Below are 57671 nucleotides of genomic sequence, written 5' to 3'. Positions count from 1 at the left end.
GGAGTGGCCGTCGGCGTGCTGGAGGCCCTCGCCGGTCAGGGTCGTACGGCCGGCGGTCGCGCCCAGGACGAAACCGCGCGCCAGCTGGTCGGCCATCTGCCAGAACTGGTCGCCGGTGCGCTGGAAGCCGAACATCGAGTAGAAGACGTAGACCGGGATGAGCGGCTCGCCGTGCGTGGCGTAGGCGGAGCCCGCGGCGATGAGGGAGGCCGTGCAGCCCGCCTCCGAGATGCCGTCGTGCAGCATCTGGCCGGTCGGGGACTCCTTGTAGGCGAGCAGCAGGTCGCGGTCGACCGCCTCGTACTGCTGGCCAAGCGGGTTGTAGATCTTCGCACTCGGGAAGAAGGAGTCCATGCCGAAGGTGCGGTACTCGTCCGGTGCGATCAGTACGAAGCGGCGGCCGAGCTCCTTGTCCCGCATGAGGTCCTTGAGCAGTCGCACGAACGCCATGGTCGTGGCGATCGACTGCTGGCCGGTGCCCTTCTTCACGGTCGCGTACGCCTTGTCGTCCGGCAGGGCGAGGGGCTTGGAGCGTACGACGCGGGTCGGGACGTAGCCGCCGAGGCCCTTGCGCCGGTCGTGCATGTACTGGATCTCCTCCGAGTTCCGGCCCGGGTGGTAGTACGGCGGCAGGCCGGACTCCAGCTCCTTGTCGGAGATCGGCAGGTGCAGGCGGTCCCGGAAGCCCTTGAGGTCGGCGACCGTCAGCTTCTTCATCTGGTGCGTGGCGTTGCGGCCCTCGAAGTTCGGGCCCAGCGTCCAGCCCTTGATCGTCTTGGCCAGGATGACCGTCGGCTGGCCCTTGTGCTCGGTGGCAGCCTTGAACGCCGCGTAGATCTTGCGGTGGTCGTGGCCGCCGCGGCCCAGGTGCAGGATCTGGTCGTCGGTCATGTTCTCGACCATCGCGCGCAGCCGCTGGTCGTCGCCGAAGAAGTGCTCACGGATGTAGGCGCCGGACTCGGTGGCATAGGTCTGGAACTGCCCGTCGGGGGTGGTGTTCATCTTGTTGACGAGCACGCCGTCGCGGTCCTGGGCGAGCAGCGGGTCCCAGGTGCGGTCCCAGACCAGCTTGATCACGTTCCAGCCGGCGCCGCGGAAGACCGACTCCAGCTCCTGGATGATCTTGCCGTTGCCGCGCACCGGGCCGTCGAGGCGCTGGAGGTTGCAGTTGACGACGAAGGTCAGGTTGTCCAGGCCCTCGCGGGCGGCGATGGACAGCTGGCCGAGCGACTCCGGCTCGTCCATCTCGCCGTCGCCGAGGAACGCCCAGACGTGCGACTTGGAGGTGTCGGCGATCCCGCGCGCCTGCATGTAGCGGTTCATCCGCGCCTGGTAGATCGCGCCGATCGGGCCGAGGCCCATCGACACCGTCGGGAACTCCCAGAAGTCCGGCATCGAGCGCGGGTGCGGGTAGCTGGAGAGGCCGTCCGGGTACTTCGACTTCTCCTGGCGGAAACCGTCCAGCTGGGTCTCGCTGAGCCGGTCGAGCAGGAACGCGCGGGCGTAGATGCCGGGCGAGGCGTGGCCCTGGAAGAAGACCTGGTCGCCGCCGAGGCCGTCGTCCTTGCCGCGGAAGAAGTGGTTGAAACCGACGTCGTAGAGCGAGGCCGAGGAGGCGAAGGTGGCGATGTGGCCGCCGACCCCGATGCCCGGGCGCTGGGCGCGGGAGACCATCACCGCGGCGTTCCAGCGGGTCGCGTTGAGGACCTTGCGCTCGATCTCCTCGTTGCCCGGGAAGAACGGCTCGGCCCGGGTCGGGATCGTGTTGACGTAGTCCGTGCTGCGCATCTCGGGCACCGCCACGCGCCGCTCGCGGGCGCGCTCGATCAGGCGGAGCATCAGATAGCGGGCCCGCTCGCGGCCGCGCTCGTCCACGGCGGCGTCGAGCGAGTCGAGCCACTCCTGGGTTTCCTCGGGGTCGAAGTCAGGAACCTGACTCGGAAGGCCGCCAATGATGATCGGGTTGCGATCGGATCCGGAAGCCACGCTGTTCCTTACCTGTCAGAGGGCCACTGATTCCCTGTTTTTTGCTGGTCTTGCTGGTCTTGCTGGTTTTGCTGGTTTCGCCGTTGCCCCGCGCCTTGCCTGCACCGCTGTCCATCGTCCACCCCGGGGCCGCGCGCGTCATCTCTACCGCGAGGTAACTGGGGACCGGCCAAAACGCAACGATACGCCCGGGGTGTGACGCCCCTGGCAAACTCGTTCGACCGCCGTATGTGAGGATGATTCCGAAAGGGACTTAGCGGGCAAATAGGAGTGGTGTGTGCCACCGCTGCCCGCGATACGGTGCCGGGAGTTGCGACGACACGGCCGGGATCGTCACCGTTTCGGCGGTCTGCACGGCCGGGTACTTGCGCGATCCGTCCCGCCCGTGTGGACTACGGCCAATGCTTCGCGCACGCGCGTGGCTGAGTTCATCACCAAGACATGATCAGGAGGCAACCCGTGAGCGCGACCGCGGACCACGCGGAGGAGCGGACCACCCCTGCCGTCAGGCTGGGGTTCCAGCCAGACCAGGTGGTCCAGGAGATCGGCTACGACGACGACGTCGACCAGGAGCTCCGCGAGTCCATCGAAGACACCATCGGCACCGAGTTGGTGGACGAGGACTACGACGACGTGGCCGACGCCGTGGTGCTGTGGTTCCGGGAGGATGACGGCGACCTGACGGACGCGCTGGTCGACGCCCTCGGCTTCCTCGAAGAGGGCGGCTCGATCCTGCTGCTGACGCCGAAGACCGGCCGCGACGGCTACGTCGAGCCGAGCGACATCGGCGAGGCGGTCACGACCGCCGGCCTCTCGCAGACCAAGAGCGTCAGCGTCGGCAAGGACTGGAACGGAAGCCGGCTGAACACGCCGAAGGCGGCCGCCAAGAAGCGCTGAGCCCCGCCGGTGGACGGACCGTGCCGGTCCGTCCACCGGCCGGCCGTGATCGCCGCGCGGGGGCCGCCGCCTTAGGGTGGTCTCACCCGAACAGCCCCTGACGATGGGAAGCGCGATGGCGATCCAGGTCGGCGACAAGGCGCCCGACTTCGAGCTCAAGGACAACCACGGCCGGGCCGTGAAGCTGTCCGAATTCCGTGGCGAGAAGAACGTGGTGCTGCTCTTCTATCCCTTCGCCTTCACCGGCGTGTGCACCGGCGAGCTGTGCGAGCTGCGGGACAACCTGCCGAGGTTCGAGGACCGCGACACCCAGCTGCTGGCCGTCTCCAACGACTCCATCCACACCCTGCGGGTCTTCGCCGAGCAGGAGGGCCTGGAGTACCCGCTGCTGAGCGACTTCTGGCCGCACGGAGAGACCTCCCGCGCCTACGGCGTCTTCGACGAGGCCAAGGGCTGCGCCGTCCGCGGCACCTTCGTCATCGACAAGGAGGGTGTCGTGCGGTGGACCGTGGTCAACGGCCTGCCGGACGCCCGTGACCTGAACGACTACGTGACGGCGCTCGACGCGCTGTGACGCCCTCGCGGCCCTTGCCGCCCTCGCGGGGCCGGTTCTCCGGGCCCCCTAGGGGGCGGCACGGCCGACACCCCGTGATTCTTCGGGGTCCAGGGCCTGCATGCGGCGGGAACCCGTCACTAGGATCGAGACGTTGATCCGGTATCCGAAGCACCACGGGGGCTCCCCGCCCCTGGACACACATGGGAGGACTCGTGGGAGTCAGCCTCAGCAAAGGCGGCAACGTATCGCTGACGAAGGAGGCCCCCGGTCTGACCGCGGTCCTCGTCGGTCTGGGCTGGGATGTCCGGACCACCACCGGCACCGACTTCGACCTGGACGCCAGCGCGCTCCTGCTGAACTCGGCCGGGAAGGTCGCCAGCGACCAGAACTTCGTCTTCTTCAACAACCTCAAGAGCCCCGAGGGCTCGGTCGAGCACACCGGCGACAACCTCACCGGTGAGGGCGAGGGCGACGACGAGGTGATCAAGGTCAACCTCGCCGCGGTCCCTGCCGACGTCGACAAGATCGTCTTCCCGGTGTCGATCTACGACGCCGACAACCGCCAGCAGTCCTTCGGCCAGGTCCGCAACGCGTTCATCCGCGTCGTGAACCAGGCGGGCGGCGCCGAGATCGCCCGCTACGACCTGTCCGAGGACGCCTCGACCGAGACCGCCATGGTCTTCGGCGAGCTGTACCGCAACGGAGCGGAGTGGAAGTTCCGCGCCATCGGCCAGGGCTACGCCTCCGGCCTGCGCGGCATCGCCCAGGACTTCGGCGTCAACGTCTGAGCCTCACGAACGCCCCGGGGCGTTCGCACGTCCGCACTGTCCGGCGCCGCACCGTTTACGGTCGGCGCCGGACGCGCAGGACAACCGGAGAAACACCGCTAGGGGAGGACCATCATCATGGGCGTCACGCTCGCCAAGGGGGGCAATGTCTCCCTCTCCAAGGCCGCACCGAACCTCACCAACGTCATGATCGGACTCGGCTGGGACGCCCGCTCCACCACCGGCGCCCCCTTCGACCTGGACGCCAGCGCACTGCTGTGCCAGGGCGGCCGGGTCCTCGGCGACGAGTGGTTCGTCTTCTACAACCAGCTCAAGAGCCCGGAGGGCTCCGTGGAGCACACCGGCGACAACCTCACCGGTGAGGGCGAGGGCGACGACGAATCGATTCTGGTCGACCTGCCCAAGGTGCCGGCCAACTGCGACAAGATCGTGTTCCCGGTCTCGATCCACATGGCGGACGAGCGCGCCCAGACCTTTGGCCAGGTCTCCAACGCCTTCATCCGGGTCGTCAACCAGGCCGACGGCCAGGAACTCGCCCGCTACGACCTGTCCGAGGACGCCTCCACCGAGACCGCCATGATCTTCGGCGAGCTCTACCGCTACCAGAACGAGTGGAAGTTCCGGGCCGTCGGCCAGGGGTACGCCTCCGGTCTGCGGGGCATCGCGCTCGACTTCGGAGTGAACGTCTCATAGGACCTTCTCCGCCGGATTGGGGGCCGACCGAGCCGTAGGACACGGGTTCCCTCTAGACTTCGTGGTCAACAGTGAGTAAAGCCGAGTACGGCGCGAGCGAGACCCGTACATACACGATTGGGTAGCCAGTGCTTCTGAAAACCTTCGGCTGGTCGTTCGCGATCACCGCGCTCGGCCTGGTCGCCGCGGTCTTCTACGGGGGGTGGGAGGCCTTCGGCATCGTGGCCATCCTTGCCGTCCTCGAGATCTCCCTGTCGTTCGACAACGCGGTCGTCAACGCCGGAATCCTGAAGAAGATGAACGACTTCTGGCAGAAGATCTTCCTCACGGTCGGCGTCCTCATCGCGGTCTTCGGCATGCGGCTGGTCTTCCCTGTCGTCATCGTCGCGATCACCGCCAAGATGGGCCCCATCGAGGCCGTCGACCTCGCGCTCAACAACAAGGACCGCTACCAGCAGCTGGTCACCGACGCCCACCCGGCGATCGCCGCCTTCGGTGGCATGTTCCTGCTGATGATCTTCCTCGACTTCATCTTCGAGGACCGGGACATCCAGTGGCTGCGCTGGATCGAACGCCCCCTCGCCAGGCTCGGCAAGGTCGACATGCTGTCGGTCTGCATCGCCCTGATCGTCCTGCTGATCACCTCCTTCACCTTCGCCACCCACGCCCACCAGCACGGCGGCGGCCACACCGACAAGGCGCAGACGGTGCTGATCGCCGGTATCGCCGGCCTGATCACGTACATGATCGTCGGTGGCCTCTCCGGGTTCTTCGAGGACCGGCTGGAGGCCGAGGAGGAGCGCGAGCACGAGCAGGAGGAAGAGGCCGAGCGCACCGGCAAGAAGAAATCGGCGGTGCTGCTGGCCGGCCAGGCCGCGTTCTTCATGTTCCTCTACCTGGAGGTCCTCGACGCGTCCTTCTCCTTCGACGGCGTGATCGGCGCGTTCGCCATCACCAACGACATCGTGCTCATGGCCCTCGGCCTCGGCATCGGCGCCATGTACGTCCGTTCGCTCACCGTCTACCTGGTCCGCCAGGGCACCCTGGACGACTACGTCTACCTGGAGCACGGCGCCCACTACGCGATCGGCGCGCTGGCCGTGATCCTGATGGTCACCATCCAGTACCAGATCAACGAGGTCATCACCGGTCTCGTCGGCGTCGTCCTGATCGGCTGGTCGTTCTGGTCCTCCGTACGGCGCAACCAGCGGCTTGCGGCGGCCGAGGGAAAAGCGGGGTCGGACGACATGGCTGAGGTCTCGTCCGGGGTCTGAACCGGCTCGCGGGCCGAAAACGGAGGGTGTGACGCCCTCCGCGACGAGGAACGCTCTGATGGGGGCGGCCGACCGGTCGGCCGCCCCCAGGCATCGGCAGGAGCTACTGGGGGCGGGAATGGGTTTCTTCGACGGGCTGCTGGGCGGGAAGGCGGCCGAGTTCGACTCGGGCAGCGCCGCGTCCAACGCCATCGAGCTCACCAGGCGGCACCAGCAGGTGTCCCTCACCAAGCAGGGCGCGGCCACCGGCAACCTGCGGATCAACCTGAGCTGGCGGATGCGGACGTCCGACTTCGACGGCGAACAGCGCAAGAGTCTGCTGCGCCACCCCTTCAAGGCGCTCAGGCCGCCGGAGGTGATCGGACACGGGCAGAGCATGGTCAACGTCGACCTCGACCTCGGGGCGCTGTACGAGCTGGCCGACGGGGCGAAGGGGGTCGTCCAGCCGCTCGGCGGCCTGCTCGGCGACGTGAACGCACCGCCGTACGTCAAGCTCAGCGGCGACGACCGGTTCGGGTCGGCGTCCGGCGAGACGATGTACATCAACCTCGATCACCGGGACAACATCAAGCGGCTGCTGGTGTTCGTGTACATCTACGACCAGACGCCGGCGTTCGACCGCACCCACGCCGTCGTCACGCTGTACCCGAGCAACGGTCCGCGCATCGAGATCGGCCTCGACGAACGGCATCCCCAGGCCCGGTCGTGTGCGGTGGTGATGATCGAGAACGTGAAGGGGGAGCTGGTCGTCCGGCGTGAGGTGAAGTTCGTGTACGGCTTCCAGGGGGAGCTGGACCGGTTGTACGGGTGGGGGCTGCAGTGGGGACGGGGGTACAAGACGGCGGAACGTTAGTCCGCCCCTCCCTGGCCGCGGGCGCGGCGCCGTCGTGGGGCGCGCCCACGGGGCGGAGCCGCACATCGACACGGCCCCGCGCCCCAGACCTCCGGCTAGCGGCCGATGAACTGCGGGCCCTGCGGAGGCAGCCGGAAGTCCGGGTTGGGGACCGTCGCCACCGGGACCGGGGCCGGCGGGGGATAGCCGTAGCCCGATTGCTGCTGCTGGGTGTAGGCGGGCTGGGGGTAGCCGTGGGTCGCCGGTGGCTGCGGATAGCCGTACGCCGGCTGGACGGGTACCGAGGTCGGCTGCTCGGGCGGGAGCGGCATGGAGGCCGGCGGTTCCTCCGGCGGTTCCGATTCGTCCACCGAGATGCCGAAGTCCGTGGCCAGGCCCTTCAGGCCGTTGCTGTAGCCCTCGCCGAGCGCGCGGAACTTCCAGCCCTCGCCCCTGCGGTACAGCTCGCCGCAGATCAGGGCCGTCTCGGCGCCGGTCTCCGGCTTGATGTCGAAGTGGGCCAGCGCCTCGGCGTCGGGTGACGCGGCGTCGTACAGCAGGATGCGCAGGGCGGGTACGTGTTCGAACGGGACACCGTCCGCCGATGCCACCAGGAGGATTCGGCCGACGGTGGGCTCGACACCGGGGAGATCTGTCTGGATGGTGTCGGTGAGGCCCTCGGCCACCCGCTTCTTGCCGAGCCGCCAGACCTTCCCGGAGGGGTGCCGGGGCTGGTTGTAGAAGACGAAGTCCTCGTCGGATCGCACACGTCCGTCGGGGCCGAGGAGCAGCGCCGAGGCGTCGACGTCCGGGACTCCCTGTCCGGGCGTCCAGCGCAGCACCGCCCGGACTGTGGTGGCTTCCAGCGGGACGTTCGACCCCTTCAGCATCGCGCGCGTCATGCGGTCATCCTGCCCTCTCGGTCCTGGTCACGACAACGTGGGGGGCCTCGCGACCGACACGGGCGGGTTACCTGAAATTCATGCCAGGCGGGAACCTCCGACATGGCTTTGTACGTACTATTACCGGCCACCCTTTACCAATTTCACAGGCTCGCACGCCACGGGGGAGTTCTATGCGTCATTTCGGGCACATTGCACCTGAGGTGCGGCAGCGCCTCTTCCACCAGGAGCCGTGCGAGTTCACCGCCGACTCCCCGGCGCGGCTGCTCTCCGCGGCCCTGGGCGCCACGCTGTACAGCCCGGCCACCCGGCCGCGGCTCGCCGACGACATCGTCAAGCAGGCGGGTCTCGGCGTGGTCTCGATGGTGCTGTGCCTGGAGGACTCCATCGGCGACGAGGACGTGGTGGCCGGCGAGGAGAACCTCGTCCGGCAGTTCGCCGACCTGGCCGGGCGGGAGCGGGCGGGCGCGCCGCTTCCGCTGCTCTTCATCCGGGTGCGGGAGCCCGAGCAGATCTCCGACCTGGTACGACGGCTGGGCGCGAGCGTGTCGCTGCTCTCCGGGTTCGTGTTCCCGAAGTTCACCGAGGAGCGCGGCATCCCCTTCCTGCAGGCCCTGGACGGCGCCGTGCTGCACAGCGGGCGCCGGCTGTTCGGGATGCCGGTGCTGGAGACCCCCGAGCTGATGTACCGGGAGACGCGCGTGGACGCCCTGGAGGGCATCGCCCGCGCCGTCGGCAAGTACCGCGACAAGGTGCTGGCGCTGCGCCTCGGCGTGACCGACTTCTGCTCGTCCTACGGGCTGCGGCGGGCCCCCGACATGACCGCCTACGACGTGCAGATCATCGCCTCCGTCATCGCCGACGTGGTGAACATGCTCGGGCGGGCCGACGGCACCGGGTTCACGGTGACCGGCCCGGTGTGGGAGTACTTCCGGGTTCCCGAGCGCATGTTCAAGCCGATGCTGCGGACCAGCCCCTTCCTGGAGGGGCAGGCCGTGGAACTGCGCAACCGGCTCATCGAGCACGCCATGGACGGCCTGCTGAGGGAGATCTCCCTCGACCAGGCCAACGGACTGCTCGGCAAGACCTGCATCCACCCGTCCCACGTCATCCCCGTGCACGCACTGTCCGTGGTCAGTCACGAGGAGTTCTCCGACGCCCAGGACATCCTGCGGCCGGAACGCGGCGGCGGGGGTGTACTTCGCTCGGCCTACACGAACAAGATGAACGAGGTGAAGCCGCACCGCGCCTGGGCCGAGCGGACCATGCTCCGCGCCGAGGTGTTCGGCGTGGCCAACGAGGACGTCGGCTTCGTGGAACTGCTCGCCGCCGGGATACCGGGTTGACGGGCTCCAGGGGACGACGACACAGGGATCGCATGAACATCGCAGCGAACAACGGGGACTGGTCCGGCAGCTGGGTCGCCGAGCGGCTCGGCGTCGAACTCGTGGGCGACGACGGCCTGACGGCCCTCCTCGGCCTCGCCCTGCGCCGCAACCCCAGACGGGCCCACCTGCTGGTCTCCAACGTGCTCGGCAAGCACGTACCGCAGTCGCCGTCGGTGGTGTACGGGCACGGCTTCGCCCTCGGCCGGCGGGTACGTGACCTGCTCGGCGAGCGGGAGGCGGCGCGGGCGGTGGTCGTCGGTTACGCGGAGACGGCGACCGGCCTCGGCCACTCCGTCGCCGACGGCCTCGGCCTCGCCCCCTACCTGCACTCCACCCGCCGCCCGGTCGCCGGGGTGACCCCGGCCGGCGGCTTCGAGGAGTCCCACTCCCACGCGACGTCCCACCTGCTGCTGCCGGAGGACCCCGCACTGCTCGCCGCCGACGGGCCGCTGGTCCTGGTCGACGACGAGTTCTCCACCGGCAACACGGTCCTGAACACGATCCGGGACCTGCACGCCCGTTACCCACGGAAACGTTACGTCGTGGTGGCTCTGGTGGACATGCGGTCGCGGGAGGACGCGGGGCGCTTGGCGGACTTCGCCGGTGAGATCGGCGCCAGGGTGGACCTGGTGGCGGCGGCGTCGGGGACCGTACGCCTGCCGGAGGGCGTGCTGGAGAAGGGACAGGAGCTGGTCGCGCGGTACGAGGAGAGTGCCGCGACAGGTGATGCGCCGTCCGCGGCCGGGTCGGGGCCGGCCGGGCAGTTCCCCGCGCCCCTGGGCGGGTGGACCGGTGGTCGGCCTCAAGGGCAACGCCCCGAAGGGGCGCGGGGCCGTACTGAATCCGCGGCTGCCGCCGGGTGGGCGCGACCAGCCCCCACCCAGCCGCACCAGACCGGCAACCGCACCACCCCTCACCCCACCCGCGTCGACCTGCGCTGGCCGCAGGGCCTCCCCGACGGCGGACGGCACGGCTTCACCCCGGCCCACCGGATACGCCTCGAAACGGCCCTCCCCGCGATAGCGGCCCGGGTCGCCGAAGCGCTCCCCGCCGACGCCCGCCGCGTACTGACGCTCGGCTTCGAAGAGCTGATGTACGCCCCCCTCCGCATCGCCCGCGAGCTGGAAGCCCTGGTCGCCGCCGAGGTGCGGTACTCCACCACCACCCGCTCACCCGTCCTGGCCGTCGACGACCCCGGCTACGCCATCCGCAGCCGCCTCGTCTTCCCGGCCCACGACAACCCGGCCGACGGCCCCGGCGAGCGCTACGCGTACAACGTGGCCGGCGCCGGCTTCGACGCCGTCGTCCTGTTCGTCGACTCGGCCGGCGACACCCCCGAACTGCACGCCCCCGGCGGCCTGCTGGACCGGCTCGGTGCGCATGCCCCGCACGTCCTGCTCGCGGTTGTACCGTCGTACGTCCCCGCGCCGACCGAAGAGAGCCCCGCCATGCTGCCCGAGCCCCTCCGCGGCCCCGCCTTCTCCTCGTACCCGGCGGAGGACGTCGGCTGGCTGCTCCAGGACCTCTCGGACGTCACGCTGGAGGCACCGACCGAGGAGCGCGAGGAGGCGATCCAGAGCGGCGGCGCGCACTACGCCGAGTCGCTGCCGGTGGAGTACCAGCCCAGCGACCAGTACCAGGCCCTCTTCCACGCGGCCCTGGAGACCTCCGCGGCGCGGCTCGCCGAGGCGGTCGGGGTGGTCACCGAGACCGTGCTGGCCGAGCTCCCCCATTCTCGGCTTCGCTCGAACGGGGGGACCCCCATCCCGCGGCCGGTGCTGGTGTCGCTGGCGCGGGCCGGCACCCCGGTGGGCGTGCTGATGCGCCGCTGGGCGCGGTTCCGGTACGGCCTCGACCTGCCGCACTACGCGGTGTCGATCGTGCGCGGCCGCGGTATCGACGCGAACGCGCTGCGCTGGCTGGCCGCCCACCACGACCCGCGGGACGTCGTCTTCGTCGACGGCTGGACCGGGAAGGGCGCGATCACCCGGGAACTCGCGGACGCCGTCGAGGAGTTCGAAAAACGCTCGGGTGTCTCCGGCTTCGACCCGGAGATCGCGGTGCTGGCCGACCCCGGGTCGTGCGTGCGGACGTACGGCACCCGGGAGGACTTCCTGATCCCCTCGGCGTGCCTGAACTCGACCGTCTCCGGGCTGATCTCGCGGACCGTGCTGCGGGCCGACCTGGTCGGGCCGGACGACTTCCACGGCGCGAAGTTCTACCGCGAACTGGCCGGGGCCGATGTGTCGGTGGCCTTCCTCGACGCGGTGGCCGCGCGGTTCGCGGAGACCGTGGAGGCGGTGGACGCGGCCGTGAAGGAGCTGGCCGTCGCCGACCGCACGCCCACCTGGGAGGGCTGGGCGGCCGTGGAGCGGATCAGCGAGGAGTACGGCATCCATGACGTGAACCTCGTCAAGCCGGGCGTCGGCGAGACCACCCGGGTGCTGCTGCGCCGGGTGCCCTGGAAGATCCTGGCGCGGGCCGGGGCGGGCGCCGACCTGGATCATGTGCGGCTCCTCGCCGGGCAGCGAGGCGTACCGGTGGAGGAGGTCGGCGAACTGCCGTACACCTGTGTAGGGCTGATCCACCCCAAGTACACGCGCGGGGCGACCGGCGCCGACGGCAGGGCGGTGAACGTCTGATGGCGGTGCTCGTCGCGAGCGACCTCGACCGTACGCTCATCTACTCCTCGGGTGCCCTGGCGCTGACCATGCCGGACGCGCGGGCGCCCCGGCTGCTCTGCGTCGAGGTGCACGAGGCCAGGCCCCTGTCGTACATGACGGAGACGGCCGCGCAACTGCTGACCGAGCTGGGGGACGCGGCCGTCTTCGTGCCGACGACCACCCGGACCCGTAAGCAGTACGAGCGGATCAACCTGCCGGGGCCCGCGCCGAGGTACGCCATCTGTGCCAACGGCGGGCATCTGCTGGTCGACGGGGTGTCCGACGCGGACTGGCACGGGCGGGTGCTGGCGCGGCTGGCCGACGAGTGCGCCCCGCTGGAGGAGGTGCGGGCGTACCTGACGGAGCACGCCGACCCGCTGTGGCTGCGCAAGCACCGGGTCGCCGAGGACCTGTTCGCCTACCTGGTCGTGGAGCGGGAGCTGCTGCCCGAGGAGTGGGTGAAGAGCCTCGCGGTGTGGGCGGAGAACCGTGGCTGGACGGTGTCGTTGCAGGGACGGAAGATCTACGCCGTGCCGAAACCGCTGACCAAGAGCGCGGCCATGCGGGAGGTCGCGCGCAGGACCGGGGCCGAGCTGACGCTGGCCGCCGGTGACTCGCTGCTGGACGCCGACCTGTTGCTGGCCGCGGACCGTGGCTGGCGGCCGGGACACGGGGAGCTGGCCGACGTCGGGTGGACCGGGCCGGCCATCGGCGCGTTGCCGGAGCGGGGAGTGCTCGCCGGTGAGCGAATGCTGCGGGAGTTCCTTGAGGCGGTCAGGACGGCGGGCTGAGCGGGGAGCGGTCCGCGGGTCCCACTTGCCTGGAGTCGGCGCGTCTGACGGTACGGCGGCTGACTCGCAACCTGACCGAGCACTACTGGCGTCTGCGCCTGCGTCCCTTCGAGCGGCGGGGGTACGGGAAGAGGCGTGGGCGGCGTCTGGCCGCTACGTCCTCGATCCAGCCGAAGAGGACGATGGCCAGACAGATCAGGGGTACGGCGAGGAGCAGTGGTGTCCACTGGCTCGACAGCAGCCACTGGGCGTGGTCGTAGAAGAAGGTGTTGCTCCACAGGGGGTCGATCAGGGGCTCGGTCAGGACCAGGGCGAAGGAGTGCCACAAGTAGACGGTGACAGCACGGGAGTTGAGGAGGCTGATGACGCCGTTGAAGCGTTCCAGCGGCTTGGGCCACTGTTCCCAGGAGGGGCTCAGGTGGAGTAGCAGCAGCACCGCGCCGAACGACCAGATCGCCTGGGCGACCGGTACCGCCTCCAGGTCGTGCCCGATCCGGGGGTTGTCCACCGGCGACCGCAGCAGCCACCAAAAGCCGAACATGAGTATCAGCGGAGCGATGGACGGCACGACGTACTGCGGGATCTTGCGGAGCAGTCCCTCCTGGTGGGCCATGCCGAGCAACCAGCAGGAGCCGAAGGTGGTGAAGTCGGTGGCGGCCTCCATCAGCCGGCCGGACTGGTCGACCACGCCGGAGTTGATGAAGAACGCGAGCGCCAGCGGCACCAGGAGGGTGACCCAGGGCAGCTTCCGCATCGCCTTGAGCATGAGCGGCGACAGCAGTACGTACCAGAGGTAGGCACGCAGATACCACAGCGGTACGGAGATCTGCTCGGCCCAGGAGGCAGGCAGGTGCCCTCCGAAGGTGTGCAGCGAGGCTCCGAACGGCGGCTCGCTGAGCGGCAGGACCCAGAAGGCCAGCTCGCCCCACCACCAGTGCGGGTGGTGGTTGTAGTGCGGGCCCCAGCCCTCCAGGATCATCAGCGGCACCACGACCGCGCCGAACAGCCACATCGGCGGCAGCAGTCGGCGTAGCCGGCCGCGGATCACGCTCAGCGCCGGTCTGTCGAGGGACCGCGCCATCAGCGACCCGGCCAGCGCGAACATGACCCCCATGGAGGGGAAGACGATCGGCAGCCAGGTCCAGCTGAAGTTGTGGTAGACAACCACGCGGACCAGGGCGAGCGCCCGCAGCAGGTCGAGGTAGCGGTCGCGGCCGGGCTTGGGCGCGGTTGCCGGGGCCGCCTCCTCCGGCTCCTCGCCGCGCAGCGCGGGGAACACTCCGGGGTCCAGGACCCGCAGTGCCAGGGTCTCTGACGAATCGTGGACGCCGCTGGCACCCCGTTCCACCGTACTCATGAAGACATCTCCCCTGCTGTCACGTCGAGCCCCACCTCGCCGGTGCGCTTCAGCTTCTGCCAGCGCAGCCGTCCCCCGGTCAGAGCGGTGATGGCGGACTGCAGCAGCACCATGTACATGAGCACCCTGTAGACCACCTGCTGAGCGGGCAGCGTGATCAGATGCCACGCCTTCTCTCTGTCCAGGTGGAAGGACCACCAGGCGCAGACGGCCTGCAGGGCCATCACCGCGAACCACGCCGCCAGGGTCTTGTACGCGTCGACGAAGACCACGCCGTAGACCATGCCGATGTCGAAGGCGGGTGCGAGCAGCGGGGTGACCACCATGAACAGGGAGACGAACGGCAGCCCCACCCGGCCGAAGTGGCCGGCCGGGCCCCGCTCCAGCACCGCGCGCCGGTGCTTCCACATCGCCTGCATGGTGCCGTAGCTCCAGCGGTACCGCTGCGACCACAGCTGCTTCATGCTGACGGGCGCCTCGGTCCAGGCGCGGGCGTCCTCGGCGTAGACGACCTTCCAGCCGGCCCTGTGCAGGGCCATGGTCACGTCGGTGTCCTCGGCGAGCGTGTCGTCGCTCATGCCACCCGCCTGCTGGAGTGCGGTACGGCGAAAAGCGCCGACGGCGCCGGGGATGGTCGGCATGCAGTTGAGCACGTCGTACATCCGGCGGTCCAGGTTGAAACCCATCACGTATTCGAGGTGCTGCCAGGCACCGATCAGCGTGTCGCGGTTGCCGACCTTGGCGTTGCCGGCCACGGCGCCGACGCGCGGGTCGGCGAAGGGCTGCACCAATTCCCGGACGGTGGCGGGTTCGAAGACCGTGTCGCCGTCCATCATGACGATGAGATCGTGCGACGCGGCGGCCACACCGGTGTTGAGGGCGGCCGACTTTCCCCTGTTGGACTGGCGGATCAGCCGGACCATCGGCAGGTCGAGCTCCTCCACGATGGCGGCCGTGTCGTCGCTCGATCCGTCGTCGACCACGATCACTTCGATGGGGTGGTCGCTTCTGGCCAGGGAGAGCAGGGTGTTGGTGATGCACTCCTGCTCGTTGTACGCGGGCACCACCACGGTGACCGGTTCGGTGACCGGGGCACCCCAGAAGAAACCTTTCTTCCGCACCCGCCGCACATGGACGGTGGAGAGCACCAGCATCAGCGCGAACCGTGCCATGACCAGCGCACCGACGACCGCGAGCAGGCCGACCAGCCACGGCATCAGCCTCACCGAGATGGTGGTGCACCACAGGAACGCCTTGGCGAGCCACAGGTTGTAGCCGCGGACCCTGGTGTTGGCGGAGCCGGAGCCGATCGCCTCGCCGGTGGTCTTGAAGGTGTAGCCCTGGGCCTTGAGCTTGTCGATGATGACTGGCAGTGCGGCCAGCGTCTGCGAGCGGTTGCCGCCCGCGTCGTGCAGCAGGACCATCTCGCCCTGGCCCGGGAGGTCGGGCATGGCGGCCTTGACTATGGAGTCGACGCCGGGGCGCTTCCAGTCGTCGGTGTCCTTGTTGATGAAGGCGGTGAGGTACCCCTCCGAGCCGGCCTGCTGGGTCACCGGCCACGACCAGTCGTCCAGTGCGTCCGCGGTGGAGGAGTAGGGCGGGCGGAACAGGCTGGAGTGGATGCCTGCGACACCAGCCAGCGCGAGCTGGGTCTCACTCAGCTCCCAGGTGAGCCGGGTGCCGGAGTGCAGCGCGAGGTCGGGGTGGGTGAAGGTGTGCAGCCCGATCTCGTGGCCGTCGGCCACGATCCGGCGGATCAGCGCCGGGTCGCGGGTGACCATGGAGCCGGTGACGAAGAAGTCCGCGTGGACGTTCTTGGCCTCCAGCACCTTGAGGATCTTCGGCGTCCACTCGGGGGACGGCCCGTCGTCGAAGGAGAGGACGACCGTCTTGTCCGGGATCGTGTAGCTGACCGGATTGCTGTTCTTGTCGCCGCGCGCGTCGACGACCGGGCCGCCCTCCAGCACGCGGGTGGGGACGGTGCCCTTGTCCACCGAGACGGCGATGCGCTCGTCGTGGAAGACCTCGTTGTTCGCCATGCCCCGGATCACCATCAGTGCGAGCAGGGTCGCCAGCACGGTGATCGGCAGGAAGAAACGCAAGGGGGGCGCGGCGAGTCGGCGCGGCCGCGCGAGGGACTGCCGTGAGCGTTGACGGCGGGAGCGGGACATGGACTTCCTGGTCGGTCGCGTCTGGCTACTGCGCGGCGGCGGTCACGGGGCTCGACGCCGTCGCGCCGTCCACTGGTGTCGCGATGACTGACGCGGTGGCGTCGGCGGTGGCTGCGGTGGCGGTGGTGCTGCCGGCGGAACCGGCGACGCCGGGAGCCGCGGGCACCGGCGCGTTCAGGTACTGGCTGGGCGGCGTGGTGTCCGCGGTGCGCGGGACGCGGAGCGCGGGCGCTCGCGACTGGGTCCCGACCAGGCCGGAGATCATCGCCACCACGAACCCGGTGCAGATGACACCGACCAGCCAGCCCAGACCGCGCAGACGGCGGCCTCGCTGACCGGTCTGGTCCACAAAGACGGGAGCTGGCTCGACCTCCGTGGAGGTACTGGTCATCGCAAGCCTTGAGCCTTCCTCATGGGGCGATTGCCGGTTCGGCGCCGCCGAAAGCAGTGAATGCAGAAAAGCGACAAATGTGAGAGATAACGGACATGATCCGTTCCGCCCTGATCGCACATCTAGACTAATATGCAGACTTCGTGAATGTCACGCGGGTCTCGTGGAGGTTCGGTGACTCGGCTTGCCTCTTGCCCGATGGGACCTGATGCGTGATGACAACCCGCCGCCGCGGCCGCCCTTCGGCCGCCGCGGCCCTCGTGGTCGCCGTCGTCTTCCTGGTGGGCGCCTGCGGTGGAGCGGGAAGCGGAAGCAACGCCACAGCGGTCACGGCCACCGCCCCGGCCGCGCGCTTCAAGGTCTCATCCATGCTCAAGCCGTCCAGCCCCGCACTGGGCGTCATCGACGACAAGACTCCCTGGCAGTACGGAATCGTCACAAAGTTCACCAAGGAGGCGGGCCGGGCGCCCGACATCCGCGAGTACTACAGCAACTGGGGCGACGACTTCGACACGGAAGGCAATGCCTTCCTGTGGCAGCACGGCCGGCTGCCCATGATGGCGCTGGTGCCCTCCGACACGCCGCTCGTCGACATCGCCGCGGGCAGGGACGACACCTACGTCCGTCATCTCGCGAACCAGATCGCCGCCTACGACGGGCCGCTGGCCCTTTCCTTCGCCGGCGAGATGAACGGCCCATGGAACTCCTGGGGCCCCGAGCATGCCAAGCCCGCCGCCTTCGTCGCGGCCTGGAAGCGCGTGCATGACATCTTCACCGCACAGGGCGTCACCAATGTGATCTGGGTGTGGACTCCACACGTGGTCGACTCGGGCACCCCCGCGAAACTGCGGCCCTACTACCCGGGTAACTCCTACGTCGACTGGGTCGGCCTTATCGGCTACTACGGACCCCTCGACGGCGTCGCGTTCTCCAGCCTGTTCACCCCGACCCTGCGCCAGATCTCGGACTTCTCCAGCAAGCCGGTACTGATCGCGGAGACCGGGGTGGCGCAGGACAAGAGCAAGGAAGCGCACATCCGTGACCTCTTCCAGGGTGCCGCGAAGGCCGGCGTCATCGGGATCGTCTGGTACGACCAGCGCAAGGACTGGCCGGGCAGCAAGCAGTTGATGGACTGGCGGATCAGCTCCTCGGTGGGTGCGCTGGCCGCGTTCAAGGTGGAGTCGTCCCGGAGCGGCTTCGGCCACTCGTTCAAAGGCGATTGATCCCGCGCGATCGCGGGAGTTCGGGCCGCGGCCCGCGACAGACAGCACTTGTCACGGCGCATCACTGCGGCTGGTACCTGCGGATGCCCGAACAGAAGAGAGTACGGAGATGACGACGCAATCGTCGCCGGGACAGGGCCCTCCGCAGGAGGAGCCGGGCTGGGCGTTCCGGCCCCGAGAGTCGGCCGCCCGCCCGCAGCCATACGGGAACCAGTGGCGGCAGGTGGAGGCCGACACGCCGAAGGACGCCCGGCCGGCGGCCGAGCAGGCCCACCACGCGGTTTTCGCCCCCCGGTTCGACGCCCACGAGGCCGTGCGCGAGCCGGGTGGCCGAATACCTCCGTACACCTGGCACGGCGGCGAACCCGCGGACCAGGAGCGCGAGCAGCACTCGGAGGTGACCGCGGTCCTCGGACGGGTGTCCCTCCGCTACCCCGAGCCGGTCGCCGCGCAGCCCTCCGCTGGCAGGGGCGGCAAGAGGCCCAGGAAGACCAGGCGGGCGGGCCGGACCGCGCTCGTTCTCGCCGTCCTCGCCGCCGTAGGCGGCTCCGCCGCTGTCCTGCTCAAGCAGGAGGACGCCGACGCCGTCGCCTCGAAGAACCTGACGCCGGTGTGGCAGATACCGGCGCTCGCCCACGACGACACACTCATCGGCAGCTGGCTCACCGACAAGCTGCTCGTCCGGGCCGGCACCCGGGGCGGCCTGCGGGCCTACGACCTCACCGACGGCAGACAGCTGTGGAGCACCGCCTCCTCCGCGGCCGCCGCCAAGCGCGGCACGGTCCCCTGCGCGATGTCACCGACACTGAGCGCCAAGGGCGTCGGCACGGTCGCCTTCGGCGAGGACGGCAGCACCTGCACCTGGCTGGCCGGCGTCAAGGCGTCCACCGGCAAGATCCTCTGGTCCATGCCGTTGACCAGCACCAGGCACCCGTCGACGGTGACCGCCTCGACCTATGTGCAGGGCGACGTCGCCACCATCGTCAGCGAGAACTTCCTCGGCGGTGTGAACATTCGCACCGGCAGCCGCGTGTGGGGCTACAAGCCCCGCGGCCGCTACTGCAACGCCTACGACTGGGGCACCGACGGCACCGTGCTGGTGGACGACTACTGCCTCGACAAGAAGACAAGGTTCACCCTCACCGCGTACAACGCGAAGACCGGGAAGATGATCTGGCGGAAGACCGAGAGCGCCCACTCGGATGTCACCCGCATCCTGTCCGGCTCACCGCTGGTCGCCGCCGTCCACACGGCCCGCCAGGATGCCGTGCGGGTCTTCGACGCCCATGGCAACGGCCGCAAGCTGGCCGTCGGCGATGACGAGCTCACCAGCGGCAACACCACCGAAGCCGACCACTCCGCCCGGCTCTACGGCACCGTCCTGGTCACCCCGGCCTCGGTCGTCGGCGGCACCGCCGTCGACGGCTTCGACACCACCACCGGCGCCAAACTCTGGTCCCGCCCGTCCATTGCGCTCGCCGTCCCGGCGCCCGGCGGGGACGAGACGGTGTACGCCGTCACCACGTCCGGCTCCCCGCAGCTCGTCACCATCGACCGGCATACCGGGCGAACCACTCCGGTCGCGGGCTTGCCGAAGGGGAGCGGCAAATGGAACTTCACTGCCGGGACGGTGTACATCACCCCGGACGGCGGCGTGCTGGAACTCAGCTCCCTCGGGTCCGACGGCGGCGTGCGCTTCTACCACTAGGTACCAAGGCCGTGAAGTCTGCGGCCGGGCGGGGGTGTCAAGGCGACCAGCACCCGACCGGGCACCGAACCTGAGGTTCCCGACTCGTATTGGCCGTAGCGGAGTGCGGTCGGGTTGGCCGCTCGTGGCGTTCGGTAGGACGCTGGGCTGGATGGCTCGTGAGGTTCCTGCCGCCCCTCGGGGTGTGCCACCGGCCCGGTGTCCGGCCACGGTCTGACTCAACACAGGTGTGTCCCGGCAGCGGTTCCGGAAGGCGGCGTGTCGGCCGTGGACGTCCTGTCGTCCGCTGTGGGTCACCGACCTGCCCATGAGAACGTCATTGGGAATCCTTTGCCAACCGCCGCCGATATCGCGTACGCGGTGAGACAGACGGGGTGCACAGGACCGAGGCAGGAGCGGCGCTACGCAAGCGCGCTGAGCGAGCCGGGCGTCCTGGATGTCGTGGCCCGGCCGGAGGTGCGGGCCGAGAACGGGGCGTGGGGCGCATACTCACCCCACGTGCGGGGTTCGGCTGTCCGCGCGGTGACGCCGACAGCGGCGCTGCTGCCGGAGCCGGACCTCAGGCGGACTTTTGGCGGACCGCTCGCCCGGCTACTGAGGGCGGCCGGATGCCGTCAGCCACGCGCGCACAAGGCGTTCGCCGTCGGGGACATCGCGGAGGGCGTGCACTGGGTGACCGCAGCCGGATCCCGGCCGGGTGCGGGGTCATACTGTCCGACCCCGACACAGGCCGAAGTGATCGTGGCGCCGGTTGCACACTGAACACGCCAATTCGCTGACGTCTCCTCACCGGATTCCACAGGAACACCCTTACCGAACCATGGCCTGGCGATGGCCCGCCCTTGGTGTCGAGCGCGTATTCGTGACCCTGTGCCACTGAATGCTCAGACCTGATCGACGTCCGGTGAACACCGGTGAGTCCGGTGCTCATTTTTGACTGCACTCGATCAGCTCACTGGCCTGAAATGAGTATGGACTGTGAAGATCCCTGGCCTGTATCTCTTGGGTGATCATGGGTGCTATCCGCGCCCGGACATCCCAGAGGAGTTCCGTGAGGACCAGTCGCACAGACCGCTTCCGCAAAAGACCCAGCCGTAGACCCCTGCCGGGCTCGCCTCGGCAGCTGGCGACGGTAACGGCCCTGGCGCTGCTGCTTGTCGCTGAAGCAGCCGTGACGCTCTCGACCACCGGGCAGACCTTCGCCGTCCCCGTTCACAAGACGCACACCACCCCGGTGGCGAAGTCTCGCTCCACCTCTGCCGGGCCGCTCTCGGCTCCTGACGTGGCGTCGGCATTCGCCACAGCCCGACTGCGTAAACGCAAGGTCGAGATCCTTGACCAACTTACTACCAGGACGACGACTTGGGCAAATCCGAACGGCTCGCTGACCACGCGGTCATATGCTGCGCCGATCCGCTTCAAGCGGGCTGGGAAATGGGTTGACGTAGATACAACCCTGCACACGGATGCCGAGGGCTCTGTCGCGCCCAAGGCCCAGCCAAATGGTTTGGTTCTCGCGCCCGGCGGCAAGAACGCCGTGCTTGCCGACATGGGTTCGGGCAGGCACCGGGTCGCGGTCGGCTGGAGGGGTACGCTTCCCAAGCCGTCCGTCAAGGGAACCACCGCCACCTACGCGAACGTCACACCGGGCGCGGATGTGACTGTGCAGGCGACGCGGACCGGCTTCGAGGAGAACGTGATCCTCAAGTCGCGCCCCAAGGCCGGTTACTCGGTGACCGTTCCGGTCTCCGCGAAGGGGCTGACGGCCAAGCAGCGCAAGAACGGCTCGATCACCTTCACCGATGCCCACCACAAGGTCGCCGGCACCATACCGGCGCCGGTGATGTGGGACGCCCAGGTCGACGCCAAGTCCCTGGAGCACCCGCACCGCGCCCGGGTGAGGATGACCATGTCCCAGTCCGGTGACACGGTGAATCTCACCCTGACCCCGGACGCGAGGTTCCTGGCCGACCCCAACACGCAGTACCCGGTCACGGTCGACCCGTCCACGAGCCTCTCCCCCCTGCTGGACACGTTCGTGGAGAACACCGACACGACCGCCGAGTACACGTCCACCGACCTGAAGCTGGGCACTTACGACAGCGGCACGGACGTCGCCCGCTCGTTCCTGGAGTTCCCGGTCCTCCAGCTCGACAACACGCTGATCCAGTCCTCGTCGCTGAACCTCTACGAGTACTGGGCCGGTGGCTGCGTCGAGTCGCCGTGGGAACTGTGGGAGTCCGGAGAGTCCTCCACGGACACGGTCTGGTCGAACCAACCCACCTGGAAGTCGAAGTACGCCACGACCTCCCAGACCAAGGGCTACTCCAGCGACTGCACCACCTCAAGCCCGGCCGGTTGGGTCTCCATCGACCCCTCGACCTTCCTCCAGTACGCCGGTGACAACGGCTACGACGTCGCCTACGTGGGCCTGCGAGCGTCCGACGAGACGGACAGCAACAGCTGGAAGCGTTTCTACTCGGCCAACGCCTCCGCCAACGTGCCCTACCTGTCGGTGACCTACAACTCGTACCCGATGCCGTCCGCTCCCACGGTGGCACCCGGTGTCTCCTCGGTCTCCGGCTCCACCACGACTCTCTACACCAACACGACCACTCCGCAGCTCCAGTCGACCGTCACCGACGCCGACGGCGGCAACGTGATGGCCCAGTGGAACGTCTACGACACCACCGGTGGTGGCAACACCAAGGTCATCTCCAACCTCAACGGCAGCTGGACGGCTTCCGGGGGTATCTCCAGCGCCTCCATCCCGTCCGGGACACTGGTCAACGGCCACACCTACACCGCGTGGCCCTACGGGTACGACGGCTCCCTGTGGTCGCGTCAGACGGTGCCGAACGGCCTGGTCTTCACGGTCGACACCACCAAGCCGGGCGCGCCGACGGTCGCGTCCACGGACTACCCGTCGGCAGGTTGGGCCAAGGGGGCCGGACAGAGCGGTGCTTTCACCCTCACTCCACCGTCCGGCGGCAACGACACCGCTGGTGTCGTCTGGCAGCTGGACTCCGGTGCGCAGACCTTCGTCGCCACCACCGGCTCGGCGGTCACCGTGTCGGCGACCCCGCCAGCGGACGGCCCGCACACGCTGACCGTCTACACCCGGGACGTGGCCGGCAATCTGTCGGACGCGGCCGTCTACTCTTTCAACGCCGGAGCCGGCGCGGTGACCTCCCCGAAGGAAGGCGACCGCACCGCGCGACGGGTGACCTTGTCTGCGGCGGGGCCCTCCACCGCGCAATCGGTGACACTCCAGTACCGGCGTTCTGCGGCCGACTCCTGGGCGAACATCCCGGTCGCAGATGTCACCAAGGGCGGCACCACCCTGTCCGCCTGGCCGGTGGCCATCTCCAGCGGTGCCTCGCCGTCTCTGGTGTGGGACGCTGCCGCCTCTCTCGGAGATGACGGCTCGGTGCAGGTCCGCGGGCACTTCACCGATTCCTCCAGCACCACCTACGACTCCTCCTCCGCCACCTTCACCCTGGACCGCAAGTCCACAGGAGCGGCGACCGAGCAGGTGGGTCCCGGGTCGGTGAACCTGTCCACCGGCGACTACACGCTCTCGGGCACCGACAGTTCCGCGTTGGGGCTGACGGTGACCCGTACCGCCTCCTCGCGCAGCCCGAGCAGTGGAGCCCCGGCCGGGCAGGCGGCTCCCTTCGGCCCGCAGTGGACGCTCGGTAGCGTCTCGGAGGTCGCTGCCACGAACTACACCGAGATTCGCCCGGTGACCTCCACCGCCGTACAGCTGGTCACCGCCGACGGCAGCGAGGTCGCCTTCACCAAGAACAGCGACGGCTCCTGGAGCCCGGAGCCCGGAGCCGAGAAACACACCCTCGTCTACGGTTCCTCCGCCGACCAGTACACCCTCACCGACACTGACGGCACGGTCACGGTCTTCGCCAAGTCCGCCGCCGACGCAGGCGTGTGGACAGTGTCCTCCACCACCCCGGCCGGCTCGGGCAACACCACCCGGTACCGGTTCGACACCGTCACCTCCGGCAGCACCACCTCGGTGCGCCTGGCCCGGATGGCGGCCCCGACCTCGGCGATCTCCGACCTGGGAACCTCCTGCCTGACCCCGGCCACCCCGGCGGCCGGCTGCCGTGTCCTGGAACTCAACTACGCCACGTCGACGACCGCCACCGGTACCACCAGTGGCACCTTCGGCAACTACACCGGCCGCGTCGCCAAGCTCACCCGCTGGGCCACTGACCCCTCCACCGGCGCCGAGGCCTCCACGGTCGTCGCCCAGTACGCCTACGACAGCAACGGCATGCTCCGTCAGGAATGGGACCCGCGCATCAGCCCCAGCCTGGTCACCCAGTACGGTTACGACTCCGCAGGCCGGGTCACCAGCCTCACTCCGCCCGGCGAGCTCCCGTGGTCCTTCACCTATGGGACGGCCGGTACCAGCGGCGACACCAACGCAGGCCGCCTGCTGAACGTTTCCCGCGCCACCCTCACCCCGGGCTCGGCGTCCACCACCAACGGCACCGCGACTACCACGGTGGTCTACGACGTGCCGCTGACCACCGGCGCTGGCGGCCCCAACGCCATGGGCACCAGCAGCGTTGCCACCTGGGCACAGACCGACACACCCACGGACGCCACGGCCGTCTTCCCCGCCGACCAGGTACCGTCCTCCAACACCGGCAGCGGCCACCTGGCCAGCGGCGACTACACCCGAGCCACCGTTCACTACCTGGATGTGAACGGACTGGAGGTCAACACTGCAGAACCGGGGGGGCACATCGCCACCACTGAGTACGACACCTTCGGCGACACCGTCCGTCAGCTCACGGCTGCAAACCGGGAACTGGCCCTGGCGAGCGGCTCCACCAGCGAGCTCAATGCCCTCGGCCTGGCCTCGATGGGCACCGCCCAACGAGCCACGCTCCTGTCGACCCAGAACGTCTACGACCCGACGGGCCAGCGGGAGACAGACACCTACGGCCCGCTGCACAAGGTGACCCTGCAACATGCCCTGGCCGCCTCCGGCACATCCGCCGCCCTCGCGGCCGGCGCCGTGGTCGCCGCCCGTACCCACACCCACAACACCTTCGACGAGAACCGGCCGGCCGACGGCTCCGCCAAGGTCTCCGACGAGGTGACCACCGCGGTGACCGGCGCGGCAATCACTGGGTACTCCGCGGACGCGGACGCCACCACCCGCAAGACGTACTACGACTGGACGCTCGGTGAGCCGGTCAAGACAGTGGTGGACCCTTCCGGTCTCGCGATCACCACGGTGACCGGCTACAACGCGGCCGGGCAGGTCATCTCCACATCCCAGCCGTCCTCTAGCGGCTCGGACGCGGGAAGCACCACGACGACCTACTACACCGCGACCGGTTCGGCTCCCTGCGGCGGCCACCCCGAGTGGGCTGACCTGGTCTGCCGGATCGCCCCGGCAGCCGATATCACCGGCGGTGGCTCCAACCCCGTCCAGCGCGTGACGATCACGACCACCTACACGATGGCCGGTCAGCCCGCCACGGTGACGTATACCGCCAACGGAGTCACCCGCAGTACCACGACCACCTACACCGCCGACCGGCCGTACCAGACCTCGGTCTCCGGCGGGGTCGGCCAGGCAGTGCAGACCACGACCACCAGCTACGACCCGAGCACCGGGAAGGAGGCCTCCGGCTCCACGCCGGACGGCAAGACGATCACCCAGGCCTTCGACCAGCTCGGCCGGCTGATGACGTACACGGACGCCGACGGCAACACTGCCAGTAGCCAGTACGACAGCCTCGGCCGACCCACCAAGGTCACCGACTCCGCCCCCTCTACCCTCACCTACACCTACGACACCACCAAGGACCCCCGCGGGCTGGCCACCTCCGAGAGCGACTCCAACGCCGGCACCTTCGCCGCCACCTATGACGCCGACGGCACCCTGGCCACCGAAACCCTGCCCGGGTCGGTCACTCTCACCGCAACCGTGGACGAGACCGGCCAGAGCACCGCACGGACCTACACCGACAAGTCCGGCAACGTCCTGGTCTCCGACCAGGCAGGCCTCTCCGCCAGCGGACAGGAGGTCACCCGGGCTCTGTCCACCTCCGGCGGTCTCGGTCTCAACGACGCCTATGGCTACGACGCGTTGGGCCGGCTGACTCACACGAACGAAACCGTCCTCCAAGGACAGGCACAGACCTGCACCGCGCGCACCTACGCTTTCGACAAGGACTCCAACCGGACCGGCCTGACCACAGCCACCGGGGTGACCACCACTGGCCGCACCACAGCCACCTGCCCGACCAGCGGTGGTACCACCGTCTCTCACACGTACGACACAGCCGACCGCCTGGCTGACACCGGTTACACCTACGACGCGTTCGGTCGCACGACCGCCGAGCCGAACGGCACCACAACCGCCTACTACAGCAACGATCTCGCCTACCGGCAGACCAGCGGAAGCAATCGCACCACCTGGCAACTCGATCCCGCCGAACGCTTCCGCGCCTACACCACCGAATCCAACGCATCCGGTACCTGGACCCAGACCGCATCCAGGGTCAACCACTACGACGGGTCCTCGGACTCCCCGTCCTGGACGGTGGAGAACACCTCCACCGGTGCCTACACCCGCAACGTCACCGGTCTCGACGGCGACTTGGGAGCCACCTATGCCTCCGCAAACGGTGACGTCGTCCTGCAACTGACCAACCTGCACGGTGGTGTCAGCATGGCCCTGCCCACCAACGACGCCAACATGGCCGTCATCGTCATGGCTACCGACGAATACGGCAATCCCCTGGCCGGTACGGCCACCGCCCGTTATGACTGGCTCGGCGGTGCACAACGTTCCGCCGAGACCCCGACCGGCGACACACTCATGGGCGTCCGCCTCTACAACCCCACCCTGGGACGTTTCCTGAGTACCGATCCCATCCCCGGAGGCAGTGCCAACGCCTACGATTACTGCAGCGGGGACCCGGTCAACCGTCTCGATCTCGATGGCCGTTGGTCATGGAGTCATACCTACCACTTCTCCTGGGGCCGTGTCTGGGCCCGGATATGGACTCAGGGTTTTGGAAGCAGCTACGGAACCGCGTATGCATCCGCGGTGTTCAACAAGACGTGGACCCGCCGGATCACCTCGTACGCGGCGTACATCTACGGTCCAGCAGCGGGAATCGCGGCGCTTTTCGGTCTGCCCGGCGCCGCGATTGCCGCAGCAATCTTGATAAGCGGCTCCTGGATCCAAGCCACGGCCCAGTACGCGAGGAACCACGGGAAATGCCTGGCCATCGTCGCGGGAGAGTCACTGGTCGTCGGCCGGTGGACGCAGATTCCCTACGGCGGGTACAGTGCCTGGGCCTATCCCTGGGTTTCTAGCTGCTGATTCTTGAAAGTAGTCAACTGGGGTCGCCTCCTCTGGCCTAACTCGCGAGAAGAGGCGGCCCCAGTTGTCGTCATAGATTCAAGAGAAGGATCTCATGCGCTACTCGAAATCGGTCGCCCTGTTCTTCGTCGGTATGACGATCGCGCTTATCGGTGTGATATTCGAAATATTTTTCGTGTCAGAGGCTGGGCTGCCTAATTTCCAGGTAGCTGTCCTTCTGCTTGCCGCTGCATGGATTGTGGAGCGGCGTTCGAAGTGATAAACGCTGCCGATTGATTTAGCCCGCTTGATCGTCGACGCCCGGTGTGGCCCGCTACTCCGCCTCCGGGTGGCGGGCCCGCCAGTACGGGTTGTCGTGCGGCAGGTTCGTGCTGACCCTGCCGTACATCCCGAACACCATCAGCACGAGGCCCACCACGAAGCTGAACAGCACGTTCTGGATCCTGAAGTCCAGGAAGTTCGAGCTGGTGTCGAGCAGGCCCAGGAACAGGAAGCCGTTCAGGATGAACAGCACGCCTAGCACCATGTTCAGCGTGGACGCGAAGTTCCCGCCGACCACCATGCCGATGAAGAGCAGTAGCCCGACACAGATCGACAGCACGCTCAGCGCGCCGTTCGTGTTCAGGCCGATCGCGGTGTTTCCGCCGGTGTCGAAGAAGCCGATGTTGTTGGTGAGTCCGAGGATCCCGAAGGCCAGCAGGAACAGGCCCATCAGGCCCGCCCCGATCCGGTAGACCCTGTTCAGGCGGTGGTCGATGGGCAGCGCTTCGTCGAAGGTGATCTTCTTTCGCCGCGTCCCCGGGTGCGTGACGTGTGAGGCCATCTCCGCCTCCTGGTATCGAATGCGGGACGCTACCCAATATCCGCCCGCGACGGCTCTTCGGCAAACGCCTCAGTGACCGCCGGTGCCCCGGTCCTCCCGGATCCGAGCGACCACCCGCGCGACCGACTGCCGTACCGCTTCCGTCTCCGTCAGGAAGTGCCAGTAGTCCGGGTGCCGCCCCTGCAGCGACCCGACCGCCCGGTCCAGCCGCGCCACCGCGTCGTCCAGTGGGTGCGCGTGCCGCGGATCGGGGCTGGTCCGCCCCGACATCGCGAGCCGCTGCGCGTCCCGGATCGCGAATCGGGTCCGCTCGACCTCCTGCTGCGGATCCTTCTGCACGGCGTTCAGCCGGCTCAGCCGGTCACCGGCCGCCGACACGGCCTCGTCGGTGCTGTTCAGCAGTGCCCGTACGGTGGTCAGCAGCGAGGTGGCCTCGGCCCACTTCTGCGCGTCCCGCGCGGCCTGCGCCTCCGTGAGTTTGAGTTCGGCCTGCCGCACGTTCGCCACGGCCTGCTCGGGCACCTGCTGAAGATCCTGCCAGCAGGCGGCCGAGAACCGCCGCCGCAGTTCGCTCAGCACGGGGTCGATCTGTCCGGCCCGGGTGGTCAGCGCCTGCGCGCGCGTCCGCAGGCTCACCAGCCGGTGATCGATCTCGGCGGCCTTCTCCGGCAGCCGCTCCGCCTCGACCCGGATCGCCTCGGCCTCCCGCTGCACCCGCCCGGCCCGCTCCAGCGTGGCCTGCGCACCATGCTGCGCGGCCCCCTGATTGAGCTTGGTCAGCTCAGGCGCAAGCGCGGCGAGCCGAGCCGCAAGATCATCGGCCCGCAGCTGGGTGGCTCTCACGGCGTCGAGGGCGTCGCTGGCCGCCAGCAGCGCCTGCCGGGCCCGCTCCACGGCTGGCGCGAGCCGCGCCAGCTGTGTCTCGGCCTTGCCGAGCAGCGGCGCGAGCGACTCCCCGAACCGGTCCAGCTCCCGCTTGACCCCGACGAGCTCGTCCTTGGCGCGGGTGATCTCCCCCCGGGCCCGCGAGGCGGCGGCGGCCTCCAGATCGTCCCGGTCCAGGTCGTAGGCGTCGATGGCCTGGATGTACCGATTGCTCACGTCGTCGATCCGCCGCCCCAGCGCCTCGAAGTCGGAGACGGCACGACGGGCGGCCGGCGAGTCGTCGACGGCGGAGATGGTCTCTATGGAGATCCGCAGATCCCGCTGGGCGGTGTCCAGCTCGTAGAAGGCGGCCGCGGCAGCGTCCTTCGCGGCCTGGGCCTCGGCCCGCTGGCCCTCGGCCCGCCCTCCGAACCACCGCCGGGTCCCGCCACCGGCGAACGCCGCGGGCACCACGAGCACGGCCACCAGCGGCAGACCCATGAGGGTGAGGGCGTCCCGGAGAGCGGCGGCGGCGCCGCGCCGGGGTGGCGGGGGAGGCGAATACGACTGCCCGGGTGTCGCCGTTGTCGCCGTCACATCCCTCTCCCGTGCCGCGGTACGCCCTGTGCTCAGGCGGTGAAAACATTCTCCCACCCGTGAAAGACGAACACACGGGGCGGTCAGTTCGCGGTTCGCGTGATCACTTCGGTTCCGCCGGAGGGGCCGGAGGGGTACGCGGCCCACTCCGGAAAACGCAATTGCGGGGCGGAGCCCGGGACGATGTAGGCTGTCGACTCGTCTCGGGTGCGTAGCTCAGGGGTAGAGCGCCTGCCTTACAAGCAGGATGTCGGCGGTTCGAAACCGTCCGCGCCCACCAGTCACAGGTAGCAGGTCAGCGGCCCTTCGGTGTGATCACCGAGGGGCCGTTCCCGTGGCCGCGGTCCCTCGGTCCGGGGCGCACCTCACTTTTGAGGGTTGCAGTCGTAGAGGCTGAAGCTGCCGTCGGCGCGGCGGCCGTAGGCGGTGGGCCGGATGCGCTTGCAGTGCGACTTCACCCACGTGGTGGCGGCACTCGTGGGGCGCTGGGTGGTGAGCAGTGCGTAGCGCACCTGGTGGGCGGCGACGAGGCTGCTGAACTGCTGGGCGGTGGGGAAGGGGGTGTCGCCGGTGAAGCCGCCCATGACGAGGACGGGCTCGGACTTCGCGCGCAGCAGGGGCTCCGCGGTGTAGGCGGCCTGGGTGGCGAGCAGGTACTTCTCGCCGTTGCGGTGCGTGGAGAGGTAGTCGAGCAGGGCGGTGTCGCGGGCGCTGGGCCGGTCGAGCCCTATCCGCCGCGGGGCGCGGTGCTGGTGGTTGTAGTACGAGTTGCCTACCGGTCCGGTCATCGGCGAGGCGGCGGCGCCCGCGTAGAGCGGGTCGAGGCTGGAGAGGGCCCACCCGGCCGGTACGACCAGGGTGGCCACGATCCCGGCGGCGAGGGCGGCGTGGACCATCCGCGGGGAGGTGCGCGGCCCTCGGCTCCACAGGCCCACCACGCCGCACAGCGCGAGCATCACGGCGACCGGCAGCAGCCAGGAGACGAACCGGGTCGGCCAGTCGAGCACCAGCGCCCATGCCGCCGTCAGCGCGATCGCCGCCGGCAGCGCAACGTGCCGTCGGCCGCCCGATTCTTCCTCGGACCGGTGTTCCGAATCGTCCTCGGACAGGTGTCCCGATTCGTGCGCCGATCCGTACGCTGCCACGTACGGCGACCAGGGCTCCGATTTGTCCGCCGACAGGTACGGCGACCAGGGCTCCGGCTCGTGCTCCGACCCGTGTTTCGGCTCGGGCTCCGGCTCGTGCTCCGACCCGTGCTCCGGGTCGTACGCCGACTCGTACTCCGACCGGAAGAGCGCGAGCCCGCCGCCGGCCAGCGCGGCGAGCGCCGGGGCGATGACGGCCGTGTAGTAGGCGTGGTTGCCGTTGGAAGCGCTGAACACCAGGGTGTGCATGGCCAGCCAGCCACCCCACATCAGAAAACCCGCGCGCAGCATGTCGGTTCGCGGTTGCCCGGTGCGCCAGACGATGCCCAGGACCGTGGCGAGCACGGCGATCGGCAGGAACCAGGCGACCTGGGGGCCGACCGTGTTGTTGATCAGCATGTCCCAGCCGGTGTTGCCGGTGGTGCGGCTGGTGGCGGTGCCGGCGACGGCGCCGAACGCGGTGGAATCGCTGCTGAAGCGGCTCAGGCCGTTGTAGCCGAAGACCAGAGCGAACGGATTGTTGTCGGTCGTTCCGTCGAGGTACGGGCGGTCGGCGGCCGGTGTCGCCCAGGCGATCAGCGCCCAGAGGCAGGAGACCGTCAGCGCGACCGCACCGCCCAGCAGGACGCGCAGAGCCCGCTTCAACGGCGCTCCGGGCGCGACGAGTTGGTACACGGCGGCGAAGACTGGCAGCACCAGCCACGCCTGCAGCATCTTCGTCTGAAACGCGAGCCCCACCCAGATACCGCAGGTGATCAGCGGCAGCACCCGTTCGGTGCGCACCGCCTTCTGCAGCGCCCCGGCGGCCGCCACCAGGAGCAGAGTGAGCGCGGTGTCCGGGATGGTGGCCCGGGCGAGGACCACGGTGACCGGGGTGAGGGTGAGTGCTAGCGCGGCGACCAGCGCGGCAAACGGACCGGCCCAGGCCCGTACGATCCGGTGCAGCAGCCATACGGTGAGCACGCCCTCGACGACCTGTGGAAGCGCGGCCGCCCAGGTGTGCGGGCCGAAGAGCCAGACGGAGATCGCGTCGGGCCAGAAGGCTCCGGGCAGCTTGTCGATGCTGATCGAACCGCTGGCGTCGAGCCCGCCGAAGAAGAAGGCGCGCCAGCCGCTGGCCATCGACCGTATCGCCGCCCCGTAGAAGGGATGGAGCGCGGCGTGCCCGATGCCCCAGGAGTACAGCACGGTGGCGACGACCAGCACCGCGGCGAGCGTCGGGCGCTCCCAGCGCGGGGCGTCTTCCGGCTGGCCGGAGCGTCGGTTCGCCGCCCGGCGGCCTCGGTGCGCTCCGGTGGGCCGGACGGCGGGGATGGCGGTCATGGCAGTGGTCCTCGGATCAGCAGGTCAGGTGAGGCGGCGGTGCACACTCGGCGGGATCACAGGCGACGGGCCGCCCGGAAGCCGCGGGCGTAGAAGTCGGTGCCGTCCAGCAGTGCGTGGCCCGACAGGTCGCCCATGGTCGGGCCGTTGGCGGCGGAGCGGCTCGAGTAGAAGCGGTGGCGGCCCTGGTCGTCGAGGCCCAGGTAGAAACCGACGTGGTCGATGAAGTTCGGCCGGTCCTTGATGATGGCGAAGAAAACCAGATCGCCGGGTTGCAGGACGCCCAGATCGGTGGGCCGCTCGTCGGTCTGGGGGATCACCAGGCGGCCGGGGCCGTAGGCGGCGATGGCGAAGGCGCGGCGCGGCAGGCCGACGCCCTTGGTGTTGGTGTTGTGCACGGGGAGGCCCATGCGGTAGCCCCACAGCAGACGCTGGAAGCCGGAGCAGTCGACGCAGCCGTAGCGGGCCTGCTCCGGCTGCACACGGGTGCCGTCCGGAAAGTCCCAGGGAACGCCCAGATAGTCGTAGAAGTCGGACTGTTCGTCGTAGTAGGCGAAGTCCAGCGGGTTGGTGACCTTGGAATTGCGCGGACCGAAGTGCGCGGTGCCCGCGTAGCGCACGCCGTCGGCGTTGTGCTTGTCGTGCGCCCCGGCGCTGCTGTACTGGAACGCCACTGCGAAGACGTCCGGGCTGGTGTCGAGGAGCGCCTTGCGGAACCAGGTCTGGAACCAGGCGGACTTCTCCATGCCCTGCTGCCACTCGTGCGGCAGCACCCGCACCCAGGCGTCCGTGGTCACCTTGGCCTCGGTGGTCCGCGGCTCGCTGAAGGTGCGGGCGGGCCCGGTAAGGACGGCCGTACGGGCTCCGTCGGTGAACGTGGCGAGTGTGCCGCCGTCGGCGGCACGGGCCACGGTGCGGTCGGGGGACGACAGCCGTTCGAAGGTGTGGGCTCCGGTGGGCCGGGCGCTCGGGCCGGTGCCCGTGCCGTCGGCGGCCGTACCGTCGCCGCTGTCGTGCCCGAGGCGGTCCCAGGCGAACGCGCCCGCCGCCCCGGCGGCCGCGACGCCCGCGATCGTCCCGAGCAGGGCGCGGCGGTTCGGATGGCCGCGCCTGCCGACGTGTTGGGAATGCATGGACGGTCCTCCTGGAAACGCGCGGTGAGAGGGCGGTGGGCGGGTCAGGCGGTGGGCAGGACCCCGATCAGCAGACCGGAGACCAGCACCACATAGGTGGCCAGTGTCACCGCGGTGGTCGAGATGAGCGTGGGCGCCAGCGGCTGACGGACCATCTGGTAGGAGACCAGGCCGGGCACGATGAAACCAAGTGTCTGTGACGTATAAAGCAACGGGAACTCATGGCTGAGGGCGAGCATCACGGTGGTCTGCATCAGCACCGCGCACAGCACGACGGCCGCGAACAGCCGCTTGCCGTAGAGGATCACCGTGCGCTGCAGCAGCTTCGTCATGAAGTACGTCAGCCCCGCCACACCGACCATCAGCCCGGCCATCTGCACGTCGGTGACGAGCGTGAGAGCGATCCAGCCCGGGGTGATCATCCCCCCGGGGGAGAGGTTGGTGGTCAGATAGCAGACGAGCGAGAAGACCAGCCCGAGGGCGATCCCGAGCGCGGCGGTCTGTGCGTTGAGATTGGCGGGGATCACGGGTTCCTCGTGGACTGGGACGGATCGTAGGAGTTACGCGGATCGTCTGTGGCGCTCGGGCCGTCTGGCGGGCCCGAGCGGGCGGCGACCCGGCGGGCGAGTTCGCGCTGTTCCGGGAAGTGGAAGGCCATCGTCGGTGTCTCCAGCGGCGCCACCCAACTGTACGGCTCCGGCTCCGGCGGCCGGGCCGTCGCGATCTGCGGCCGGACCAACGCGATCTGCATGGTCTCCTGGTCCAGTCCGTCGCCGCTGGGAACAGCGTCGAGCAGCTCCTCCGACTCGTCCAGCGGCAGCTCGGAGAGACATTCCAGGAACAGCTCGCCCTGGCCGTGGATGTTGCCGATCGCCACCAGCGAGGAGGCCGGGCCGAGTTCCGCGAGGATCGCCGAGGTCACCTCCTCGGGGTCCCGGCGGTCGCCGCCGAGATCCACCACCCGCCCGGTGAAGTCGGCCGGGATCGCGTCGCGGGCACTCTTGGTCGGGTGGCCGATCAGGAACACCGTCTCGGCGCCGAGGCCGGGGACGATCGCGCCCATCTGGCCGTTGCGCTCCACCCGGTCCGGGCGGCAGTTGATGACCGCGTTGACCGGCCGCCTGATCGCGCCCAGGTCCTCCAGTTGCTTGACGTTCATCAGCGTCGACTCGGGGTCGTTGGCCGCGAAGACGTTGGCGAACCGCAGCCGCTTGCCCTCGGGGGTGATGTAGCGCTCCACCGACAGCACACCCGGGTCGGGCGGCGCGTCCCACATACCCTGCATCGCGGTCTGCCGTTCCACACCGAGCAGTTCGGCGACGGTGAGCGCGATCGCCACGTTCTCCTTGAAGGTGAACCAGCTGAAGCCGCGCAGCTCCTCGTCGGTGACCATCTCGGGGTCGGCGTAGACCAGCCGGCAGTTACGGGCGTCGGCCTCCTCCTGGAGGATGTGGAAACGGTCCTTCTCCGCCGTCACGCACACCCCGCCCACCGGCATCGAGCGGGAGAGCGAGCGGGCGACGTCGTCCAGCGTCGGCCCCATCTCCTCCAGATGGTCCTCGCGGACGTTGCACAGCACGCCGATCGTGGAACGGATCAGCTTCTCCTGGTTGATCTCCTGCAGCGCGGGCATCACCGCCATGCACTCGATCACCAGCGCGTCCGGCCGGTAGGTCGCCGCCCGCCGTACGATGCCGATCTGCTCGACGATGTTGGACAGCCCGAACTTGCGGTAGATCGGCTCCTCGGTGGCATCCGGGTGGATGAACCGGGCCGCGGTACCGGTGGTCTTGGCTACCGTGACCAGACCGCCGCCGCGCAGCGCGCCCGCGCACAGCCGGGTGATCGAACTCTTTCCGCGGATGCCGTTGACCAGCACCCGCGTGGGTATCTGCTCCAGCGAGGCGAAGTGCCGCTGCTGTTCGAGGATTCCAGCGATCCACAGTGCGGCGCAGCACACCAGGACTATGACATAGAGGAAGAGCACGCCGATTCCGTCCTTCTACCGCTGGAGGGTGTTCTCGCGCAGAGGTCGGTAGGGCCCGGCGGCATGGCCGGATCTCGCCGCCCGGTCCTGTTCCGCCAGGGCCTGGCGGATCAGCTCCAGGCTACGGGTGACCGAGCCGATCTCGTCGTGGTTGACCGGGTGCAGCACGGTACGACGGTCTCCGCCGGCGAGCCGTGCGACGAGCACGGCGACCGAGCGCAGCGGCCGGATCACCAGGACGTGCAGCCAGCCCAGGCAGAGCGCGCCCAAGGTGAGGCCCAGGATCCCGGCGAGCATGGTGCGCTGCTGGGCCTGCATCGCGGGGATCTGGAGCGCCGCCGCGGGTTCCGCGGTCACCACGTGCCAGCCGAGGTGGGCCGTCGGACCGCTCTGCGCCAGCGGTGCGGCGGCGTCGACCGACGGGCCGGAGGACGTGCGGAGCACCGCGGAGGCCGCGGTGCCCGGGGTCCCGGGGGCGCCCTGGGTGGAGCGGGCGAGACGGGTCAGCCCGAAGTCGGGCAGCGACTGGAAGGCGCGGTAGCCCACACTCGCCGCCAGCACCTTGTTGTTGCGGTCCGTCACCCAGACGCTGCCCAGCTTCGGCCTGGGCAGAAGGGAGTTGAGAGCCTTCACGTCGATCTCGCCGAACAGCACCACCCCGGCTGCGGAGGTCCTGCCCTTGACGGCACGGACCTGGGCGTAGGCGGCGATCGCCGGGATCCGGCCCGAGGTGTTGACGGTGGTGATCCCGCCGCCCTCGGGCACGTGGACGAGGGTGCGCAGCGGTGCCTCGCCCACCCTCAGCGTGATGCCGCCCGAGCGGTCCAGGAGGTACAGCGAGCGGTACGACTTGTGGTCGGCGAGGGTGCGCCGCAGAACCTTGGTCTGGGCGGCCCGGCTGGTGCCCGGCAGAAGTGCGGCCGTCGCGGTCAGGTCGCTGTACGACTGGTCGAGGGACTGGCGGATCCGGTTCGTCGCGATCTCGGTGCGCGTCTGCTGGTCGGCGAGGACCGGAGCGGGAACCGCGGTCGCGGCGTCCGCCCGGTTCAGCACGAAGATCATCGGCACCGCCCAGCAGGCCACCACCACGACGCCGACCACGGCCAGCGCCCGGTAGCCCGGTCCGCGCTGGGTCGGGACCTCCTCGGGACCGCTCTCGCCGAGCAGTTGCCGACGCAGTGACTCCAGTGCCCGCCCGATCCGGGCCAGTTCCCCGAAGCCGTGCACCGGAACCGGTCGGTACAGCTCCTCCAGCGCGGCCGGGCTGTCCTCGGTCGCGCCCCGGGCCAGCCGGCCGGCGGACAGATACAGCCGCAGCAGCGGCCGCTGCACGGAGAGGTGCAGCGCCAGCCCGAGCAGCAGCGCGACCACGGCCAGCGCCCCGGCGGCCTTGAGGGCGAAGGGCAGGTAGTCGGTGGCGGCGGTCGTGACGGGCACCGTGCGGGAGGTGAACACCATCAGACCGAGGCCGTCGGTGGAGCCCGGACCGGTCGCTGAGGCGACCTGAGCCCAGCCGGCCACCGTGCGCCCGCTGCCCGAGGCGGCACCCAGCAGGCTTCCGGAGGCGTCGGCGGCACTCCCCGACTCCTTCGCCGCGCGGGCCGCCGTCGCGGGCAGGCCGCTGTCGGCGGCGGCCGGCGACGCCGTGCCGCGGGATGTGGTGGTGAGCGCCGTGCCACTCGCGTCCAGCACCTTGGCGGTGCGTCCGTCGCCGTACGTCGTGAGGGTGGGGAGGACTTCGGAGACCGCCAGCAGCCACTGCCGGTCGGGCCGGTTCACGAGCTGGTCCTGGTTGGCGTCGTCCTGCTGCGCGGGCACCGTGACCTTGGCGAAGTACAGCAGTTCCCGCGTGCCGCCCGCAGTCACCAGGCGGGGCGGGATCACACCGTGCCCGGACGCCGTCCTGGCGATGTCCACCCTGGCCAGCGGCACCGGCTTGCCGCCGGCCGCCAGCAGTTTGCCGGTGCGCGCGTCGAGCAGCGCACTGCCGACGACCGCCTTTCTGGCGGAGGTCAGCGCCTTGAGCGTGGTCGCGGGGGTCGACGCGCTCGTCGCGGGGTACGTGTTCGCCGTACGGTGCACCGAGCTCGCCTCGACGTCGATCGAGGTGCGCATCGACAGCGCGGTGTCCGCGGCGATCTGCTGCTCCCCGTTCAACACGGCCTGCGGCACCCGCGTCGCGTGGATGCCATCGAGGCCGGCCACGGTCACGACGGCGACCACCAGCAGCAGTACGACGAGAGCGGCTATCGGCGGGCGCACCCCGCCAAGCATCGGCATATCGGCGCGGCGGCGGACGCGGTGTCGGCGCGGCGCCCGGGGGGCGGAGGGCAGGGCAGGGGATCCTTCCTCAACTGGCGCCAAGCGTTCGAAAGTTTGACGTCGCAAACACTCTAGCCTGATGCCATCACATAATCGTCACATAATCATGCCAGTGTCGTATGTGTTAACTGGCTACGGGGGAGAAGGCCAGCCCGCGGCGGGCGGCCGCCCCGACACGCCGAAGGGCGGACCCGCGAACAGGATCCGCCCCTCGCGTCTCCGGTCGGTCGTCCGCTCAGCGGACGAAGGAGATCTCCGGGTACTTGGTAGAGGAGCCGTCGAGCAGGGTGCTGTGCTTCTTGCTCAGCTCCTGGTCGAAGAAGGCCGCGAGATAGACGCTCTGGACCGTGACCGCCCGGGTCGGGTCGATCGTGCCGTACTGCTGCTGGAGCTGCCACTGGGAGATGCCGAGCAGGCGCGCCTGCTGGGGCACCATCCACTCGTTGTCGCTGAAGGACAGGTGCGCCGAGCCCTTGAGCTTGATGTCGACCCGGTAACCCTTGAGGTGCGACCACATCGTGCGCCACGACGAGTCGTTGTTGCGGTTGTGGCTGCCGGAGCTGAAGAGCATGAAGGGGCGCTTCAGGTCCTTGTTCTGAGCCGACCCGAAGAACTGGCCGTCCAGGTTGGCGCCGGCGGCGATACGGCTGTCGAGCTGCATGGAGGTGGCGACGGCGGCGCCGCCCAGTGACCAGCCGAACATCCCGATGCGTGACATGTCCACCGACTTCGTCAGCCCGGAGGGGAGCGTGGCCTTGCCGGCGTCGGGGTTGCCGCCCTTGCTGAGCGTGCTCAGTTGGTTGATGACGAACTTGATGTCGGCCGCGCGCACCTTCAGCGTGTCGGAGGAGTGGGTGCCCGCCGGCATCGTGTTGACCTCCAGCCGGTTGCCCGGGAACTGCACCTCGTTGGCGTCGTGGGTGTGGTCGACGGTGACGACGAGGTAGCCGCGGCTGGCGAGATCCTGGGCGAGGGCGGTGCCCATCGCCCGGTCCGAGTGCAGCCCGGTCGAATACAGCAGGACGGGCAGCTTGCCGAGCTTGGTGTTCACCGGGGCGAGGACATGTCCCGCGGTCTTCGGCAGGGTCACCTGCTGCGGCGACAGGCCGCGGGTGGCGAGGAAGTGGGCGCCGGAGATCGACGGCATCCAAGGCGCCTGGTAGTGCCCGGACGTGTTGGTGGCCGGGTACCAGAGCGACACCATCAACTCGCGAGACTTGCTGCCGGAAACGTACGGATCCGCACGGGACTTGTCGATCAGGTGCAGGCCGACCATGCCGACGCTGTACTTCCCGGTCGGCGCCGGCATGGTGAGCTGGAGCCCGGACGTGTTAGCGCGGCCGGCTGCGAGGGTCTTGGCGCTGAGGGTCTTGGCGCTGATGGACTTCTGGAGCACCGCCTCGTCGTTCGTGGGCGCCCAAGGCGTGTTCTGTTCGGCTTGGTCGGTCTGGTCGGGCGAGAACCCGTTGGCCGCCGGCTTGGCGGCAGTGTTCCCGGCGGCCATCGCCGGCGTCATCCCCGCACCCAGGGCGACGGCCAGCGCACTCGCCGTGCCGGCCGCTCTGGCTATCACTTGGCGGCGGTGGCGCGGGCGGCGGTGTTTCATGGAACCCCCTTGTTGGTCCGCGATCGCGGATGGGCGATCGACTGTCGCACACCGTACCGCCACAGCGTCAGCCGGATCCGCCGCCTCGGGAGGTAGCCGCAACCACTCACGTACGGGATACCCGAGCTGTATACGCAGGGCTGAATTCGTGCGCTCCGTCCGAGGGGGCGATGTCTTCGAGGTGCCGTTGCGGCCGCACATCCCCCGCCTGGTTGCCGATGCTGCCGCCGAACCGGAAGCAGCCCTCCCCGGGCCGGGCATCGCCCTGCAGCCGCTCTGCCGGTGTGGCCACTGTGACGGCTGGTCGGCCGCGGACCGCTCAGGCGGGGCGGCCCCTGCCCGGCCGCAGGATCGACGCCGACAGCACGACCTGGACGAGGCCGGCCGACGCGGGCCCCCGCCTGCCGGTCCGTCAACTTCGCGTACACGAACTGCAATCCGGGCGCCGGCGCGCTGCTGCTCGCTCGCTCCTGCGGGCAGGATGCCGGGGGGCGTGTCCGTCCGTGCCCGCGTGATCAGAGGACCCCGGCCGATCGGCCGGGGTCCTTCCGTGTTCTCAGTCCTCCTCGTGCGCGTGCTTGAGCCGGCTCCGGGCGTCCATGCGGTCCGGGGCCGTGACCTCCGCCCAGAAGCGGTGGCCGCTGACGAACACCGCGAGTTCGTGTTCGCGGCGGCGCAGCTTCTCCACCTCGGCCTGTTCGTCCTCGGTCCAGCCCGGGGAGGCGGGGCGCTCCACCTTGCGCCAGCCGCCCTGGTCACTGAATCCGTCCAGCGGCTCGACCGACCAGGGCAGCCGCTTCAGCAGGGCCGACAGCTCGGCCCGGACCTGATGCAGCTCCTCCTGACCGGCGAGGAGGTCACTCGGAAAGTCATAGGTCGCAGCCACGCGACAATGCTACGCCTGTTCGATTTTAGGTGGCGAGTTTGTTCGTGGGGTTCATGTGTTCGATGTGCGATGCCCGTCGGATCGCGACGTCACGCGCGGCCCCAGAGGCCGGTCACCGCCACCAGACAACCCCCGGTGACCAGCCCTTGTACTGCCGCCGTGACCCACATCCGCGCGCTCCACGCCGCCGCCGCGATGATCCCCGTACACAGGGCGAGGCCGCCCCCGCACGCCAGCGGGACCCATGACGCCCCGGACGTGCCGAGCATCAGTACGGCCAGGACCCCGAACAGCGCGACCGCCTCGGACACCACCAGGGCCACAGCCGCGACCACGTCCCCGGCCCACCGCGCGTACCGTCTCAATCCGCCGTCCACCGCGGCAGCGTCTCCCGGAGCCGCGGACTCCGCCGGACCCGCCCTCATTCCGAGACCGGACCGGGACTCGACCGATGCGGAGGGATCCGGGGGTGCGGGTGCCCCGGCCCCCTCGGATCTCCGTCCGTGGGTGGAGGCTCTCTCCATCGACCCGTGGGTGGTGGTGATCGGCCGATGGCCGGAGGAGCCTTGAGGCATGGGATCACTGCACTCGGGACTTGTCGCTCTCACCGGGGCCTGCGTCCTGGTCTTCGTGGCCGCCTGGATCGCGGGTGCCGTCTACTTCGGCATGAAGAGCCAGGCCGGCCTGCGCGGTTGGGTGCGTGGGCTCCGGCGCACCCTGCCCCGCCGGGTTCTGCTGGTCGCCGGTGCCTGGCTGTTCTCCTGGTTGGTCGGGCACACCGACGGGTTCTGGCACCGTCTGCAGTACTGGCAGCCCGAACTCGCGCTGCTGGGCGCCCTGACAGCCGTCACCGCCACCGCTTGGCTGCTGTGGGCCCGCTGGGTCCTGGGCACGATGTGGGCCAGCGTGCCGACGCTCCAGGAGCACCATGAACTACGCACCGACGGGCCCTACCGGCTGGTTCGCCATCCCATATACACCGGCCTCCTCGGGCTGGTCGTCGGCGCCATGCTGGCCTGCGGTTTCGGTGTCTGGACAGCTGTCCTGGCGGTCACCGTGCCCTGGCTGCTGAGCCGGGTACGGACCGAGGACGCGCTCATGGCCGGGCGGTTCGGGGCCTCGTACCAGGCTTACCGCGCCGGCGTTCCGGCACTCATACCGTGGACGCGTCCGAAGCGGGTCCGTACCCGCCACGTGTAGCGCGGGCGGCAGGAGCCTCCGCTAGGACCGGTGCGGTACGAAACGGATGGTCAGGTATGGCTCGCCCGGGCCGGGGGCGCGGTTCCAGGGGCGGGTGCGGAAGGTGTGCAGGCGGCCCTGGGTGAGTGCGAGGCGCGGTAGGCGGACGCCGTTTCGGCCGCGAGGGCCTCAAGGGCGCGGTGCTCGTGCCGCCGGTGCGCGTCGGGGCCGCCCGCCGGGAGGCGGAGAGGCTCCGGGACGACGCCCCGGTGCTCGGCCGTGGTGCCGTGGGCGGTGCAGCCGTACAACTCCTCGCCGTTCTCCGCGACCGACAGATGGAAGACGCCGGGGCGGTGGTCGCGCGACGGCTCGCTCCACACCGTGACCGTGCGGGTGCCCCGGGAGGCGGCCAGGCCCGGGGAGGGCCCGGCCCGCAATGAGAGCCTGGACGGCACGATCACGTTCCCGCCGGGCGGGAGAACGGAGCAGGGGCGGATGAGCGGGCAGCGGTCGACGTTCGTGAAGGTGTGCGGGCTCACCCAGGAGCAGCAGATCGACTGGGCCGTCGAGCTGGGATACGACGCCGCCGGGATCGTCGTCACCCCGAAGAGCAAGCGGTACTGCCCGCCCGGACGGGCGGTGGCGCTCGCCGGCCACGCCCGGGGACGGATCCCCGTCTTCGCCGTGGCCCTGGCGTACGCCGAGACGGCGGCCGTCGCCGAGCACTTCGACGTCATCCAGATCTACGAGACGGCCGATGTCCCGAACCTCGCGCTCGCCTCCGCCACCCCGCCCGAGAAGCCGGACACCGCAGTTCCTCGCCTGCGGTGCGGAGCGTCGCGCGGGCTGGTCCCGGCGGAGCCGGGCGGTGCTTACACCGGCCGGTTCTGCTGTTCGATGTACTGCCTGACCACGCTGAGTGGGGCGCCACCGACGGTTCCGGCGAAGTAGGAGCCGGACCACAGCTTGTTGGCCCTCCAGTAGTGGCGTACCAGGTCGGGGAACTCCTGGCGCAATCGGCGGGAGGAGACGCCCTTGAGGGAGTTGACCAGTTTGGTCACGGCGACCTTGGGCGGGAAGTTCACCAGCAGGTGGACATGGCTGTTCTCGCCGTTGAACTCCACCAGCTCGCATTCGAAGTCCGTACACACCGACCGCATGATCTCTTCCATACGCCTCAAGTGGGCATCGGTGAACACCTTGTGCCGGAACTTGGTCACGAAGACCAAGTGGACGTGCATCACGAAAATGCAGTGCCTACCAGTTCTGATCTTCTGCATGTCACCCATAACCCAAGTATGTATCGTGATGGTCATGCAGCTCCGGTACTCCTTCAGGTTGTACCCGGACACCGGCCAGCAGAGAGCGTTGGCGAGGGCGTTCGGGTGCGCCCGTGTCGTGTTCAACGACGCGGTCCGCGCCCGTGAGGAGGCCAAAGCGGCCAAGCAGCCGTTCCCCAAGGCCGCAGAGCTGTCCAAGAGGCTGATTACCGAGGCGAAGCAGACGGTGGAGCGGTCCTGGCTGGGCGAGGTCTCCGCGGTGGTGCTCCAGCAGTCCCTGCGGGACGTCGAGACTGCGTACCGCAACTTCTTCGCCTCCCTCAAGGGCGATCGCAAGGGGCCCAAGACCGGTGCTCCCCATTTCAAGTCCCGCAAGGACAAGCGGCAGTCGATCCGGTTCACCGCCAACGCCCGATGGTCCATCACCGACAAAGGGCGCCTGAACCTGCCGAAGATCGGTACGGTGAAGGTGAAGTGGTCCCGCACGCTGCCCGCCACGCCCTCCTCCGTCACCGTCATCAAGGACGCGGCCGGGCGGTACTTCGCCTCCTTCGTCATCGACACCGGCCCCGCCGCCGACGTGACCCGGATGCCCGAAACCGACCGCACCATCGGTATCGACCTCGGCCTGACCCACTTCGCGGTCCTGTCCGACGGTACGAAAATCGACTCCCCGCGCTTCCTGCGGCGCGCGGAGAAGAAGCTGAAGAAGGCCCAGCGGGAGCTGTCCCGCAAGCAGAAGGGAAGCAAGAACCGCGAAAAGGCCCGCCTGAAGGTCGCCCGCGCCCACGTCAAGGTCGCCGACGCACGCCGTGAGTTCCACCACCAGCTCTCCACCAGGCTGATCTCCGAGAACCAAGGGATCGCCGTGGAGGACCTGTCGGTGGCGGGACTGGCCCGCACCAGACTGGCCAAGTCCGTGCACGACGCCGGATGGTCCTCGTTCGTCAACGGTCGTTCATACAGTCTTGGCTTCCTGAGGTCAGAAAGGCACACCCGCGCGTTTGGCCAGGCGGGTCAGCCTCGGATTGCTGCGGCGGTGCAGTGAGGTCAGCACGCGCATGAGCTCCTGGCTCGTCGGGTGGACGCGGGCCATCTCGGGAGCGACGTTCCAGGCCTCTTCGAGGGCTTCGAGGGCGCCGTCCCGGTCGCCGAGGGCGAGCCGCGACCGGCCGATGTTCATGTGCAGCGGCCCGACCCTGGTCGCGGGAAGCGTCAGGCCACTGCGGATCAGGTCGTGGGCGGTGTCCAGCGCCCCCCGGTGGTCTTCCATGTCGGACGTCGTGGAAATGACGTGTACCGCCGTGTTCTCCGGCCCGAAGTGGATGCCGTGATCCTCGATGTCCTCGGCGAACTCGTCGGCGACCCGCCATGCGGCGTCGATGTGCTGCTGTGCCGTGCGCCTGTCCTTGATCCGACCCGCGAGCGTCAGCCCGCGCAGGTGCAGGATGCCCAAGCCGTACGCCCGGTCACGCCCCTCAAGAGTTGACTCGGCCTCGACGACGGCTCGGTCAACGATGGCCAACCCGCCTGCGAAGTCGCCTGAGTTCAGAAACGTCCCGGCCTCGTCGCGGGCGGCCACCGTGGCGGCGATCGGGTGGGCGCGCTCAGCGGCCAGCCTCTGCTTCATGACGGCAAGCTCGGCGAGGTGCATCCACCGGAACCGGGCGGCCAGCCAGTACACAACCGAGTACACGTCGGCGACCCGGGTCCACGCGTCGGGCGACTGGGTGGCGTGTGCGTAGTTGGTCGACTTGGCCAGCACCCCGGGCAGCTTCTGGAGGACTGTCCCCAGTTCGGTGCGGTAGCGGTGCTCGTTCAGCTGGGCCAGTTCGCGTGGGAGGTCTTCGGGGTGCGGTGGCGGGGCGTCCGGGATGTCGAAGCGCCTGATGGCGTAGTTGAGGGCGGCCAAGCTCGCTTCGTCCGTCTTGGCGACGGGTTCCGTGCCCAGCAGCTCGTCGAGGGTGAGTCCCATGGCCTGTGCGAGGGAGGCGGCGATGCCCTGGGTGAGGGCTCGGTCTCCGATCTCGATCTTGCTGAGCAGTGAAACCGACAAGCCTGCCCGCCGGGCAAGGGCGACCTGGCTGAGGTCGCGTGCCTTGCGGCAGACGGCCACGTTCGTACCGGGTCCGGGAATCCTGATCGCGCTCATCCTGTACGTCTTCCCCGCTCGACGTCCGTTGCGTCCCATCGTCTCACTCTGTCCCTCCCGCTCCAGGCCGTTGTGCAAGAGCTGTGCAAGTTGGTTCTGCACACCGGGAGTTCTCTTGGGTGACACACGTATGCCCAGGTGGGACGAGGACTCATGACACAGATTGAGAAGCCAGCCACAATGTTCGATCACGGCACCCTGCCGTACCCGCAGGGCACGCTCGTCGAGGACAGAGCCTCGGGACGCACGGGTGAGCTCCAGGACGTGATCGAGGAACGGCTGAAGGACTCCGGCCGGATCGTCAGCCGGACCGCGTACATCCGCCCGCGAGGGGGTGGCATCGAGTGGGACACCCCTTTGGACCACATCCGGCGCGCCGAGACCGATTAGGTGTCCCCACGAAACGCGCTGCCCTCGTCGTTCCCGGTGACGTGATCGGCTACGAGGGTCAGTGGCGCAGGGTGAAGACAGTGAAGGCCGACCGGGGACCGATGGGCGGGCTGGCCGTCGTGGTCACCTGGGAAGAGGGCGGCACCGCCCGCTTCCCCACCGGGGACGAACTCCTCGTCGGTAAGCGGGACACCGACTGACACGTCTTTTCCCCGGTGAGCGGTGAGGGTGGGCACGTCGCCGGCCGCAGAGACTTTGGGCAGTAGCTGCCATGGGACGAGTGAACAGGGGGCCTTACGCTGGCCCGGCGAATCGGGCAGGTATGGGGCCTGCCTGCTGGTGTGCCCGATAGGCCCCCTGTTCTTCGAGGCTCGCCCCATGGGAGCTGCGTAAAGTCTCGGAGGCCGTCGACCCCCGGCCCACCACACCCCGGCCTCAAACTGCCCGTCATCGCCCTACTCCTCGGGCGGACTGCGTGCGGGGCGCCCGGCGACCGGACGGGACCGGCGCCCACGCCGCACGCCCGGCCGGGGCGGCCGGGTGGCCCGGCGCGCCGCAGGCGCGCCCTTGAGGAAGTGAAGGCTGTTTCGACCGATGCCCGTTGCTCACGCCGGGGGCGGGTAACTGCCCGTATTCCAGGCGGTGTTATTGAGGCCTCTTCTGTCAGACCCCGCTGTCATCATGTAAGGACGAGTGATGACCGAAGTGAAAGGAGCAACGCCATGGACTGCCGCGACCCACCGACACCACTGACACGGAGGCCTACACAGGTTGCGCGCACAGCGTTCCCAAGATGATCAACGCACACGTGCCGTCAGACGACAGGCGGCGAAATTCCCGGCACGGATAGGGCCGAAGAGCGCGGCACGGCTCGCACGGCTCCTCGGCCCTCATAACGATGACTGACGGCTCAAGACCTCATTCTGATTCGAGTCCTTAGCCCCGTGAACGGGGCTATCCAAGACAGCTCCGACGCCGTGATCACACCACCGACGCCAAGTTCCTTCTCAACTGCAGCCCGACTCGTCAGTCTCGCTAAGCAAGAGCCTTGGCGTACCAGCAATCTGCACTCCCATGGCCTTCATACGGCATGGTCTCGGCATATCCGTACCGCGTATACAGGGCCCGCGCCTCGGCGAGCTGTGTGTTGGTTTCGCACACCACCCGAGTAGCGCCCAAACTCCTGGCAGCCTCCTCGACGGCGACCAACAGCCCCCGACCCAGTCCCTTCCCCCTCCCGGAGGGGGACACGTACATCCGCTTGAGTTCCGCCGTCTTCGGACTGCCGCCAAGCAGCCGCACTCCCGCACAACCCAGAAACTCGCCCCTGTCGCTGCGTGCGACGAGGAACTCGCCGCCGGGCGGGCTGAGGTCATGGTGCGGGTCTTTGACAAGCACTGTTCGGAGTTCGGTCTCTGTAGCTGAGCGTCCCAGCACCCGCAGGCCCATCTCCGTGAAGTACTGCCGCATCACATCGTCCACTGCCGCGCCAGTGATGGGCTCGGGCTTGATAGTCCAGGTTGGCATGCAGGTCATGATCCCGGTCCTAACCACAGGCCGTCCACGGTTCGGCCGCCAGACAAAGGCGACTTCGAGCCAGAGCCAAAGATCGATACGGGACAGCCTTTAGTCGAGCGGGTTGGGCTCGATCTCTATGCGGTCGAAGTCCAGCCCCTGGCCCCGCTTGCTGGTGGGGTGGATGATCACTGCGGCGAACAGGAAACGGAAGACGGCGTTCATGCGGGCGTAGTCCTTCTCCTCCTCCAACCGTCGCCAGTTCTTTCGCGCGTCCGGTCCCACGATGCCTTCGAGCACCGCTACGGGCCGCTGCACGGTGCGGCGCTGCCGCTCCTTGATCCTGTCCTCGATGACGCGGCGCATGGACCGGTATTCCGGGGTCGGGATCTCCTTGGACAACCACATCTGGTTCAGCTCCGCGAGTTGCGCGGCGTCGTCCTCGTCGGCGGCCACGTCCTGTGACGGCCGGGTGGTGGTGGCGGGCTGGCGGCCGGAGATGTCGAGCTTCTCCAGCACCTCAAGCGCCACGTCCCGGGTGAAGGCTTCGAGAGGCTCGGCGGTGATGGCGCGCGTGCAGCGCTCCTGGCCGTAGGCGGCGGCCCGGGTGCACCGGTAGATCGGCTTGATCCGATTGCTGCTGCCCGACATCCGCATGCCACAGGTGCACATCACCACCCCGCGCAGCAGGTAGTAGCGGTGCTCGGCAGTGCTCTTGCCGCTGTGCGCAGCCCGGTAGGCACGGAGCTGCTGAACCTCCTCCCACTGGCCCACGTCGATGAGCGCAGGCCACTCGCCCATGCCGATCCGCTGGCCCCGGTGCACCTGGATTCCTGCCACGTACGGCATGGTCAGCAGATTGCGGACCTTGTTGGGCTGCCACTGCGCTCCCTCGGCCGTCGTGAGCTGTCGTGCGTGCAGGTCCTTGGCTATGGCGCTGGCCGTCTCTCCGTCCAGGAAGCGGCGGAAGACCTCCCGGACGACCTCGGCTTCTTCTTCGATCACGGTGCAGCCGTCCGTGGCGTAGCCATAGCGGCGTCCGCCGTGCGGCTTTCCGGCGCGGGCCCGGTCCTCCAGCGCCGCGCGGGTACGGCGGGAGGTGTCATCGGAGGAACGGCAGGCGTGCGCCACCTCGATACGCAGGATGAACCGGTCGTCCGGGTCCGACAGGTCCTTGCGGTTGGCCTGCCCGTGCAGCACCACGTGCTGATCGTCCGCGATGGTCAGCAGCTCTTCGAGATCCTTGGGCTGCCGCATCAGCCGGTCGGGGTGGTAGACGATCACGTGCCGGTACGCACCTTCACCCATCCGCACCAGTAACGCGTCCCAGCCCGGCCGCTTGCGGTTGCGCCGCCACGCGGAGCGGTTGTTGTCCACGAACACATCCGCCACCCGCGCCCCCAGCCGCTCCGCCACCTCCCGGCAGATCCGTTCCTGACGGTCCACGCCGGTCTGGTCATCGTCCCCGGCTTGCGAGATCCGGCAGTAGATCGCCGCATTCTCACCAACTGCGTTGTGCTGCCTGGCCGTTGCCACATCCCGAGTCATATCTAGACTGTATGAACGACCACTGACATTCACCAGCATGCTGGAGTACAAGGCGCAGCGGTACGGCCGCACCCTGGTCAAGATCGGCCGGTTCGAGCCGACCTCCCAGACCTGCTCCACCTGCGGAGTCAAGGACGGACCCAAACCCCTGAACATCCGGGAATGGACCTGTACCGCCTGCGGCACCGTCCACGACCGGGACACCAATGCCGCGATCAACATCAAAACGGCCGCCGGACTGGCGGTCTCGGCCTGCGGAGCGCCGGTAAGACCAGGAGCAATCCCGGCACAGCGCGAAGAAACAGGAAGCCACGGACTCCCGACCGAACCCCGCGCCGCGTAGCGGCACGGCAACGATCGAGAAGGCCAGAATCCTCGGGCTTCAACCCGAGGAGCAAGTCAATTCTTCTACGACGCCAGCGCGGGGGCAGCGGCGTGTTCGCGGACATCCCCGGCTGGGTCGGCGACGTGCCGGGGAACGTGGTGATCGCCGGCGGCCTCGACGAGCACAACGTGGCCGGTGTCGTCGAGGAGTTCGGGCCCTACGGCGTGGACGTGTCCAGCAGCGTGGAGACCGCGCCGGGGGTGAAGAGCCGCGAGAAGATGGCCGCGTTCATCGCCGCCGCCCGCACCCCCGGCGGTACCGCCGGACACGCCCCGGGGCTGAGCGGCCGCTAGCGCCCGGCCTCGCGCAGTTCGCTGACGATACGGGCCGTCACCGGCACGGGTACGCCGTGCCGGTCCGCCGCGCGCAGCAACGCGCCTCCGATCGCGTCGAGTTCGAGGGGGCGGCCGGCCTCCGCGTCGCGCTGCATCGAGGACTTGGTGGCGGGCGGGAAGGCGTCGTACCGGGCCAGCGCCTGGGCCGGGTCGACGGGGGCGCCGCAGGCGCGGCTGACGGCCGCCGTCTCCGCCACGAGGGACGCCAGTTCCTCGCGGTGCCGGGTGCGGGCCTCGCCCAGGGGGAGACGGTAGCGGGTGGTGAGGAGGGCGAGCGGTGCGAGGAACGCCATCTTCGCCCACAGGGCGGTGGTCTCGTCCTCCAGGACGCGGGTGGCCGGGCCCGCGGCGGTCAGGGCCTCGGCCAGGGCCTCCAGGCGGGGGCGGGGGACCTCGGCGCCGGTCAGGTCGATCTCGGCGAAGGGGCTGGTGTGTGCGACGCGGCCGGGGGCGGTGCGGGTCGACTCGACGCGGATCACGGCCGGGGCCACGTGGTCGGGGGTGTAGCGGGCGCGCAGCAGGGCGGGGTGTTCGACGCCGTTCAGGAACGGTATGACAAGGGCGTCGCCGAGGGCCGCGGGCGGGATCCGGGTGAGGGCCGCGTCCAGGGCGGTGGCCTTGACGGTGATCAGGCAGGCGTCGACGGGCTCACGGAGGGCCGTGTCGGCGTCCACGGGAGCCGTGAAGTCGCCGAACTGGGGGCTGTGGACGTGGATTCCGGTGGTGCGGAGCGTGCGCGCCGTCTCCTCGCCCGCCAGGCAGACGACGCGGTGGCCGGCGCGGCGGAGCAGAGCGGCGAGCAGGCCGCCGACACCGCCGGGGCCGAGGACGGCGACGGTGAGGTGGGGGGTGGGGGCGTTGGGGGTCGGCATGGTGGTGTCCTCTCGTCGGTCGGCCCCGGGATCGGTGGCCGCCTCGGGAAGATCCTCGCAGGAGGGAGGGGCGTTGCGGGAGACTGGGGAGATGTGCCGGAGTATCAAGACCCTGCGTCCGCCTCAGCTGGCCGAGGAGGCCACGGAGGACGAGATCCGTGCTGCCGCGTTGCAGTACGTGCGGAAGGTGTCCGGGTTCCGGGCGCCGGCCGCGCACAATCGGGAGGTGTTCGAGCGGGCGGTGGACGCGGTCGCGGAGGCGACCGCCGCGCTGCTGGGGGGACTGGAGGTGCGGGGGCAGGGGGCCGTGGGCGGGGGCTGAGGCGGGGCTCGGGCCGCCTGCCGGCGCTCGCCGGGTGCCTGCCCCGGCGGGGGCGTCCCCGGTGCGGCGCGACTCCTCCAGAGGGTGTCCCGGTGCGGCGCCCGCGGTGGGATCGGCGGACAGGTCAGGCCGGGCTGCGTCTTCGCATCAGGTATCCCGCGCCCGCTCCCGCGCCGAACAGGGCTGCCACCGACACGGCCGTGGCCATCCAGGTCGCGCCCAGCCACTGGGCGCCCAGCCAGCCGAGGGCGACGCTGTAGACCGCCCAGGCCAGGCCGGCCAGGGCGGACCAGGGGAGGAAGTCGCGGACGCTGCGGTGGGTCGCGCCGGCGCCGAGGGAGACGATCGAGCGGCCGGCCGGGGCGAAGCGGGCCAGCACCACCAGTGCGCCGCCGCCCCGGGAGAGGGCCTCGCCCAGACGTTCCTGCGCGTCGCTCAGCCGCCGGGAGCGGGCGATCGCACGGTCCAGGCGGGCCCCGCCGCGCCAGGCCAGCCGGTAGGCGACCAGGTCACCGAGGACCGACGCGGCCGCCGCGCAGAGGGTCAGCGCCAGGATGTCCGCCAGTTCGTGCGGCGGGACCCGTCCGGCCGAGGCGCCGGTGCCCGCCGCCGCTGCCGTGGCCGCGGTGATGACCAGTAAGCCGCTCGGCAGGACCGGCAGGAACACATCCAGGAGCACGGAGAGGGCCACCATGGCGTATATCCATGGCCCGTCCTCCAACGACCCCATGCTTTCCCACACGACTCTTCCCCCGCGATTGTCCTGGTGCGCCCCCCGGCGACAGCCATGCAGCGTACGCGGGGGGTGTGACAGGAGTGTCACGGGGGCTGCGTATGTTCGGCAAAGGGAGAGGCCATGTGCGGCGTGGCTCCGGCTCCCGGGCGGGTTGCGGCCCGCGGGTTGCGGCCCCGGGCAGGAAGACCGTCCGTACGGGATCGGGAAGCGCACGTTCCGCCTCAGGGTGCCTCGCGGGCAACGGAGGCCGACGCGCCCGCCGTCGCAACCCGGTTGCCGTCCGGCTGTCCCTCATGACGTGGTGAGGACGGACTCCTCCAGGGTCTCCAGGGTCCCGTCCCGTCGGGCCCGCTCCAGCCGCAGCCGGGCCGAACGGCCGTGCAGCGTCAGCGTCATGAGCTGGTTGCCGAACCACGGGCCGCCCTTCTTCCGCCAGGTCACCGGCGGTCGCGCACAGCGCCCGTGCCGGGTGAGGCGCCGCCCGAGGAGCCGGGCCAGGGCGCTCCAGCCGAACCGGAAGCCGGCCCGGATCGTCGGCGGCACGGAGTTGTGGACGGGGGAGCAGGTGAGTTGCAGCACGCGGGAGTCGGGCGCGGTACCGGCGGGCCACGCGGGTTCGGCGACGTACGCGTGATGGACGTCTCCGGAGAGCACGCAGATGGAGGCGGGCGCCTCGGGTCCGGAGCCGGTCCGGGCGAACAGGCCGGCCAGCTCCGCGAAGGAGGCCGGGAAGGCCGCCCAGTGCTCCAGGTCGGCCGCGCGGCGCAGCCGTTCCCCGAACCGTGCCCAGCGGGCGCCGCGTTCGCCCCGGCACAGCGCCGCGTCCCAGCTCTCGACGTCGTGTATCAGGTGCGGCAGCAGCCAGGGCAGTGAGGTGCCGACCAGGAGATGGTCGTAGGACTCCCGGCCGTCCAGCGCCTGTTCGCGCAGCCACCCGGCCTCGCCGGGGTCGAGCATGGCGCGGCTCCGCTCGTCGAGCACCCGGGCCGCCCGGGTGTCCACCATCAGCAGCCGGACCCGCCCGAAGTCACGCCGGTAGCTCCAGCGCACCGAGGCCGGGTCGGCGTCGGCCTTCGCGGCGAAGGCGCGCAGTTCGTCGGTGCCGTCGGGGGCGGAGCGTACGGCCGCGTACAGCGGATCGGCCGCCAGCTCGGCGGGGGACAGGTTCCCCAGGTGCTGATGGACCCAGTACGACATCAGCCCGCTCAGCAGCCGCTCCTGCCACCACGGCGTGGCGCGCAGGTCGGCGAGCCAGGCCGCGGAGGTGTTCCAGTCGTCGATCACGTCGTGGTCGTCGAAGATCATGCAACTCGGCACGGTGGAGAGCAGCCAGCGCACCTCCGGGTCCAGCCAGGACTCGTGGTAGAGGCGGGTGTACTCCTCGTAGTCCGCGACCTCGGCGCCGGGCGGGTCCGCGAGGCCGCGGCGGGCGGCCAGCCAGTGCCGGGTGGCCGCCGAGGTCTCGTCGGCGTACACCTGGTCGCCCAGCAGGAGCAGCACGTCCGGCCGCGCACCGCCACCGGCGGCGAGGCGGGCGGCCAGGCTGTCCAGGGCGTCCGGGCCGACCGGGTCATGGCCGTCGGCCGGGGGAGCGGCCCAGCGGCAGGAGCCGAAGACGACGTCGAGGCTTGCGCCCGCGGCCGGGACGCGGATCACCGAGGGCGGGAAAGGGGACCCGGGCAGCGGCCACACGCGCGTGCCGTCGAGGAAGACGTCGTACGACGGTGACGTCCCCGGGGTCAGCCCGGTCACCGGGACCAGGGCGTAGTGGTGGCCGGCCACCTGGAAGGTGCGCGCGGTGCCGGCGGCGCCGTCGGCGCAGCGCACCTCGGCGGTACACGGACGGCTCGCCTCGACCCAGACGGTCGCCGACGAGCCGTCGGTGTATCTCAGCAGCGGTCCCAGGCGCAGTCCGGCCACGATCGCCCCGCCCTCTTCCTCGGTCGTTCGCCCCCCGTCGCCCCGTACGGTACGGAACGACGGAGGCCGGCGGGGAGGTTCCGACGCGGAAAGAGGCAGGGAAAGAGGCAGGGAAAGCGGCGGGGGAAGAGGCAGGGAAGGAGAGCCGGCCGGCTGGTTCAGCAGGCGGAGAGGTAGCCGGTGAGGGCGCTCTTCTCGGCGGAGTCCACGGAGAGGCCGTAGTAGTACTTCACCTGGACCCAGGCGCGGACGTAGGTGCAGCGGTAGGACGTCAGCGAGGGCATCCACTCGGCGGGGTCCTTGTCGCCCTTGGACTGGTTCACGTTGTCCGTGACGGCGAGCAGTTGCGGGCGGGTGACGTCGTTGGCGAAGGCCTCGCGCCGCGCGGTGGTCCACCCGCCGGCGCCGGAGTCCCAGGCCTCGGCGAGCGGGACCAGGTGGTCGATGTCGACGTCGGAGGCGGCGGTCCAGGTGGCGCCGTCGTAGGGGGAGTACCAGCTGCCGCTGGTGGCGGTGCAGGCGGAGTTGGTGACGACGTTCGTACCGTCGCGCTTGAGGATCCACTCGCGGGTGTTGCAGGTGCCGCTGATGGTGTCCCAGGTCGGGAAGAGGTCGCGCGCGTAGCCGGTGCGGTCCTCGGTGGCCACGGTGAGCGAGGCGAGGTAGGTGCGGGCGGTGGACGCGCTGACCGGGGTGGGCAGCGCGGCGGAGGCGCTCGGGGAGTTGAACAGTGCGGCGGAGGCTATGAGTCCGGTGAACGCCGCGAGTATGCTGAGCCGTCGACGCGCGTAGAACTTCGGCATGCGAACTCCCTGGTGGGGGTGGGGTGTTGAGCGCGGGCGAGGGAATGCTCGCGCCGCCGTGTTGCCGGTGGGTGAGCGTTCGGTAAGAAACTAATGACGCGTTCATGACACGACAAGGGGTGCGGCGTGACTCACAGACTGCGGTCCCGGTCTTGGGGGCCATGGCTGGATCGCGTAGTCTTGACGGCGTTGAAGGGGAGTAGCTCTTCGCCGGACCGTCGACATACTGCTCAGCCCGTCTGAGCCGGCGCCCGGAGGCGGACCTCGGCCATTTCGGTCACGGCGCCGCCAGCGAGACCTTCGGCAAGCAGTGCACGCCTGTGCCGTTCGGCACGGGTGACCGTGTGCGCTGCCGTGCCGAGGTGTTCGTCTGCGTAGTGCGGTGCTCTCGGCGGGGCGGCCCGACCGATTGAGGACCCTTGATCAGCATCACCGTGACGGCGCTCGTCTTCGGCGTCATCTTCCTCGCCGAACTGCCCGACAAGACCGCGCTCGCCGGTCTCGTCCTGGGTACGCGCTACCGGGCGTCGTACGTCTTCGCCGGGGTCGCCGCGGCCTTCCTGCTGCATGTCGTGCTCGCCGTGGCGGCGGGCAGTGTCCTGACCCTGCTCCCGCAGCAGATCGTGCACGCGCTGACCGGCGTGCTCTTCCTCGGCGGCGCGGCCGTGCTGCTGCTGAAGAAGGGCGAGGAGGAAGAGGAGATCCGCAAGCCGGCCGACCAGTCCTTCTGGAAGGTCGCCGGTACCGGATTCACGCTCATCCTGGTTGCCGAGTTCGGGGACCTCACGCAGATCATGACGGCGAACCTCGCGGCGCGCTACGACGCCCCGCTGTCCGTCGGCCTCGGCGCGGTGCTCGGCCTGTGGGCGGTGGCCGGGCTCGGCATCGTCGGCGGCAAGGCGCTGATGAGGAAGGTGCCGCTGCGGCTGATCACGCGGATCGCGGCGGCGCTGATGCTGGCGCTGGGCGTGTGGAGCCTGTGGGAGGCGATCGCGGGCTGAGCCGGCCGCGTACCGGGGGGTCGCGACCTGAAGAGTCGGTGAACGGTCGGCGAAGGCGGTGGCGGGATCACCCCCCGTTTTGTACCGTAGAGAAACAAAGTGGCTCCCGCCCGTTCTCCCTGACCGGCGGGCGGGGCCGCCTTGTTCTTCCCGGCCTGCTTTCGGCCTGTGCACTAGGAGCTGCCCGATGACGGCCACCGTCCTCACCGCCCGCGCCCTCCTGCTCGACATGGACGGCACCCTCGTCAACTCCGACGCCGTCGTCGAACGCATCTGGCGGCGCTGGTCCGAGCGGCACGGGCTGGACGGCGACGAGGTCATGAAGGTCGTCCACGGGCGCCAGGGGCACGCGTCCATGGCGGTGCTGCTGCCGGACCGGCCGATGAAGCAGAACCTCGCGGACAACGCGCGGATGCTGGCGGAGGAGACGGCCGACACGGAGGGCGTGGTGGAGATCCCCGGCGCCGCGGCCTTCCTCGCCTCCCTCCAGGGGCTGCCGCACGCGCTGGTGACCTCGGCGGACGTGGCGCTGACCACGGCACGGATGGCTGCCGCCGGGCTGCCGCTGCCGGCGGTACGGGTGACCGCGGAGTCGGTGGGCGCCAGCAAACCGGACCCCGAGGGCTTTCTGAAGGGGGCGGCGGAGCTCGGGATCGCTCCGGCGGACTGTGTGGTGTTCGAGGACTCGGGCGCGGGGATCGCGGCGGGGCGGGCGGCGGGGATGCGGGTCGTGGGGGTCGGCGCGCGGGCGTCGGCGCACGGTCCGGACGTGGTGGTGCGGGACCTGACGGCGGTCCGCGTGGAGACGGCGGCGGACGGCTCCCTCCGGGTGCGGGTCGGCGGGGCCTGAGGCGGGGACGCTCACCGGCGCTTGCCGGGTGCCTCCCCCAGCCTTCGGCCGGGGGGACCCCCAGCGCCCACCCGTGCCGCCCCAGCGGCACGACTGCCCGCGGCTGATGAGCCCCGTAAGGGGCGCGGGGAACTGCGCGAGCAACCCCCACTCACCCGCAGCCACCCACAACCGCAACCGCCCCACCCCGCCCTCACCCACCCGCACCCCCCGTCGGCCCACCCCCTACGGCTTCGTCGTCTCCGACTCCAGCGCCGCGCGGGTAGCCGGTCCGTACACCCCCGGCTCGTCGGTCAGGATGCCCCGCGTGAACTGGTACGTGCGCACCGCGCTCTCGGTCTTGCTGTCGTAGTGGCCGTCGGCGTTCCCCGAGTACAGGCCCACCTGCTTCAGCCGGAGCTGGAGTTCCGTGACCTGCGCGCCGCTGTCGCCGGGGCGCAGGACCGGGGGTGAGGAGGGCTGCGCGGAGGCCGACGTGCCGGTCGCCGGGGTCGACCGGGTGGGCGCGGCCGAGCGGGAGGGGGTCGGCGAGGGCGTCGCGCTCGACGCCGTGGCGGAGGGGCTCGCACTCGCCGACGCCGACGCGGACGCCGAAGGGCTGGACGAGGTCACCGGCGCCGCGGCCGAAGGTGATGCCGTGCTCGGTGTGACGTCCGGGACGCTCTCCCTTACGTCCTGCGGCGCCGCCCCGTCCCGGGCCGGCGTCAACTGGGAGAAGAGGCCGCTCACGAAGCCTGCCGCGGCGAGGACCGCCACCACGGCTCCGGCCGCGGACAGCAGCAGGGGCCACCGGGAGCGCCGGCGGGATTCCTCCGGAGACCCCTCGGGCCCGTCGTCGTACGGCGGCGGCTCCACGCCGGAGACGGACCCGAACTCCGGCCCCGCCACCGTCGGCTCGTCCACCGCGGGCACCGGCACCGTCGGCTCGTCCACCGCGGGCACCGGCACCGTCGGCTCGTCCACCGCCGGCACCGGCACCGTCTGTTCGCTCGCCGCGGGCACCGGCTCGGTCTGCCCGTCGCCCGTGCCCGTGCGTGCGTCGGCTTCGGTGCGCTCCACGTCGATGTACGGGCGTATCCGCAGCGGGTCGAAGTCCTCCGCCGCCGCCTGTTCGGCGGTACGCGCGTCGCGCAACGCGTCGGAGGTCCGCTGGTTGCAGTCGCAGGAGGGGGAGCCGTCCGGCTCCTTCGGTGCCCCGCACTCCGGGCACTGGTGGCCCCCTGTCGTATCCGTCACGGCGTTTGTCCCTCTCCTCACGAACTCCACAGATTATGCGGAGCACCCACACGTACGTTCCCCCGGACCCCCTTTCTCAGGTCTTCCGAAAAGGACTCGACGGGCCATACCGGGTGGCGCCGTCCACGATGGAAGTCGGTCGGAAACCGTTCCTAGAGACTGAGTGGGAGTGAGTCCTGTTGCCAGGTCTCGTGCTCAGCCGAACGCCCCGGACGGTGCTGGGCGTTCTGGTCGACCGCGTTCGCCGCGCGTCCGGGCGGCATGGATCGTGTCCGTGGTCCGGGGATGCGGGGGCGGTGTCCCTCACGTCCTGGGTTGCCTGGTCGGGCCTGGACGGTCCGATGCCCGCATCCATCGCTCTGGTGGGTGCGGGGCGGTGCCGTCCGTCGCCGGATCGGGTGTCCCAGGGCGCGTCTTCCGATCGCCACGGCGGCAGCGTCGTGGCGGGTGCTTTTTCTGTTCTTGGTGGTGAGGGGTTTTTGCCAGTGCTGGGCGCCCCAGCGGCTGGTGTAGGCGGGGTCGACCGCGATGACGGGGATACCGAGTTCCGTCGCCATGGACACGAGCCTGGCCCGGAGCCGGGCCACGGGCATGCCGGAGATCAGGTTCCGGAACCGCTTCTGGCGGCCGTGCTTCTCCCGGGTGGTCTCCGACGTGAAGTCGAGGTCCTCGACGGCGATCGTCAGGTCGTGCCGCCGGGCGAAGTGCAGCAGGCGGATCAGGGCGTGTCTGACCTGGGCGTCGCGATGCGAAGCGGTGCCGGTGAGGTCGTAGCCGAAGCGCAGCGGTTCCCCGACGGGGTTGCCGTGTTCGTCCAGACGCCAGGCGGCCAGGTGGTCGGCGTTGGTGTCCACGCCGACCACACCCCTCGCGCGGACCGCATCCAGGGGGATGGTCTGGACGGGGGGCAGGGTCCAGGACGCGGTCAGGTACCAGCGCAAGCGTCCAATGTCCTCGTGGATGCGGTAGGCGACGGCCCGCATCGTGCTGACGCGGTCGGCCCACTGCTCGCCCCGGTGTGCGAACGACACCCGCGCGGCCAGGACGTAGCGGCCGTGCGGCGCGTTCGCCAGATACGCCAGCGGGGCGGGGAGTTTGAGGGAGACCTCGCCGTCGGGGGTGACGCGGAGGGTCTCGTTGCCGTACCGCTTGCCGGACTCCCCGTCCGCCTGGAGGAAGCGGCGTTCGGCCCGCCAACGGCGGCGCCATTCGGCTTCACCGAGCCCGGCGGCCTCAAGGTGGTGGCGGGTGTTCAGCAGCCGCTTGCCGCCGCGCACCACATGCACGATGCCGGCCTCCCAGTCGGCCTGTGCCGCCTGAAGCCGGTCTTCGAGGACCCGCAGACGCCGGGACTTGGCGAACCATTCCTGCCCGCTGCGATAACCGCCCGGAGCGTGCTTGGTGCCTTTCTCGCCCACGGGCAGCGACAGCCGGTGGGCGAGGGTGCGCACACCGGCCTGAAGGCT

Annotated in this window: 47 protein-coding genes, 1 tRNA gene and 2 pseudogenes (1 of these 50 running past the window's edge); 24 read left to right on the top strand and 26 right to left on the bottom strand. The window is 69.7% G+C overall.

The window, feature by feature from the left end; all coding sequences use genetic code 11:
- A protein-coding gene (aceE, locus tag LQ326_RS14715) for a pyruvate dehydrogenase (acetyl-transferring), homodimeric type (protein ID WP_234536527.1) crosses the window boundary here: on the bottom strand, positions 1–1986 show its 5' portion. It extends 762 nt beyond the left edge of the window; the window shows 1986 of its 2748 coding nt (coding positions 1–1986); it begins with the start codon at positions 1984–1986; the stop codon falls past the left edge of the window.
- 459 nt (positions 1987–2445) lie between these two features.
- Between aceE and LQ326_RS14710 the strand changes: the two genes are divergently transcribed.
- The 6 genes from LQ326_RS14710 to LQ326_RS14685 all read left to right on the top strand — a co-directional run bounded on the left by LQ326_RS14710 (position 2446) and on the right by LQ326_RS14685 (position 7047).
- Complete coding sequence (locus tag LQ326_RS14710; protein WP_181803427.1) at positions 2446–2883, top strand: DUF3052 domain-containing protein; 438 nt, start codon at positions 2446–2448, stop codon at positions 2881–2883.
- 115 nt (positions 2884–2998) lie between these two features.
- Entirely contained in the window at positions 2999–3457 is a 459-nt protein-coding gene (locus LQ326_RS14705) for a peroxiredoxin (protein ID WP_234536525.1), read from the top strand.
- 194 nt (positions 3458–3651) lie between these two features.
- The gene (locus tag LQ326_RS14700; protein WP_234536523.1) at positions 3652–4227 is read left to right on the top strand and encodes a TerD family protein; all 576 of its coding nucleotides are present in this window, start codon (positions 3652–3654) and stop codon (positions 4225–4227) included.
- Positions 4228–4344: 117 nt separating this feature from the next.
- On the top strand, positions 4345–4920 hold the full coding sequence (locus LQ326_RS14695) for a TerD family protein (RefSeq protein ID WP_234536522.1): 576 nt from the start codon (positions 4345–4347) through the stop codon (positions 4918–4920).
- Positions 4921–5048: 128 nt separating this feature from the next.
- Complete coding sequence (locus LQ326_RS14690) at positions 5049–6194, top strand: DUF475 domain-containing protein (RefSeq protein WP_234536519.1); 1146 nt, start codon at positions 5049–5051, stop codon at positions 6192–6194.
- A gap of 118 nt (positions 6195–6312) precedes the next feature.
- Positions 6313–7047 carry a TerD family protein gene (locus LQ326_RS14685; RefSeq protein ID WP_234536897.1) on the top strand — a complete coding sequence of 245 codons (735 nt, stop codon included), beginning with the start codon at positions 6313–6315 and terminating at the stop codon, positions 7045–7047.
- A 95-nt stretch (positions 7048–7142) separates the two neighbouring features.
- Here LQ326_RS14685 and LQ326_RS14680 read toward each other — a convergent pair whose 3' ends face one another.
- Positions 7143–7928 carry a TerD family protein gene (locus LQ326_RS14680; protein WP_234536517.1) on the bottom strand — a complete coding sequence of 262 codons (786 nt, stop codon included), beginning with the start codon at positions 7926–7928 and terminating at the stop codon, positions 7143–7145.
- Positions 7929–8101: 173 nt separating this feature from the next.
- On the opposite strand from LQ326_RS14680, the gene LQ326_RS14675 reads away from it, so the two are divergent.
- From LQ326_RS14675 to LQ326_RS14665, 3 genes are read left to right on the top strand one after another with little or no spacing between them, the layout of a single operon-like run.
- The gene (locus tag LQ326_RS14675; protein WP_234536514.1) at positions 8102–9274 is read left to right on the top strand and encodes an HpcH/HpaI aldolase/citrate lyase family protein; all 1173 of its coding nucleotides are present in this window, start codon (positions 8102–8104) and stop codon (positions 9272–9274) included.
- A 32-nt stretch (positions 9275–9306) separates the two neighbouring features.
- Positions 9307–11958, top strand: coding sequence for a phosphoribosyltransferase (locus LQ326_RS14670; RefSeq protein ID WP_234536511.1), 2652 nt, complete (start codon positions 9307–9309; stop codon positions 11956–11958).
- Complete coding sequence (locus LQ326_RS14665; protein ID WP_234536508.1) at positions 11958–12770, top strand: HAD family hydrolase; 813 nt, start codon at positions 11958–11960, stop codon at positions 12768–12770. Before LQ326_RS14670 ends, LQ326_RS14665 begins: the two co-directional genes overlap by 1 nt.
- Positions 12771–12852: 82 nt before the next feature.
- Here LQ326_RS14665 and LQ326_RS14660 read toward each other — a convergent pair whose 3' ends face one another.
- From LQ326_RS14660 to LQ326_RS14650, 3 genes are read right to left on the bottom strand one after another with little or no spacing between them, the layout of a single operon-like run.
- Complete coding sequence (locus LQ326_RS14660; protein ID WP_234536507.1) at positions 12853–14127, bottom strand: acyltransferase family protein; 1275 nt, start codon at positions 14125–14127, stop codon at positions 12853–12855.
- Entirely contained in the window at positions 14124–16298 is a 2175-nt protein-coding gene (locus LQ326_RS14655; RefSeq protein WP_234536504.1) for a glycosyltransferase, read from the bottom strand. The genes LQ326_RS14660 and LQ326_RS14655 overlap by 4 nt, the downstream gene beginning before the upstream one ends.
- A gap of 25 nt (positions 16299–16323) precedes the next feature.
- Complete coding sequence (locus LQ326_RS14650) at positions 16324–16689, bottom strand: hypothetical protein (protein ID WP_234536502.1); 366 nt, start codon at positions 16687–16689, stop codon at positions 16324–16326.
- Positions 16690–16904: 215 nt separating this feature from the next.
- Between LQ326_RS14650 and LQ326_RS14645 the strand changes: the two genes are divergently transcribed.
- The 4 genes from LQ326_RS14645 (at position 16905) to LQ326_RS14620 (ending at position 27254) form a co-directional block, all read left to right on the top strand.
- On the top strand, positions 16905–17912 hold the full coding sequence (locus LQ326_RS14645; protein WP_234536500.1) for a glycoside hydrolase family 26 protein: 1008 nt from the start codon (positions 16905–16907) through the stop codon (positions 17910–17912).
- A gap of 109 nt (positions 17913–18021) precedes the next feature.
- Complete coding sequence (locus LQ326_RS14640; RefSeq protein ID WP_234536498.1) at positions 18022–19620, top strand: outer membrane protein assembly factor BamB family protein; 1599 nt, start codon at positions 18022–18024, stop codon at positions 19618–19620.
- A 1507-nt stretch (positions 19621–21127) separates the two neighbouring features.
- Positions 21128–26995, top strand: coding sequence for an RHS repeat-associated core domain-containing protein (locus LQ326_RS47875; protein ID WP_268207081.1), 5868 nt, complete (start codon positions 21128–21130; stop codon positions 26993–26995).
- Between the two features lie 94 nt (positions 26996–27089).
- Complete coding sequence (locus LQ326_RS14620) at positions 27090–27254, top strand: hypothetical protein (protein ID WP_234536496.1); 165 nt, start codon at positions 27090–27092, stop codon at positions 27252–27254.
- 54 nt (positions 27255–27308) lie between these two features.
- Here LQ326_RS14620 and LQ326_RS14615 read toward each other — a convergent pair whose 3' ends face one another.
- Positions 27309–27818, bottom strand: coding sequence for a DUF4383 domain-containing protein (locus tag LQ326_RS14615; RefSeq protein ID WP_234536493.1), 510 nt, complete (start codon positions 27816–27818; stop codon positions 27309–27311).
- A 69-nt stretch (positions 27819–27887) separates the two neighbouring features.
- Positions 27888–29279 (bottom strand): hypothetical protein, encoded by a 1392-nt coding sequence (locus LQ326_RS14610; protein WP_234536491.1) that lies wholly within the window; start codon positions 29277–29279, stop codon positions 27888–27890.
- Positions 29280–29484: 205 nt separating this feature from the next.
- Between LQ326_RS14610 and LQ326_RS14605 the strand changes: the two genes are divergently transcribed.
- A tRNA-Val gene (locus tag LQ326_RS14605) sits at positions 29485–29559 on the top strand.
- A gap of 85 nt (positions 29560–29644) precedes the next feature.
- On the opposite strand, the gene LQ326_RS14600 is transcribed toward LQ326_RS14605, so the two are convergent.
- The 8 genes from LQ326_RS14600 to LQ326_RS14565 form a co-directional block, all read right to left on the bottom strand.
- Positions 29645–31747 (bottom strand): mannosyltransferase YkcB-related protein, encoded by a 2103-nt coding sequence (locus LQ326_RS14600; protein WP_234536489.1) that lies wholly within the window; start codon positions 31745–31747, stop codon positions 29645–29647.
- Between the two features lie 56 nt (positions 31748–31803).
- Positions 31804–32880 (bottom strand): C40 family peptidase, encoded by a 1077-nt coding sequence (locus LQ326_RS14595; RefSeq protein ID WP_234536486.1) that lies wholly within the window; start codon positions 32878–32880, stop codon positions 31804–31806.
- Positions 32881–32924: 44 nt separating this feature from the next.
- Positions 32925–33407, bottom strand: a complete 483-nt coding sequence (locus tag LQ326_RS14590; protein ID WP_234536483.1) for a poly-gamma-glutamate biosynthesis protein PgsC/CapC — start codon at positions 33405–33407, stop codon at positions 32925–32927.
- Positions 33404–34867, bottom strand: coding sequence for a poly-gamma-glutamate synthase PgsB (gene pgsB / locus LQ326_RS14585; RefSeq protein WP_234536481.1), 1464 nt, complete (start codon positions 34865–34867; stop codon positions 33404–33406). Before pgsB ends, LQ326_RS14590 begins: the two co-directional genes overlap by 4 nt.
- Before the next feature lie 15 nt (positions 34868–34882).
- Entirely contained in the window at positions 34883–37129 is a 2247-nt protein-coding gene (locus tag LQ326_RS14580) for a HAMP domain-containing protein (RefSeq protein WP_234536478.1), read from the bottom strand.
- A gap of 295 nt (positions 37130–37424) precedes the next feature.
- Positions 37425–38795, bottom strand: a complete 1371-nt coding sequence (locus LQ326_RS14575; RefSeq protein ID WP_234536476.1) for an alpha/beta hydrolase family protein — start codon at positions 38793–38795, stop codon at positions 37425–37427.
- 556 nt (positions 38796–39351) lie between these two features.
- A complete protein-coding gene (locus LQ326_RS14570; RefSeq protein WP_234536473.1) occupies positions 39352–39681 on the bottom strand; it encodes a DUF8825 domain-containing protein in 330 nt (109 codons plus the stop codon).
- An 89-nt stretch (positions 39682–39770) separates the two neighbouring features.
- On the bottom strand, positions 39771–40058 hold the full coding sequence (locus LQ326_RS14565) for a hypothetical protein (RefSeq protein WP_234536470.1): 288 nt from the start codon (positions 40056–40058) through the stop codon (positions 39771–39773).
- Between the two features lie 196 nt (positions 40059–40254).
- Between LQ326_RS14565 and LQ326_RS14560 the strand changes: the two genes are divergently transcribed.
- Positions 40255–40881: a methyltransferase family protein gene (locus tag LQ326_RS14560; RefSeq protein ID WP_234536467.1), complete on the top strand. Its 627-nt coding sequence runs from the start codon at positions 40255–40257 to the stop codon at positions 40879–40881.
- Between the two features lie 50 nt (positions 40882–40931).
- On the opposite strand, the gene LQ326_RS14555 is transcribed toward LQ326_RS14560, so the two are convergent.
- Entirely contained in the window at positions 40932–41315 is a 384-nt protein-coding gene (locus LQ326_RS14555; protein ID WP_234536464.1) for a hypothetical protein, read from the bottom strand.
- 40 nt (positions 41316–41355) lie between these two features.
- Between LQ326_RS14555 and LQ326_RS14550 the strand changes: the two genes are divergently transcribed.
- Positions 41356–41811 (top strand): beta/alpha barrel domain-containing protein, encoded by a 456-nt coding sequence (locus LQ326_RS14550; protein WP_234536462.1) that lies wholly within the window; start codon positions 41356–41358, stop codon positions 41809–41811.
- Here LQ326_RS14550 and tnpA read toward each other — a convergent pair.
- Positions 41733–42149 carry an IS200/IS605 family transposase gene (gene tnpA / locus LQ326_RS14545; RefSeq protein ID WP_234536459.1) on the bottom strand — a complete coding sequence of 139 codons (417 nt, stop codon included), beginning with the start codon at positions 42147–42149 and terminating at the stop codon, positions 41733–41735. The genes LQ326_RS14550 and tnpA overlap by 79 nt on opposite strands.
- Positions 42150–42174: 25 nt before the next feature.
- Here tnpA and LQ326_RS14540 point away from each other — a divergent pair.
- Positions 42175–43096, top strand: a pseudogene (locus LQ326_RS14540) (RNA-guided endonuclease InsQ/TnpB family protein); the annotation flags it as partial.
- A 26-nt stretch (positions 43097–43122) separates the two neighbouring features.
- Here the strand turns inward: LQ326_RS14540 and LQ326_RS14535 are convergent.
- Positions 43123–44292 carry a helix-turn-helix domain-containing protein gene (locus LQ326_RS14535; RefSeq protein ID WP_234536455.1) on the bottom strand — a complete coding sequence of 390 codons (1170 nt, stop codon included), beginning with the start codon at positions 44290–44292 and terminating at the stop codon, positions 43123–43125.
- A 180-nt stretch (positions 44293–44472) separates the two neighbouring features.
- Here LQ326_RS14535 and LQ326_RS14530 point away from each other — a divergent pair, with 180 nt between their 5' ends.
- Positions 44473–44682: a hypothetical protein gene (locus tag LQ326_RS14530; RefSeq protein WP_234536452.1), complete on the top strand. Its 210-nt coding sequence runs from the start codon at positions 44473–44475 to the stop codon at positions 44680–44682.
- A gap of 71 nt (positions 44683–44753) precedes the next feature.
- A complete protein-coding gene (locus LQ326_RS47870) occupies positions 44754–44882 on the top strand; it encodes a hypothetical protein (RefSeq protein WP_268207078.1) in 129 nt (42 codons plus the stop codon).
- A gap of 835 nt (positions 44883–45717) precedes the next feature.
- Here LQ326_RS47870 and LQ326_RS14525 read toward each other — a convergent pair.
- Positions 45718–46209 carry a GNAT family N-acetyltransferase gene (locus LQ326_RS14525; RefSeq protein WP_234536450.1) on the bottom strand — a complete coding sequence of 164 codons (492 nt, stop codon included), beginning with the start codon at positions 46207–46209 and terminating at the stop codon, positions 45718–45720.
- Positions 46210–46308: 99 nt separating this feature from the next.
- Complete coding sequence (locus LQ326_RS14520; RefSeq protein ID WP_268207076.1) at positions 46309–47745, bottom strand: recombinase family protein; 1437 nt, start codon at positions 47743–47745, stop codon at positions 46309–46311.
- 28 nt (positions 47746–47773) lie between these two features.
- Here LQ326_RS14520 and LQ326_RS14515 point away from each other — a divergent pair.
- Together LQ326_RS14515 and trpF are read left to right on the top strand one after the other, a co-directional pair.
- Positions 47774–48088, top strand: a pseudogene (locus tag LQ326_RS14515) (zinc ribbon domain-containing protein); the annotation flags it as partial.
- A complete protein-coding gene (gene trpF, locus LQ326_RS47865; RefSeq protein WP_268207093.1) occupies positions 47998–48423 on the top strand; it encodes a phosphoribosylanthranilate isomerase in 426 nt (141 codons plus the stop codon). The pseudogene LQ326_RS14515 and the gene trpF, both read left to right, overlap by 91 nt.
- On the opposite strand, the gene LQ326_RS14505 is transcribed toward trpF, so the two are convergent.
- Positions 48420–49337, bottom strand: coding sequence for a ketopantoate reductase family protein (locus LQ326_RS14505; protein WP_234536443.1), 918 nt, complete (start codon positions 49335–49337; stop codon positions 48420–48422). The two genes, trpF and LQ326_RS14505, sit on opposite strands and share 4 nt — an antisense overlap.
- Before the next feature lie 91 nt (positions 49338–49428).
- Here LQ326_RS14505 and LQ326_RS14500 point away from each other — a divergent pair, with 91 nt between their 5' ends.
- A complete protein-coding gene (locus LQ326_RS14500; protein WP_181808152.1) occupies positions 49429–49659 on the top strand; it encodes a DUF2277 domain-containing protein in 231 nt (76 codons plus the stop codon).
- Positions 49660–49783: 124 nt separating this feature from the next.
- On the opposite strand, the gene LQ326_RS14495 is transcribed toward LQ326_RS14500, so the two are convergent.
- From LQ326_RS14495 to LQ326_RS14485, 3 genes are all read right to left on the bottom strand, one after another.
- Positions 49784–50401: a DedA family protein gene (locus LQ326_RS14495; protein ID WP_234536441.1), complete on the bottom strand. Its 618-nt coding sequence runs from the start codon at positions 50399–50401 to the stop codon at positions 49784–49786.
- Positions 50402–50686: 285 nt separating this feature from the next.
- Entirely contained in the window at positions 50687–52315 is a 1629-nt protein-coding gene (locus LQ326_RS14490) for an alkaline phosphatase D family protein (protein ID WP_234536439.1), read from the bottom strand.
- A gap of 158 nt (positions 52316–52473) precedes the next feature.
- Positions 52474–53118, bottom strand: a complete 645-nt coding sequence (locus tag LQ326_RS14485) for an HNH endonuclease family protein (RefSeq protein ID WP_234536437.1) — start codon at positions 53116–53118, stop codon at positions 52474–52476.
- Positions 53119–53537: 419 nt separating this feature from the next.
- Here LQ326_RS14485 and LQ326_RS14480 point away from each other — a divergent pair, with 419 nt between their 5' ends.
- Both LQ326_RS14480 and LQ326_RS14475 read left to right on the top strand, forming a co-directional pair.
- Positions 53538–54119 (top strand): TMEM165/GDT1 family protein, encoded by a 582-nt coding sequence (locus tag LQ326_RS14480; protein WP_234536436.1) that lies wholly within the window; start codon positions 53538–53540, stop codon positions 54117–54119.
- Between the two features lie 187 nt (positions 54120–54306).
- Positions 54307–54969 (top strand): HAD-IA family hydrolase, encoded by a 663-nt coding sequence (locus LQ326_RS14475; protein ID WP_234536434.1) that lies wholly within the window; start codon positions 54307–54309, stop codon positions 54967–54969.
- 225 nt (positions 54970–55194) lie between these two features.
- On the opposite strand, the gene LQ326_RS14470 is transcribed toward LQ326_RS14475, so the two are convergent.
- Entirely contained in the window at positions 55195–56205 is a 1011-nt protein-coding gene (locus LQ326_RS14470; protein ID WP_234536432.1) for a peptidoglycan-binding domain-containing protein, read from the bottom strand.
- A 152-nt stretch (positions 56206–56357) separates the two neighbouring features.
- Positions 56358–57671, bottom strand: a 1314-nt coding sequence (locus LQ326_RS14465) for an IS200/IS605 family accessory protein TnpB-related protein (RefSeq protein ID WP_234536429.1), incomplete at its 5' end; no start/stop codon positions are given.

The organism is Streptomyces shenzhenensis (assembly GCF_021462265.1).
GTDB classification, from domain to species: domain Bacteria; phylum Actinomycetota; class Actinomycetes; order Streptomycetales; family Streptomycetaceae; genus Streptomyces; species Streptomyces shenzhenensis.
This window is presented reverse-complemented; position numbering and strand designations above follow the sequence as displayed.

Coding starts and splice junctions, on each gene's coding strand:
- LQ326_RS14525 (WP_234536450.1), bottom strand. CDS start 46,209: ATGCCAACCTGGACTATCAAGCCCGAGCCCATCACTGGCGCGGCAGTG.
- LQ326_RS14655 (WP_234536504.1), bottom strand. CDS start 16,298: ATGTCCCGCTCCCGCCGTCAACGCTCACGGCAGTCCCTCGCGCGGCCG.
- LQ326_RS14685 (WP_234536897.1), top strand. CDS start 6,313: ATGGGTTTCTTCGACGGGCTGCTGGGCGGGAAGGCGGCCGAGTTCGAC.
- LQ326_RS14560 (WP_234536467.1), top strand. CDS start 40,255: ATGGGATCACTGCACTCGGGACTTGTCGCTCTCACCGGGGCCTGCGTC.
- LQ326_RS14575 (WP_234536476.1), bottom strand. CDS start 38,795: ATGAAACACCGCCGCCCGCGCCACCGCCGCCAAGTGATAGCCAGAGCG.
- LQ326_RS14640 (WP_234536498.1), top strand. CDS start 18,022: ATGACGACGCAATCGTCGCCGGGACAGGGCCCTCCGCAGGAGGAGCCG.
- LQ326_RS14520 (WP_268207076.1), bottom strand. CDS start 47,745: ATGACTCGGGATGTGGCAACGGCCAGGCAGCACAACGCAGTTGGTGAG.
- LQ326_RS14705 (WP_234536525.1), top strand. CDS start 2,999: ATGGCGATCCAGGTCGGCGACAAGGCGCCCGACTTCGAGCTCAAGGAC.
- LQ326_RS14620 (WP_234536496.1), top strand. CDS start 27,090: ATGCGCTACTCGAAATCGGTCGCCCTGTTCTTCGTCGGTATGACGATC.
- LQ326_RS14595 (WP_234536486.1), bottom strand. CDS start 32,880: ATGCATTCCCAACACGTCGGCAGGCGCGGCCATCCGAACCGCCGCGCC.
- LQ326_RS14535 (WP_234536455.1), bottom strand. CDS start 44,292: ATGAGCGCGATCAGGATTCCCGGACCCGGTACGAACGTGGCCGTCTGC.
- LQ326_RS14600 (WP_234536489.1), bottom strand. CDS start 31,747: ATGACCGCCATCCCCGCCGTCCGGCCCACCGGAGCGCACCGAGGCCGC.
- LQ326_RS14485 (WP_234536437.1), bottom strand. CDS start 53,118: ATGCCGAAGTTCTACGCGCGTCGACGGCTCAGCATACTCGCGGCGTTC.
- LQ326_RS14660 (WP_234536507.1), bottom strand. CDS start 14,127: ATGAGTACGGTGGAACGGGGTGCCAGCGGCGTCCACGATTCGTCAGAG.
- LQ326_RS14530 (WP_234536452.1), top strand. CDS start 44,473: ATGTTCGATCACGGCACCCTGCCGTACCCGCAGGGCACGCTCGTCGAG.
- LQ326_RS14645 (WP_234536500.1), top strand. CDS start 16,905: ATGACAACCCGCCGCCGCGGCCGCCCTTCGGCCGCCGCGGCCCTCGTG.
- LQ326_RS14680 (WP_234536517.1), bottom strand. CDS start 7,928: ATGACGCGCGCGATGCTGAAGGGGTCGAACGTCCCGCTGGAAGCCACC.
- tnpA (WP_234536459.1), bottom strand. CDS start 42,149: ATGGGTGACATGCAGAAGATCAGAACTGGTAGGCACTGCATTTTCGTG.
- LQ326_RS14675 (WP_234536514.1), top strand. CDS start 8,102: ATGCGTCATTTCGGGCACATTGCACCTGAGGTGCGGCAGCGCCTCTTC.
- LQ326_RS14475 (WP_234536434.1), top strand. CDS start 54,307: ATGACGGCCACCGTCCTCACCGCCCGCGCCCTCCTGCTCGACATGGAC.
- LQ326_RS14670 (WP_234536511.1), top strand. CDS start 9,307: ATGAACATCGCAGCGAACAACGGGGACTGGTCCGGCAGCTGGGTCGCC.
- LQ326_RS14500 (WP_181808152.1), top strand. CDS start 49,429: ATGTGCCGGAGTATCAAGACCCTGCGTCCGCCTCAGCTGGCCGAGGAG.
- LQ326_RS14650 (WP_234536502.1), bottom strand. CDS start 16,689: ATGACCAGTACCTCCACGGAGGTCGAGCCAGCTCCCGTCTTTGTGGAC.
- LQ326_RS14550 (WP_234536462.1), top strand. CDS start 41,356: ATGAGCGGGCAGCGGTCGACGTTCGTGAAGGTGTGCGGGCTCACCCAG.
- LQ326_RS14615 (WP_234536493.1), bottom strand. CDS start 27,818: ATGGCCTCACACGTCACGCACCCGGGGACGCGGCGAAAGAAGATCACC.
- LQ326_RS14665 (WP_234536508.1), top strand. CDS start 11,958: ATGGCGGTGCTCGTCGCGAGCGACCTCGACCGTACGCTCATCTACTCC.
- LQ326_RS14695 (WP_234536522.1), top strand. CDS start 4,345: ATGGGCGTCACGCTCGCCAAGGGGGGCAATGTCTCCCTCTCCAAGGCC.
- LQ326_RS14505 (WP_234536443.1), bottom strand. CDS start 49,337: ATGCCGACCCCCAACGCCCCCACCCCCCACCTCACCGTCGCCGTCCTC.